Source organism: Paraglaciecola chathamensis S18K6 (assembly GCA_000314955.1).
Lineage (GTDB): Bacteria > Pseudomonadota > Gammaproteobacteria > Enterobacterales > Alteromonadaceae > Paraglaciecola > Paraglaciecola chathamensis.
In genome coordinates this window covers 1-57,671 of record BAEM01000007.1, presented here as the reverse complement: position 1 = coordinate 57,671, position 57,671 = coordinate 1, and the positions used below count along the sequence as shown (strand labels likewise).

The window sequence follows — 57,671 nt, the reverse complement described above, 5'->3', positions numbered from 1 at the left end:
ATGCCTTTGTACTCGATTGGCCGCAAGAACAAAGCAGTATCTCCTTTAACGCTCTGGGTAGTGAGCAACACCATTTGATTGACCGGATTAAACGCGTTTCTTTATTAGCGACCGACAAGGAGCTCGACTGGCAACAAGATGCGGATAAGCTCAGAGTAAGCCTACCTAATAAGCGTCCGGCCAAATATGCGCTTGGGATCAAAATCGAATTAGCTGACCTTCCCCCTGACGTGCTTTAAACGCTCAGGGAATCATTCTTTATCTAATATTAGGAATTTTCTATGATTGCTAACAACAACGGGCCGGTACTAACGGCCTTAGCGGCTGCGCTATGCTTGGTAGGCTGCCAACAAAGTAATAACGATATGTCTACTGTGGCGGCACCAAGCAGTGTCCCAAGTTATTTACCGCAAGCTCCAGAGGGCTTTGAATGGGTGCCTATTCAAAGCATGTCTGATGAGTTTAATACACATCAGCTCGATAGCACAAAATGGCGCGACCACATTACGACTTGGCAGGGACGACCACCGGCAGAGTTTTTAAAAGAGAATGTGAAAGTAGCAAACGGCAACTTAGAGCTCAAAACTTCGACTCACCCTAAGCCTAACGACACATACTCCATGGCGGGTGCTGCTGTATCTGGAAAAATGCCTACCACCTTTGGTTACTTTGAAGCACGTATCAAAGCGTCGAAAACCAAAATGTCGACTACTTTTTGGCTGCATTCTGATCAGGCGGACGCAAGAGAGGAAGGCTGTGGTCAGTATCATTCAACCGAGCTGGATATTTTGGAGACAATTGGTGGCTGGCCAGAAGATAACTGGGCTAACGTAATGCGTTCAAATACGCACTACAAACCAAGCGAAATGGTTGACGGAAAATGCCAAGGGGCGCCTTATATTTCAAAGGGCACGAAATATGACAGCAAAGCTAAGCTTTCTGAGGACTTTAACACCTATTCAATGTGGTGGGTCACTCCAAATCAAATGCACTTTTATTTTAACGGCAAGCTCACCGGCACAGTTGACCTTGCCCACGAGAGAGACCGCTTACCTTTTGACAGTGAGATGTCATTACGCATGGTAGTTGAAACGTATAATTGGCAACCTAAATGGATACCTGAAGGCCACGCACCGTATCCAAGCGAGAGTGAATTAGATGACCCTGAAATTAATACGGCTTATTACGACCATGTGCGTAGCTATCAGTTGCAGTCATCTGCTGATAACCTGTTAAGGGATGCTGGGTTTGAATCGTCAATGCGAGCTAAAAGCTGGCAGCTGGTGGGTGAGCAAGCGAATTTTACTGACGCACCGAATATGAGTTACACCCAAGCATGGGGCGTTAAACTAGGCGCTCAAAGTCATGTACAGCAAAGGGTAACCTTGACTGAGGACGCTGAGTATCAGATTTCTGTATACGCTAAAAATACCAACAAAGTAGACGCGACGAAAGGCACGTTAAATGTGTTAGATGAACAGGGGGAAATACTCGAGTCGGTGAGTATTTCAGCTGATACGTTTTCTTCTTATACCTTGCGCTTTTCGGGGCAAGAGGGGCAAAAAATCACACTGCGTATGAGTGGTGCTGAGCAAGGCAGCACTAAAGTTGATGGCGCTGAAGTTAATAGTACTGTGTTTGATAACATTGCTATGAGAATAGTGACGAACAATTAATTCGCACTCTTACCCATATCTAAGTACGCATATTTAAGTACGCATATTTAAGTGCAGTATGACAGCTGAATCAGCGAGTATGCGGGTAAACCAAAGAGAAAGGCCAACTATTGGGGGTCACTTCAATCTATGTTGGCCTTTTTGGTGGGTTTTTAGATAACGAACTTGGCTATTTGTGGTTTAGCAGCACCTAGTGTTTCACTGCGATTGCCAGGCGAGGCATTACCCACGATGACACTATACTGACCTTTTAGTAGCACTGGTTTGCCTTGCGCATTTATGGAATACAAGTGCTTCTTCGGGATGTTGAATAGCACTTGTTCGGTTTGCCCAGCAGCCAATTTGATTCGGGTAAACCCTTTGAGCGAGTGAAGGGGTTGGCTGACACCGGCGTCAGGCGTTTTAAGATAAAGCTGAACCACTTCTTCAAACTCGCGCTCCCCTGTATTGGTGACATTCACAGTTACCGTCATGTTCTCTTGCGGCTCGTTTTTGCTGGCAAGTGCCTGAGTGTTACCAAGCGTAATGTTATCAAATTTGACTTGCGCATAACTTAAGCCGAAACCAAACGGATACATAGGCTCTTGTGTCATATAGCGGTAAGTACGCTCTTGCATGCTGTAGTCATCGTAAGGAGGCAGTTGCGCTTCTGATTTAGGAAACGTGATAGGTAAGCGACCGGAAGGCGAGCGCTCGCCGAACAGAATATCGGCCACGGCTTTTCCGCCTTCTTGGCCTGGGTACCAAGCAAATACAATGGCGTCAGCAAGTTCTGCTATTTCGGTTAAGTTGACTGGCGTACCTGCGGTCAAAACCACAATAACTGGCTTATCATTGTCTTTTCGCAATTTACGTAAAAATGCAATTTGGTGTTCAGGTAAATCTAAAGAGAGCCTATCGCCTTTGTGTGGGGACGCTATCGCTTCACCTTCTTCACCCTCGTAAGCGCCAGATAGCCCCATCACGGCAATGATAACATCGCCCATTTGCTTGGCTTCACCTGTTGTCCAGTCAATCGGGTTTACGTTAGCTTGATAGGGCAAAATGCCTTGTTTGTAATTAATTGTGGTGCCGACACTGACATTGGCAGTAATGCCATCGAGAATATTTGTGGTTTTACCACTCAAACCGTAATAATTTCCCAGCAAGACTTCGCTGCTACTGGCAAATGGGCCGGTAACATACAGGTTTCGAATATTTCTATCTAAGGGCAAGATGTTGTTTTTATTCTGCAAAAGCACAATCGATTTAACCGCCATTTCGTAAGCGACTTGTGCATGCGCCTCTGAATTGACGACGTCAGCAGAAATATTGTTGTACGGGTTATCATCTTTAGGGTCAAAAAAGCCTAACTTAAATTTAGTGGCCAGTACCTTAGACAGACGTTTATCTATGGTTTTTTCGTCAACTAGGCCCGCTTCAACTGCATCGGGAAGTGCATTGTAGACAGCCCCACAGTTTAAATCCGTACCGGTATTGATGGCCAAAGCGGCAGACTCTACGGCGTTGGCGGTCACCTTATGATATTGATGAAAATCAGCTAACCCCCAGCAGTCTGACACCACGTGTCCGCTAAATCCCCATTTGTCCCTTAGCACGGTATTGAGTAAAAAGTCTGAGCCCCCAGCAGGATGCCCGTTGACTCGGTTATAAGCGGCCATAACGGTTTCGACATTTGCCTCTGTGACGAGAGCTTCAAAGGCAGGAAAATAGGTTTCGTACATATCTTTTGGGCTGGCGATAGCATCAAACTCATGGCGCAGTGCTTCAGGGCCAGAGTGCACGGCAAAGTGCTTTGCCGCCGCGGCTGTTTTCAAATATTTGGGGTGGTCCCCTTGCAGGCCATTTACCATGGCCTTGCCCATTTGCGCAGTAAGATAAGGGTCTTCGCCATAGGTTTCTTGACCTCGTCCCCAACGAGGATCTCTGAAAATATTGATATTGGGTGTCCAGAACGTTAATCCTGAGTACTTACTGCGGTTGCCTATTTCGCTGGAAACATTGAATTTTGCTCTAGCTTCATCCGAAATCACCGATGCAGCTTTTAGCAACAGGTGTTGATCAAATGTTGCTGCCATTCCTATGGCTTGAGGGAAAACCGTTGCCCGGCCGTTTCTTGCTACGCCGTGCAATGCTTCGTTCCAAAAGTCGTATTCAGGTAATCCAAGACGCTCTATGGCTACATTGCCATTGACCAGCTGGGATGTTTTCTCTTTAAGCGTCATTGCATCAATTAACAAATCGATACGCTTTTGAGTAGGAAGTTGGGTATCAAACCAGGGTTGGTCATTTGCTAAAGCAGGCGTTGCTACACACAAAGCGAGTAAGGACATTGCTGCGTTTCTAATTATCATCTAAGCCTCTTTATTTACATTAATGCAACAGAAATAGGTAAAGCAGTATACATTAAATATAAATTATGTGTATCATATGTAAAAGTTTGTTTTCTGGGGTTTGTGTCCTATGCAGGTAATGATCGTCGGTTTATTTGGTTGTGTAATCGCTTCGCTGTTATTAACGGCCTGTACTAGGCTCTCTGGAGAAAATGATACTGCTAGCCTTGAGACGTCAGTTGAAGCTGCTACACCGCAATCGGAAATAGATAAAGCACATCAAACACATACCAATGTGGTACTGATCCTTATTGATGATTTGAGTCACTATGGTGTGACGGCATACGGGGCAAACAGATTACACAGTTATGACGGTGAATTTACCAAGGAAGAGTTCGCTACTGAGAGTATCGATGCATTGGCGCAGCAAGGTATACGAATAGATCGAGCCTTTGCTTATCCAATCTGTGAAAACACGCGAATTGCCTTGATGAGTGGCAAACGAAACGACAGGAATTACCTTCAACCAAAATCTCAGCATAGCTCTGATTTAACCTTTGGCGATGCCTTTAAAAAAGCAGGGTACGCCACAGGCCTATTTGGAAAGTGGAAACAAACCCGCGGCACAGTAGAGGTATCAGGCAAAGACTATATAAGCGAGTTTGGTTGGGATGATTACGCCGCCTTTGATGTGGTAACTGAAGGCCAACGGTATATTAATCCGAACCTTGTGATAAATGGTCAAGTGCACAATTACAACAGCCGAAATGACCTCGACCCTGAGACGGGCAGACGTTGGTACGGGCCAGACATTATTAATCGCCATGCGTTACGGTTTATAGAACAAAACAAACACAATCCTTTTTTCTTGTATTACCCGATGATTTTAGTGCATGACGATCATAAGCCGACACCTGATACACAACCTGAATCGATATTTGATGAGTTCCCTGAAAATGCCGACTACAACAACACGCGAGGAGATGATCGCCAATACTTCCCGGACATGATCCGCTACATGGACAAAATGATAGGAAATGTGGTGGAAAAGTTGCGCCAGCAAGATTTGCTCGATAACACCTTAATCGTGGTTATGGGCGATAACGGGACCAAAGAAACTTTCGGCCATGTGCTACCTGATGGAAGCATTTATCCTGGTAGAAAAGGCGGCAACGCAGACAACGGCTTACATGTGCCCTTGGTGCTGCATTATCCGGGGAAAATTCCAGCTGGAAATTCAACTGAATATCGCACCTATGATGGACTCGTTAATTTAACCGATATTTATCCAACGATTGCGCAAGCCGCTGGTATCGAGCTACCGAATGCTCAGCAAATAGATGGCATCAGCTTTTGGCCCCAAGCAACAGGCCAGAGAAACGACGAGCACAGGCAGTACATTTACACCTGGTATATCGGCAATGAGACCTACAAAGACGAAGATAAGGTTTTGCGCTACGCATTCAATAAACACTTTAAGCGCTATGCACCAGATAAAGACTTCCCTGAAGGCAGGTTTTTTGATTTGCGTACTGACCCCCTTGAGCGTCAAGGGAGCAAGGTTGTTGAAAAGAAATGGAAGTTAAAGCGTTTCAGCGGCTTGGATATCTCGCACCTTACAGCGCAGCAAGCTGATGCTTATCGCTACCTTGGGGCCATCTTAGACAAACATAAATTAACCCCAGTTACGCAACTAAGTATTGATGCAGCACAAACACACTTATCACCTGGTGACAGCGTAACACTTCATGTCAACGCTTTACCTAAACACGCCCAAAGGCAAGGTGTTATTTGGGAGTCCAGCGCCCCAGATATCGTCAGCGTTGACAAATTTGGGCAGATCAAAGCACACAAAGTGGGGCAGGCAACAGTTCGTGCTTATTCTTGGGAAGATGCACAGCCTTTAGCGGCCAATAAAGCGCCCACTTATCAACGTACAGGGCTCTCAACGTCTGTGATGGTAGAGGTGACACGATGAAAGTGAGCCAAGCTAACAGCGGAGAAAGTCAATGAATACAGTACATTCAGGTGCTTATTGCGAACCTTGTTGTATCAAGGACGGCCACGAAATTGAAATTCATCATGTGAGCTATCGCCAGAAAGAACACTACCAATGTGAAATGCATTTCCATGAAGTACAAGAACTCATTTTTTTCGAACAGGTAGAAGGCACGTTTTACTATCATCAAGGGGAAACCACCTTGCGACCGTTCGATGTGGTATACACACCCGCCATGGAAACCCACGACTTTGATCTCACCAATGATGCTAAGTCGTGGTATATCGTGCAATTTCCGAAAGCTCTCTTTGAAACCGAGCAATTCAGTGGCTTATCTAGTTTATTTGAAGTTGGCATGCACTTACGTATCCCTGATGCATATCAAGCGCAACTGCTACAGATTATTCGTTGGGCTCACGAAAGCTTTAACTCAGATAAGTATCATGCCAAAAGTATCGCGTTACTGAATTTAGCATTGGTCATACTCAAAGAGCATGGGGAAGTAAAAAATGCTCAAGTACCGCGTATTTTAAGCTCAAGATCGCTCAATGCGAAGATCAAACCGGTAATGGAAATATTTAGAAAGCAATCTAGTGTGGTGTTGAGCCTCGAAGAAGCAGCGAAAAAATGTCATCTGTCGCCCTCTTATTTTTCTCGCGTTTTTAAAAGCATATTCCGTTTTTCTTATTCCGAATATGTGGTGCGTCATCGTTTGTATCACGCAGCAAGAATGCTAGGGCAGAGCAGGGTCTCTATTACACACCTTAGTTATGATTTGAACTTTTCGAACCCTTCACACTTTATTGCTCAATTTAAAAAACAATATGGCTGCACACCAAACCGCTATCGCAAAGCTATCATGACAAAGTACGCCAAAAATGAAGCGTAATGTGAGGTTAATGTTATGCGATTTTAGAAACTATACATTCATATATAAAATATGGACGTTTCACCAAGTCTGCTAGGGTGAAATCACCCAAGCGAGCAGGAGTGCATGTAACCGTGAAGCAAACCTTCAACCTAGATAATTTGAGCAATATTTTGAAATCGTTTCTTTTTCACCGCTTTTTTAACCCCTTTTGGCGCTTATTTGGCGTTTTTGCCAAACGTTTTTCGGCCCGCTCTCCTTTCGTTTGGCTGTCATTTCTTCTGTTTTCTTTGCCGTTTCAAAGCGCTGGAACGCTCGCCAAGCAGCCCGATGTGGTGGTGATTTTGGCCGATGATATCGGACTGGGTGACATTAGTTACTACACAGAAAACCTTTTGGCGAAAAAGCCTGTCGTGCGCACTGCGAATATTGACGCGCTCGCCCAGCAAGGCGTGTGGGTTAATGATGCGCATTCGGCTACCGCACTATGTGCGCCGACGCGCTTTAGTGTGATGACAGGCAAGAATAACTATCGCTCTGAATCACCTTGGGGGGTGTGGGGGAGTTTTCAGCAAAATGTTATTGCGCCCAATACACCTACCCTTGGCAATGTGATGCGCCAGGCAGGCTACAAAACTGGATTCGTTGGTAAGTGGCACCTCGGTGGTGATTTCTTGCGAAAAAGCGCTAAAGACGTTTTTAGAGGTTCTGATGAAGGATTTCTAGCAGACGTTGATTTATCGGTAATGGTCGCAGGCGGGCCGAATGATCTCGGCTTCGATTATAGCTATATGCTTCCTGATGGGATCCAGGGGCCACTGTATTTAGCATATGAAAATCAACGCTGGGCACCGCTATCACGTGCTTCAAGTATTATTCATGTTAATGAGTCGACGGCGTCTGACGTAAAAACGATATCTGACAAAGGCGATGGCATGGGAGACAGTGCCTGGCAAACCAGTAAAATAGGTGATGTGCTTTCTTCACAAGCGGTTGAGTTTATTCAAGGGCAGGCCAAAGACCAGCCGATCTTTTTATATTACGCCAGTCCTATGGCTCATTTACCCCATATGCCACCCGCCTATTTTGATGGTGAGAAGGTGGCAGGTAGTACGCCCTCTGCGCACCTGGATATGATCCATGAATTAGATTTACAAGTGAAAAGGATAGTGGCTGCGCTTAAATCCACAGGGCGTTACAACGACACCTTAATTATCTTTACGTCTGATAATGGTGGTTTGGCCTATCGCATTCCCGGCACACTTGAGGCTGGGCATCGGTCTAGTGGTCAATATAGAGGAAGTAAAAATAGCGCATATGAAGGCGGGCACAGAGTGCCGTTTATTGTCTCTTGGCCGAGTAAATTGAGTAAGGGTGTGCAGCTAACGTCTGCCGTTTTGGTGCAAGATATTTTAGCCACTATTGCCGCAGCAGCGGGCGCACCCATCGACAGTAAAGCCACGGCAGATTCTAAAAATTTATTGCCTCTGTTGACCAGTGCATCCGAGGAAGAACGCGACTTTATGATGTTGCAAGGTGGGTCGAATAACGAATTGATTTATCGCCAAGGGGATTGGAAGCTCATCATGCAAAGTGACCGTAAAATCTCGAAATTTGAACCTATCGCTCTGTTTGACCTAAGTCATAATCCACAAGAGCATGAATCGAAGAATTTGCTCAAATCGCCTAAGCATCAAAATAGAATCAAACAGATGCTGAAAAGCTATAAACACATCAGGCAATCGGGTATGACCACAGTCAGCACAGGACATTAGTGCTGCTGAGGTGAGTGTGCAAGAGGCAGCATCTAGCCGCTTCTTATACCATTCCACGTTAATAAGTAATTAACCACTGTGCTTTCAAGTTCGAGCGACACAGCGTAAGTCCTTTCGGCGGTGTCTATCGCTCACTAGCTCAGCAATAATCTCAGCATCTGCTATTGGTCTTTCTCGCCTATGCCTAAGCGGTTTAAATTGCCGCGGGATTATAATAGAGGGGGAATGGAGGGGATGGTAATTGAAGGCATTGGTATTCGAAAGTGCGTTAAAAAAAGAGTGAACGAGTAGAACTGAAATGGCTGCATGTGCCGGTTAGGGAAACTACAGAAAATGGCAGCCATCAGCGGACACAACCGATGACTGCCAACAGGACCTATTTCGTGATTTTTATCACTTGAGCGAAAGGCGACGGTGAGGAATCTGGCAAGGTGACAGTTAGGCCATTCTCAGTTTGTGAGTAGCTTAACTCCCCATCATGACCAAGCATGGTCACGCTGGTTACCTCATCAGGGTAATTTTCGCTATTAATTGAACGGATCGTAAGCTCATCACGATCTTCTGGCCAAGCCATTACGGTCGCGTACAAAGCATCGCCGTTTTGAGTAAAACGAATATCACTGCTATTAAAGTCTTTACGGTGGGCCTCTGCATCATTGGAATTGGTGCCATCTATGACAACAGTAGAGCCTTCACCAAATGTAACCCAAGGGCGAGTATTGTAAATCGCTTCACCATTAAGTTTTAACCAACTGCCAATTTCAGCCAGTAAATCAATTTCTGGTTGCGGTATGGTTCCATCCGGTTTTGGACCGATATTGAGCAGCATAGAACCATTTTTGCTGACAATATCGATCAAATCATCGACTAACGAATTAGCGTCTCGGTAGGAAGGGTTGGTAACATAGCCCCAAGACGTTTTTGACACAGAGGTATCTGTTTGCCAAAAATACTCATAGGTATCAGACATTTGTCCACGTTCTATATCCAGCACTGCCGAACCCGGTGGAAACGAGCGAAATTCGCCCAAGTCTTTGTAGTTCAGAGCTGGCATGTCGTCCCATGTTGAGCCTTTATTGTAGAAGTAGCTGGTGAACTCTTTTACATGTTGATGAAACGGCTCTGATGCCATCCACCAATCAAACCAAATAAGATCAGGTTGGTATTTATCTACAATTTCAACTGTTCTTAACAACCAGTCGTCTAAAAATTCTTGAGTCGGTGGTGTTTCGCCAGCTTCAGAGGTTTCTCGGCTAACGGCGGGTCCATACAGATCGCGATAGGCATCGTCTTGTACATCACTAGGCACTTCTCGCCCACCTTCGAAGAACCACCAGTTTTCAGCACGGTGACTGGACAAGCCAAAATAAATATCAGCCTTGTTTGCTGCCGTTTTTAATTCTGCGATGACATCCCGTTTGGGCCCCATTTCAACGGCATCCCAACGTGAGTAGGAGTTGTCATACATAGAGAAACCGTCATGGTGCTCTGCCACCGGAACGATATATTTAGCCCCTGAGTCTTTAACGACCTCTAACCACTTGTCTGCGTCAAACTTTTCAGCGGTAAATTGTGGAATGAAATCTTTATAACCAAACTCGGTTAGCGGGCCGTGTTTTTCCTGCTGATAAGCAAACTCTTCTGTATCGCTTAAATACATCTTACGTGGGTACCATTCGCCATTATGCGAGGGCACGGAATAAACGCCCCAATGAATAAAAATGCCGAACTTGGCATCTTGGTACCAAGTAGGGATCTCATACTCTTTGAGAGACTCCCAATTGGCTTTAAACGGACCTTGATTAGCGACACTGCGGATTTCAGATAACTTTTCACTGTGATCGGCTTTATCGTTCGTAGTGGTAGACACATCCTGCGGCTGTTCTGAGCACGCAGCCAGTAAGGTGGCAACAGTGACAGCTAATAGACTTTTCATTGGTATCATTTTTCGAGCCATTTTTGATTAATTCACGTTAATAAAATGTTAGCAATACTATAAATTCAAACGCCCTGGAATTGCAAATAAAATTTACATATGAAAGTCATTGTTTTTATATGCATTTAAGGTGTTCGCGGTTCTCCCTTGTTTTTATCGGCGCGATTACGCCGAGCTCAAAATAGCTAAATGTATGTTCTGATAATAATAAATTAACCTACCAATCATAGTGTTATTGCTGATTCTGCGTACTCAATTCCTTAATGACCTTATGTTAAATAAACGTACAATATTCTTTTGGTTATCATATATAAATATTAACAATTGCATTTGAATGATGTATTGTCGGCGAATTGTTTGGTTGATGTAAGGTTGAATTATGTCTCTGCGTATCTTTTTTTTGTGTCTAATATCTTGTGTGGTTTTAGATGTATTCGGGCAAGTTAAAACACTTGAAACGACTTCTATAAGCGTGCGAGAGAATATAAATTTGGGATGGCGCTATCACAAGGGGCCGGTGAAGCATCAGCCAAGCAGCGCACAATGGTCTGCGCACGGCTGGGAAGAGGTTAGCCTTCCTCATAGCTATGCACTTACTTCAATCAACTTAGATAACAGCACTGATGATAAATCCCAGCAGACATTTCATCGCGATATTAGTTTTTACCAACGAACGGTAAACATCAGTGGTCGTCCAGACAGTAAGGTTTATTTAGAGTTTGAAGGGGCTCACCAGAAAACCCGTTTGTGGGTTAATGGCCAATATGTGGGTGAACACGCGGTGGGTGCCTATACCCCATTTCATTTTGATATTTCAGAATTTGTCGCTCTTGGTCAAACCAATACGCTTACGCTTGAGTTAGATAATCGCCGTAACAAGCAGATCCCTCCTGATGGCCACACGGCCGACTATGTACTATTTGGTGGCCTTTATCGGGATGTTTACCTTAATGTTTTAGACCCGCTGCATTTTACTTTCGATTGGGATTCAAATACCTCAGGCATTTTTGTTAGCACCCCAGCGGTGACAAAAAAGGACGCTACGGTCACCGTGCGTAGTGAGGTTGTAAACGCAGATAAAAAGCCACGCAAGTTCTATGTACAAACCTATATCGTTGATCAACAAGCTGTTGTTATAAAGCGAAAACGCACTGAACATACGCTTGATTCAGGCACGACTCGCTTGGTGAAACACACCACAGGGATAGATGAAAACTTACAACTTTGGTCACCCGACAGTCCTTATTTATACAAGGTTGTCAGTCAGGTACTAAATGAAGAAGGAAAGGTTTTACACAGTAAAACTAACCCACTGGGGATCCGCAAATTCGAATTGGTGTTAAATAAAGGGCTGTTACTCAATGGCGAGCCAATAGAAATTATCGGCGCGAACCGTCATCAGCACTTCCCCTATATTGGTGATGCGGTTCCAAACAACCTGCACCGTTTGGATGCCCTGAAGTTTAAGCGTTCTGGGATGAATTTAGTGCGCTTGGCGCATTACCCCCATGACAATGCTTTTTTGCAAGCCTGTGATGAACTCGGGTTAATCGTCGTGGAAGAGCCGCCAACTTGGATTGGCATGGGAGACGAACTGTGGATGGCAAGATTAGAAGAGGCCGCACGGCGGATGATTCGAAATCACCGCAACCATCCATCAGTGTTGGGATGGGGAGCAGGCATTAATCACAGAGGAACCATTAAGCGGCTCCACTATGCGGCCAAAGAAGAAGATCCTACACGGATCAGTATGAATAATGGCACCCTTTGGACCGGTGAACAGCACTCAGGTATTACCGATTTGTATGCGGTTATGGATTACAGAGGAGCGAAGCGCCAAGCAGATGATTTGCTTTTTGCTATGGAACACTCAGGGTCTACTGACAGCCTTTCTCTGCAAGAAATTGTATCTCGTTACAAGGGTGACCCGAACTTAATTGGTTTGGCATCTTGGAGTGCACACGACAGCCAATCATTTATAAAACGTGATGAGCAATATCCAAATTTATCCGTTTGGCAAGCAGCTAGCTGGGACGCATTTCGATTACCCAAACCAAATTACTATTGGTATCAGTCAGAGCTAACGTCTGAGCCTATGGTACATATTGCTGACGTTCGTGGGCAGTTTGAACAGCAGGTACAGGTTTTTACCAATGCATCAGAAATTGAACTATTGCATAACGATCGCCCTGTTGGCCGCTTTAAAGCAACACGTGGGGCGCAAAATGAGCATCTCAACTCGCCCTCTATTTTGGTGCCTTTTCATTGGCAAAGCGGCACGTTAACGGCGCTGGCATACCACAGTGACGGAAAACGCGTTGTCGCTAAGCATCAAAGAACGAAGGGTAATGATGCTGCTAAGCTAGAAGTCACGTTTGATACAGATATGACTGCTGATGGGTTCGATATAACGGCAGATGGCTCAAGTATCATTCTTGCCTATGCAAAAGTAACAGACCAACAAGGGGGGCTTATTGATAAGGATACCCCTGAAGTTAGGTTTGAGTTACAAGGCCATGGGCAGATTGTGGGTGATAAAAGCATTGGTGCTAATCCTGTGACTTGGCGAAACGGCCATGCTCCTGTGATGATTCGGGTAGGTACAAAGGCGACGGTATTAACCTTGACTGCCCATAGTGAGGGGTTGCAATCAGGCAGTGCTAGTTTGACGTTAAATGCATCTGGTGAAGAACAGTCAAAGCGCGACGCGCCCCGCTTACTGGACCCGCTGACCCTGAACGTCGATTTTGGTAATCATGAGCAGCATCCTCAAGAAAACTTCTATGTGTGGTCTCATCAGTCGGGCAATGACGCACGTACGCTTACTGCCGACAACGGACAGCCGGTAAAAGTAGCCTTATCTGGCAGCACTGAGCCACTGCATTGGGATAATACTTGGGGGGTTCCGGGTGACCTGAGCTTTTTAATCGAAGATGGAATAAACAACACGAATGGACAGCCCATTACGCTGCATTTTAGTCAATTACCCCAAGGGCAATATGAACTAAAAACATGGCATCACATGTTAAGTGATGATGGCGACGCTATTCGCCCTTTGCGTTTTACAAGCCAACACAGCAATAACGCTCAAAGTGTTAGTCAATATCGTCCCACATTTGGCAAGCGTATCGCTATCACCGAAGCGGGCGGTGGAGAAAGAGGCGATGGGGGGTCGAATAAAGGTGCGGCTGGTTTTGCGCTTCACACCTTTACTGTAAACGAACAGGGGAAGGCGTCATTGTCTATGGCGGCGCCCGAGGGCAACCAACAAGTGCGCCTAAATGGCTTTCGCCTTTCTCAGCTAACGCCAGGAGCAGTCGATGACATTTAACCTCAAATCCCTATGTTGTTTTTGCTCTGTGATGATAATGCTCAGCGTAGCTCCAGTGTCAGCCTCAACACAGGCAAAGGCTGGCGATCCTGTGCCACTTCAAGTTGAAAAATGGGAAGTGCTGGATATTGACTTAGTGACCCAAGCTACCACTAAAAATCCTTTTGTGGCTCAGGTGAATGCGTATTTTACCCATCAGGCAACGGGTAAGAAACAAACTGTTCCTATCGTTTTTAACGGCGAACATCACTGGCTGTTGCGCTTTTCTGCTGCGCAAATTGGCGATTGGCACTACCAAATCGAAGGAGATGTGCCTGAGCTTAATGGTGTGAAGGGTGTTGTGCAGGTGGTAGCGAATGATGATCCGTCGAATCACGGGGCCATGGTCTTATCACCTGACAATAAACAAGCATTCGCCTATGAAGATGGCAGTGAGTATTTTCTGCTGGGGTACGAGTTAGATTGGTTATTCGCCTTAGATTATAGCAATGACAAGGACACGCCAAAAAGTGAACATTTGTTGTCACGCATAAAAGAGCATGGTTTTAATCATGTGGTGATGAATGTGTATGCTCATGATGTGAGTTGGCAAAAAGACCCAAAACTTGCAGCTCATCCAGAGCATGAATTCGGAGGATGTCAAGATATCTACCCGTTTCTGGGAAGTAACGAACACCCTGATTTTTCAGGTTTAAATGTGGCGTTTTTCCAAAAGCTGGATCGCAGTATTCAATTGCTTCACGACAAACGCATGGTCAGTCATCTAATGATTTACGTGTGGAATAAAATGGTTAGTTGGCCTGATATGAATTCAGATGCAGACAATATGTATTTTGACTACGTGGTTAAACGCTATCAAGCGTTTCCCAATATTGTATGGGATATTTCAAAAGAAGCATTGTTCTATGGGCGAGCGGATGAAGCCTACATTAAGGGGCGTATTGAGCGGCTGCGCAGCATGAACCATTTTAATCGCTTAGTGACGGTTCACGATTTTAATTATTGTGCGAAATATCCTGAGCAAGTCGATTTTATATCTACCCAAGATTGGGGATATGACATTTATAACCGCATGCTCAATGTTAGAAAACGCTTCGCCGACAAGGTGATATATAACATTGAACATGGCGGCTATGAAAGCGCTCCTTATGAAGTGTTCCCAGGGGATTACACCGACCCTGAAGTGGTACTTAGAAGAAACTGGTTAACGATATTTGCCGGTGTGTACAGCACCTACTATTGGCAAGCAAATGCGTGGAACGTCATTATTTATAATCCATTTGAACAAGTCGACCCCAGCGCCCATCCCAAGTTTAGTTATTTCAGCGCTATGGCTGCATTCTTTGAGCGTTTTACGTTTTCTTCTTTCACACCTGTGCCTGGCAAGAATGGCTCGGGCTATACCATGGTCGATGAACAAGACACCTATCTAATTTATGTATCGAAAGATAATTTTCAGATGTCTAGAGGAAACTGGTATCTGATGCCTGAGGGCAAAGAGCCAAATCGTACGATGCAGTGGTTTAACACCCTAACAGGGGAGATGACCGAGGCTAGTGATATCGAAAAAGGACAGCTATTTATTTCACCGTGGCGTGGCAGCGCCGACGCCATTTTGATCAGTCAGGTAGTAGAGTAACCCCATGACCCAGCTTATAAAACTTAACGAAAACAGCCTTAAAGACATTGCTAACCCAAAAATTAGGGTTCCGCAATACCGTATGCCGCCTAGCGCCGCCAAAATCGGCATAGTGCATATAGGACCTGGTGCGTTTTTTAGAGCTCATCAGGCTTGGTACACGCATCAAGCGTTGCAGCAACACGGGGGAGACTGGTGTATCAGCGCTGTATCGCTGCGCTCTAGTGGTGTTAGTGACGCACTTACCGAGCAACATGGATTATATTGCTTGGCTGAGCTAGATAAAGAAACACACTTTGAGGTGGTTGGGGCAATAAAAGAAGTATTGGTTGCACGTCAGCAATACCATGATGTTATTGCTCGGCTAACGAACATCGATACAAAATTTGTCACCCTGACCATTACTGAGAAGGGCTATTGCCTTAACAATCAAGGTGAACTTGACCTGACGCATGAGGATATTAAGCACGATTTGGCTGGGACGAATGAACGTATTTCCGCTGTTGGAATACTCGTCCAAGCATTGTCTGTTAGGCACGAAAAAGGCTTGCCTGCATTCACCGTTGTTAGCTGCGACAACATAACGGGTAATGGCACAAAATTAAAAAATGCATTGGTGTCGTTTGCTGCACAGACGAACCTAACACTGGCGACATGGCTCGCTGACTCATTAACTTGCCCAAGTACCATGGTAGATAGTATTACCCCTGCAACAGACGATAGTCTGCGCGACTTAGTCCAACAAAAGCTCAACATAAAAGACAATTGGCCCATTAAACGGGAAGCCTTCTTACAGTGGGTGATTGAGGATTGCTTACCCGCTGATAGACCCGCTTGGGACCAAGTGGGGGCTATTCTAACCCGAGATGTCGAGGGCTTTGAAAAAGCCAAACTGAGGTTGTTAAATTGCCCTCACTCAAGCATTGCTTATTTAGGCTGTTTACTCGGCATTGAAACAGTGTATGACGCCATGCAAAACACCCAGTTGGTGGAATTTATTGAGAAAATGATCGAGGAAGAAATTTTGCCCTCTATTGATGGGCCAAAAGAACTGGATGCAAAACAATACAGCCAAGATATTTTGCAACGCTTCAGAAATCCTGCCATTCGCCATTTGTTGAGTCAAATAGCATGGGACGGTTCACAAAAAATCCCCATGCGTATTTTACCTATTGTTCAGCAAAATTTAATTGAAGGACGCAGCGTGGCGTTACTTTGCCATGCGTTAGCCAGTTGGATGCACTTTGTACGTCTGCAATTCGCGAAAGGTGAAAATGTGGTGGACCCATTGGCAGCTCAGTTAAAGAAAGTAACTGACTCGTGCAACGGCAAAGCATACAACGACACGGCCTTATTTTTGACAATGACAGCTATCTTTCCCCCGTCATTAGCCGCTAATGGCGAATTCAAACATGCCCTAGAAGCGGCGTATATCAATTTAGCTCCCGTCATTAACAACAATCAGCATAGCTGGTCTGCGTAAGAGGAATTTAGGATGACACTCACATTAGCCCCCTTGGATATCGGCGTATTTCTGGCCTATGTATTGGCGCTTCTTGCTATTGCGTTATGGATTTCCCGGGACGAAAAGTCTCATGAACGAAACACGAAAGATTACTTCCTAGCGAGCAAATCGTTACCTTGGTGGGCCATCGGAGCGTCACTGATCGCAGCGAATATCTCTGCTGAGCAAATTATTGGTATGTCAGGCTCTGGTTTCGCACTGGGATTAGGGATCGCCTCTTATGAATGGATGGCTGCCATTACCTTGATTTTAGTTGGCAAATATTTTCTACCAATCTTTTTGAGGAACGAAATCTACACCATGCCGCAATATTTGCAGCAGCGCTTTGATGGCAGAGTAAAAACAACCTTAGCCTTGTTTTGGTTAGCCGTATATGTGTTTGTTAACCTGACGTCTGTGTTGTGGTTAGGGGGCTTGGCAATCCAAAGCGTAGCGGGGATTGACTGGCTGTATGGGATGTTATTTTTAGCGATATTTTCTGTTGCCTACTCTACTTATGGCGGCCTAAAGGCGGTGGCCTATACAGATATTATTCAAGTGGTGCTGCTGGTGTTTGGGGGCTTACTACTGAGCTACCTCGCTTTGCAACAAGTGTCTGGCGGTGAAGGTCTGGTCAAAGGTTTTGCTATTTTAACTGACAAAGTCCCCGGTCACTTTGACATGATTTTGAGCCCAGACAACAGCGAATACATGAATTTACCTGGCATATCAGTGCTGGTAGGGGGATTGTGGGTGATGAATATCGGGTATTGGGGCTTTAATCAATACATTATTCAGCGTGCTTTAGCTGCCAAAAATATACAAGAAGCACAAAAAGGCATTGCCTTTGCTGCTTATTTGAAGCTTTTAATGCCAATTATTGTGGTATTGCCGGGAATAGCCGCAGTACTGTTATTCCCTGATTTAGACAAGGCAGATCAAGCGTACCCCTCAATGATGTCCTTAATGCCGATTGGTATTAAAGGGCTGGTTTTTGCTGCGCTTGTGGCCGCGATCATCTCTTCATTAGCATCAATGACTAACAGTATCTCTACTATCTTTACCATGGATTTATACCGTCCTTTAAATCAGGGAAGAAGTGAGCATCATTACGTTAATGTTGGTCGCGTAGCCACGCTGGTTTCCTTAGTGATTGCCGTGTCAGTTGCTCAGCCGCTTATCGGCCAATCAGAACAAGCATTCCAGTACATTCAAGAGTTTACCGGGTTATTTTCACCTGGTATTACGGTGATCTTTTTAATGGGTATGTTTTGGTCTCGAACAACATCAACGGCTGCACTTGCTGCAGCGTTAGGATCAGCTGCTTTCTCTGTACTGCTTGCTATTGTCTGGCCTAGCTTACCCTTTATGGATCGCATCGGCTTGGTGTTCCTTCTATGTTTAGCGCTGGCGTATGTCGTTTCATTATTTGAAGCCGCGCCAGAGGTAAACAAAGGTGTTGAACTAAAAGACATCAGCTTTAGAACAACTAATGGGTTCAATGTGGCCGCTATTGGTGTGATCATCATTTTAACGGGTTTGTATGCAACTTGGTGGTAGCCGGACACGCGCAAGGAATATGACATGAGTAAGCTACTATTTGTTGGTGAATGTATGCTCGAATTAAGACGCGACGAAAACGGTAAAGTGCACACGAGTTTTGCGGGCGACACCTATAATAGTGCGGTCTACGCTAAGCGAGTTTGTCCTAGTTTTGAGGTCGCTTACCTGAGCGCCATAGGCAGAGATGTGTTTAGCCAGCAACTGCTGGAAACAATGGCAAATGAGGGGATTGAGAGCCACTTGATTCGCCGTGATCACGAACGCAATTTGGGCATCTATTCGATTACCACAGATGATAGCGGCGAACGGTCATTTGCCTATTGGCGTGAGAACTCAGCGGCCACGAACATGCTTAAACAGTTCGAAGAAAGCGTTATTGACGACGACAACTACGCGCTGATATTTTTTAGTGGGATTACCCTTGCGATCCTAGACGAGCAAGACCGACATAAGCTGTTAAGTATATTGCATCGCGCTAAAGATAGGGGAACTACCATAGCATTTGACCCCAATTATCGTGCACGTTTATGGGCAGATAAAACCGAAGCTAGGTATTGGTTAGAGCGAGCTTATGCACTGACGGACATTGCGCTACCTGGTTTAGAAGACCATGAAACCTTGTATCAACATGCCCAGGCAAAGGATGTACATCATTTTTTGAATCAATTTGCAGTGCAGGAGCAAGTCATTAAATGTGGGGCGCGAGGAATTGATATTTGCGACATCAATGGCATGATTTGCCATCAAGCGTTTGAGCCAGCTGCAATACAAAAAGATACCACAGGAGCAGGGGATGCCTTCGCTGGAGTCTATTTATCTAGCCGTTTAAATGGTTATTCTAGCGAGGATGCAGTGGAGCATGCGTCTAAATTCGCTGCTGTTGTGGTTCAGCATCCTGGGGCTATCATTCAATTGCGACTCAGCGAGCATTTCGTGTTGCCTTTAACTAATACCAATTCCATTAAATAGTGCCCTCTCAGGGTTCATCCGGCGAATTATTTAATGGCGTTGGTATAACTAAATGCCTGCACCGACACAACCATTTACTTAAGCAAAAGCTAAGCCTCGGCACGCTCAGAAAACGTCGTGAGGTGATAAAGGCATAGCGCCCCAAAAAAGGTCTGCAAATTTGCTGAGAATTAGCAGCAATTAACAGCAATAGTCCACGACGGATAGCTACCGTTACGCTCGTCGGCGTTTCACCAACATCAAACTAGAGAACATAAACATTAGGGCAAGGTGGCCAGGGGCTGATACGTTGTTCGTTGTTATATTGACAGAAGATAAAGTCAGCTCAGCGTTCGTCAATGCAGAAAAAGCCGCTTCCCCAAAGCTATACAAGTTTGATTCATAATAACCACCAAAAGAAAGTGATTCTCCTGCATTCAGCAAAAATGAAAATGTTCCGCTGCCATTGGAAGTTTGAGGACCTGTATTAAGCTCAGACGAAATCGTCCGGAAGAGAAACTCTTGATTAGTGTCATCAAGTAAAGCAAACGCTGAATCCACGAATGCGTCATCAACCAAGGGATCTGAGGCGCTGGCTGAGACCTGTTGAGAAATTCGATAGTCAAACACAAATTCGGCTGTGCTGTCTGCACTAGCGTTATTTAAGTTAACCTCGAAAAAGTAGCGTACATATTCAAAATCTACATCAGAATTTTCAGCATCAAGTGAACTGTTAATAAAAATAGGGTCGTTCATTACCGCACTAATGGGGTTGTTCCCTGATAATAGGCCATTGTTTACCTGGCTACTTTGCGCACCCATCATAAAACTGTCGGTCTGTTGTGTTGCTGATATGTACGAGCTGAGGTCGTCAAAAGCGAGCGTAGCGTCTGCAGCTGTACCTATTGGCACAACACTGGCTTGCGTGATGACTGGAAATATTAAGAATGACAATAACGTTAAAAATATTATTTTTTTATTCATGAGTTTTTGTTTTTGTATGTGAATTTCATCTATTTATAAGTGATCGTAGGTATGTTAGCAAGTGATTTAACATTAGTTTTACATTAGGCTTGCTAGCTAATTGATGCAGCGGCTTATTTTTCACTGCGGAATATCATTTAACTTACTGTTAATGTTAAGTTTTAGAGTTTTTCATAGCTAAGATTTAAGATGAGGTCTTGTTGTATTTAGGTCGAAATACCTTGTTCAACGAAAAATAGTTACCTAAAAAACACTTTACATAAAGCTGCTTAATAAAGAATATTTTTACACAGCTAATTTTATCTGCAATGATTGTTAATCATATGTAAATAAAATGAGGTGTTAAATGAAACGGTTTAAGCCCAGTAAGGCATCGGTTGGCATAGCTCTAGGTTTGGTTTGTGTTGCATATACGCATGTATCTTTAGGTCAAACGGCGCTGGTTAACGTTGATTTAGGTAAACAATTGTATGTAGGCGACAACACAGCATTAGATCGCAATAAGTTCTTTAATATTCATTCAAGTCCCGGAGAGCCTGGGGCTAGTGAGCAAGATATGCTTTACATTAAAAATGAACTTAATGCTCAGTATGGCCGCATATTTTGGGGACCTATGGCCCTAAGTGGCAGCGCTAATTATCCAGATACAGAACAAGCGATGCTTGATGGGGCGCAATCTATTAGCAATGCTAAAGCGGGGGCTTATTATGAGTTTGGTACTAATCGCATCGTTGCCACGGAACACCCAAAAAGCGTAATAGTAGCAGACAACGACCCTGTTGAAGGGGCTCGTTGGGCAGCTGATTACTTCGAGTATTATTTTGAAGAGGAAAGACGGCCGCTCTTCTATGAGCCGATGAATGAGCCGTTTGTACATGCGTCAGATTTTGTGGATGGCCCCTGGGATCCAGTGGCGAACGAAGCGATACAAAGACACATGGCAACGTGGTTTGCTGAGATAGGGAAAGCGTTTGATCAACGCGGTTTAAGTACCAATGTTATTGGTTTTTCTTCTGCTTGGCCGTCTTTTGAGCTGTCAGACTTCTCTCATTGGCAGTCACGGCAAAAGATGTTTATGGATGTCGCTGGTGACCACATGGATGGTTTCTCTTTCCACTTATACGATGGTGTAAATGTTGCGGGGCAAGACAATTTGCGCTCAGGGAGTAATGCTGAAGCGATTATCGATATGATTGAAGCGTACAGTTACATTAAATGGGGGGAAGTCAAAGATCACGCTATCACCGAATATGGCGGGATCATTGACGGTTATCCCGTTGAATACAGCGCTGCAAAAAGTGCTCAGGAATTACGCTCTTATAATCACATTCTATTTTCGTTACTGGAAAGGGAAGATAGAGTACTCACCTCTACACCGTTTATCACCGGAATATCAAAGTGGTTTTATGATGCAAATAATTTTAACCCGTATTCTGCCAGCGTGCTGCGCCCTGACCCGGATAAAATCACTTCAAATAAAGTTAATGGATATCTACCAACCGAAAAAGCCTATTTCTATCACTTATGGTCTGACGTAAAGGGAAATCGAGTTGCGATAGATACGCTAGATCCTGACCTTGCAGTACAGGCATTCAATTATGGCAATAAGCTATATGTGGCGCTGAACAATTATGAAGATAACAGTAAAGAGGTTGATTTGCGTTTCATCGATCATGGGAACTCGGTATCTCAAGTTCGAGCTAAACGCCTAGATGTACCTTACGATCAAGCGGCAAATTACACGGACCAGGTGCTCGCTTCAGCGCCGTCTACTATTACCATGGCAGCGCACGAAACCATCGTGCTCGAATACGTGTTTGCACAGCAAATCTCTCCTGACAGTATCGTGCGAAAAAGCAGTTATTACGCTCAAACTTATTTGCAACCCATAATAGAAAACGCTGAGCTGTCATTTGTGTTTAATGATATCGATTTAGCGCAAACTACCACAGCCTTTGCTGACGTATATCAAGGTGTAGAGTTTGACCAATCAGTGGTTGACGCTATCAAACCAAACGAAGTTAATCGTTTAACATCTGTTATGCGCAGTTTCGATCGTCAATTGACGAATATAATACGTAAATATCCAGATGCTTGGCGTGACAGTGCCGATTTTGCACGCCTAATACAAAGAGCAGAGCGTTCGCCTACCACAGCAAAAGCCCTGCAGTACCACTATGCCATGCATGGCTACAATAGCTCACAGGGCACGGCGATGCTTAAAATGGGGATCGGGCGAAAACATGATAAATCTAAGCAGCCAATTGTATTGGTCAATGGCCACAGAATTGAGGTGCCGAATGACTGGCGCGGGTATGATCAGGCCGCCCGTGATGACTTTTTTGGCGTCATTGAAATCCCAGTACCCGCTAAGTTTTTGAAAACTAACACCGACGTTGCGTTAACATTTCCCGACTCTCAAGGGCATGTGAGTTCTTTGATTTTAGAAGTTGAGAAGCAAGAGTCATTGCACGTGGTTGCTGTTTCAGGCCTTGAAATGCAGAAATCTTTCGTCGCCATCAAAAAAGATCGGCCCTATCGCTTGCAAGCCAATGTATTGCCGCAAACGGCCACAAACAAATTTTTACTTTGGCAATCCAGTGATGAATCTGTCGCAACGGTTAAAGATGGGGTAGTAACCCCCGTTTCGCCGGGGTTTGTAGAGATAAGTGCGCAAAGTTATGACGGCGGTCATATGGCGTCTACGAGTGTTGAAGTTAAAGATGAATTAACGGTAAGAAACACCATCGTCATTACCAACGATGTTTCCTCTATGGCGCCGACGAATAGCATTACTCTTGATATTGATTACTCGACGGGGATCCCTCGCGATGTTGCGTTTGAGTTGATTGACCCGCAAGGCACATGGCTTGGATTGAGCCGTGTTACTGTGCCAGCGGGAGAAGGCACAACACAAGTCACGCTTAGCTTCGCAGAAACACTTGCCTCTGGCAAAGGCTATAAAATAATTGCGGCCTTGCGTGAAATTGGCGGAGACTGGCGGACCAGTGTAGATGGTCATACCATAACGGACGTTGAAATTACCTCAACGAACACACCTCCTTCTGGCAACAATTTGCTGGCTGATAACGGTGACTTTGAGTCAGGCACTCTGGGAGATTGGCAACTGGTTTTCGGTTCAAATGGTGATGTAGAAGTCAGTGAAGACGCGGCTTATAGCGGGAATTATGGTATTAAATTTGATACTACAAATGGAAGGGCGGGAATTTCAGTAAACGAAACTGTATTGCCACAATCGTTAATAAAAGAAGGCAAGAAGTTTATGTTAAGTTTTCAGCTAAAACGCCTGACAACAGGAGCGTGGTCTGGTGGTATGAGTCAGTTCATCAATTTAGACGGTGGTTGGAAAAGCTCGGGACAAAAATGGTTTGGTGGCACCCAAACCGGAGACTGGCAACTCGTCGAAATCGAATTTGATGGGCTCGATTGGCCTGATACGCAAACTTTGTTTGAAGTGAATTTAATGACCCCAGGGCATGTCTGGTATGCAGATGACTTTACCTTAGAGGACATTACTCCAGAGTAATGGTGAATGAAAATAACCGCGCCGAGTACTAAAACTCGGCGTGATTTAGTCCTCAGCCTCCTCAAAAATAAGCTTCGTTCAGGTTAGTTAATTTTATTTTCGATTCGGCCCACCTAACTTTTCTCACCTTTTGATACTGTCAGAGTTATCGCTCAGTGAAGCACCGTGCGCATAGCGCACTCTTTGTTTGCCTATGGCATAACAAGCTACCAAACGTGGTGATAAAATACGTTACCCCTAATAAGAATTTATTTACAAAAAGCTTGGCGCAGATAAAGAGTCTAAAAGTAGCGGGGTTACTGGTTTAACATCCTTATTTTTTTAATGTATTTAGTAAAGTTTGGTATGACTACGAGCAGGTATACGCTGACACGTGCTTGATGGCTGGGAAAATATCGTTACAGTGAAAAAGCCGGTAGAGGCCGGCCGTTAATATGTTAATTACCCCAGGCTAGCGCCACGCTCTAAAGTAATCCACGTAATAATATGAACGCTCTTGTCTAGGCTCATTGTCCCCTGATTGCCAATCGTACACTAATATATCAAGTATAACCGGCATATCCACATCACCTGGGTAATCCGCAGGGTTCACTGCACTTTTCCAAATGGTGCGTACTTTTTTACCATCTACGTAAAAGTATATGCCCGCAGGCGTTCGCATCACGCCATAAGTGTGCCAATCTGTGTTTACACCGCCGTTTTCAAGCTGGGCTGCGTAACTGTAATTTGGAATTTGATCCACATTGCCTGTTTGTTGTGTCCACACAAAGTGGTGAATATTGCTTTTACTCTTGGTCTGATCATTCCAGCCAACGTAAGGAAAGTGTTCGTATACATCTATTTCATACTGATCGCCATTGCTGTTATTGCGATTAAAAAACCAAAAACTACTGGCAATATTATTGTTAGCCGCTTTGGCTCTGACTTCGAAATATCCGTATTTAAGCGGTTGCTTGCTAGAGACAATCCCTGTGGTGTGTTTATCACCGAGAAAGTCACCTTGCCTTGCTTCTAATACAAGGTTGCCCTGATGGGTGTAAGCAAGTGTATTGCTGTAGGTAAAGCTGTTATTGCCAAGCCAACCTGTAGGATGATAGCGGTTCCATTTTGCAGTGTCTGGCGTTTGCCACTGTCCTGCTTGGTTAAATTCATCACTTACGTTTGCATCAAACGTAAAGCCTGCGTCATTGATTAACCAATTGCCTTCCCCGTCAACATCCGGAGTGACTGCGTGCGTTAGTGCAGAAGCCGATAAAACGCACACGACCGAGACGGATTTCACTATTTTTCTAAAATTAATGTTCATTCGATACCTTACTTTTAACGTTCAAATTGAATTTTTAGATTTCATGAATGGCCTAAAATATTACCCTTGAAGCCGAGTGTTATTAAAGCATTATATTAATATTTTGTAAATCATATGTAAAATGCGTGTTTTGTTTATGCTTTTTGTTGTGTTTTTTTAGTTATTGAGCGTCTAGATTCAAGTTTTTGTTTGAAGTTAATAATATTTATTTGAATTGTTATTTTTATATGTGAATCTAATTGGCGGGATTAATAGGGGCTTATTATTGGGAAATGCTTCTGAGCACAACGATGACTGTGCTATCTATTAAAATAAGAGGTGAGACTACGCCTACTTTTATTTCAATTATCACAACGAATATTTCGTTTAATGAAGAAGAAATAATGCTCTAGGATACGACCAAACAGTTCGCCTATGCTGCTGGCAATGCCAGAAAAAGTGCAAAATGCATTGGTGGAGAACATCCAATTCCCTAAACGGATGGGACAGCCTGACGAATTTGCCAGCCTATGTATTCACATAACTCAGAACGTCTATATCAATGGGGAAACCATCCGCTTAGACGGCGGCATTCGCATGCCTGCTCGATAATGCCATCGGGGAACACGTTTCCCCGTTCCCTTGTAAACTAGAATGAGATTAGCGTGTATTTCCTAGAGCAGTATTTCGTGTTTGCTTAATAGAGGGGGAAACAGTCTCTTGTCTGGGTAGTGGTAATAATGTCAAAGTAACAGGTAAACCATAATTCGCACCGTGCATAAACAGAATTTCAAAGGAAATAGCATGAGTTCAATGACATTAAACGCAGCTATGAATGCATTACCTTTGGTGGCTATTTTACGTGGGATTACCCCTGACGAAGTCGTCGCCGTTGCAAAAGCATTACAAAACGAGGGATTTAAAATCATCGAGGTGCCCCTTAACTCACCTCAACCATTGAAGAGCATCCAGCGTTTAGTTGAAGCGTTTGGTGAAGAGCTAATTGTCGGTGCGGGTACGGTTTTAAGCTGTGCTCAGGTTGATGAAGTGCGCGCTGTGGGCGGTCGAATTATTATTTCACCAAATGTTAACCTTGATGTTATCCGCCATTCAAAAGCAAAAGGGTTGTATTCAGTACCCGGTTTTTACACGGTATCCGAGGCATTCAGCGCCATTGATGCAGGCGCCGATGCAATTAAGCTTTTTCCCGCAGATACCATTGGTGCCAATGGCCTCAAAGGCATGATGGCTGTACTACCCAAGAATGTGCCTGTATTGCCAGTGGGGGGCGTATCAAGCGATACCATGAGTCGCTTTGTTGAAGTTGGCGCTGGTGGCTTTGGCTTAGGTTCGGGGTTGTACACAGCGGGTATGACAGTAGAACAAGTCACTGAAAATGCGCGAAATTACGTGAGTGCGTGTCGGGTGGCGGTTGATAGTGCCAGCGGCGATTGATAGTGCCTGCGGCGATTGATAGCACGTAACGAGAGTTAACTGGCAGTAGAATACCTGCTCTATTTTACTTTACTGCTCAACATTCGTTTTATTGTAGAGCTACCAGAGCGAGAAAATCCCTTTCCATTTTAACCTGAAGACTGTAAGACCATTACAAGGGAAATTCACCTCCGTGAATTTTGTTCACAGGAGAATTAGTATCTGTGTAAAGTATTCGCTTGTGTGCAAAAATCGCTCGGCAAGAAGAGCTAAAACCCACTTTTTTGATAAGTAAAATTCGCTTTTATACCCCACTTGTAAAGTGGTGACGTCCTCTTTAATCCCAATAGAGCCGAGGCGCTTACTCAATTCGCGTCTGCTCATTTCTAAAATCACGACCAGCCCTGCTTTAGAGAGGAATTCAGGACACGTTCTTGCATAAGGTGCTCATATATACCGTGGTTAGGCTCAAATATGCGTCTAACCAAGTTTACTGCTAAGGAATGATATGAATACCAGACAGTTGGCCACGCGCACGCTTGTTCAGTCTATTACCGCCACGATCGTTTTCCTTATTGCTTGGTTGGTTGTCACCAATGGTAAAATTCTGTTGACCTTTTTTGGCGGGATCTTGATAGCCGTATTGTTTCGCGAATCCGCTAGTTGGATCGGCCACAAAACCGGCTTTAAGAGTAAATTTCTGCTGCCCGTCACCATTATTGCGCCTTTTGTTCTCGTAGGTCTTTTTTTCGCTTACACAGCACCTCAGATATCAGCCCAAGGGGAAGAGCTAATGGAGCGCATCCCCCAAGCTGATACCTATATTAATGAACATTTATCTGGGCTTCCCTGGGGGACACAGCTGAAGGAGAACCTTACTAATTTAAGTTCTGCTGATTCAGAGGTCAGTACTGTGGTAAATGCGGTATCGAGCGTTTTTTCATCGACCTTAAATGGCTTCGGCAGCTTCATTTTTGCGCTATTTCTTGGTTTATTTTTAGCCGTCAATCCAGACTGGTATATCAAAGGGGCCGTTACACTTGTTCCGCCTGCACGACGCGAGCGAATAAGGGAAGTACTAGGTGCTTGTGGTCGAGCATTATCGGGGTGGCTGGTGGCTAAAATCGCTTCAATGGTGCTAGTAGGGATATTAACCACGTTAGGATTATGGGCGCTGGGCACAGACCTTGCCCTTGTGCTTGGGGTGATCGCGGCTTTGCTGTCATTCATACCTAACATCGGGCCGATACTGGGTTTTATACCAGCGGCAATGGTCAGCGTGATTACTGGGCTTGATACGCTGTTGTATGTGTCTATTTTGTATTTTGCTGTGCAGATGATTGAAAGCTATGTGTTGACGCCTATGTTGCAAGCCGAATTAGCCGATTTACCTCCAGCATTAACGCTATTTGCTCAGGTTGCTTTAGGGGCGATGGTCGGCATGGCGGGTATTCTGTTGGCGGCGCCACTTTGCGTGGCCGCAATGATTTTCATTAATAAGTTGTATGTTGAAGATATATTAGAAAAGCCGAGTGAAAATAGGCAAACAGAACATGAGCAAACTAATTAAATTAGGGGCTAGGCTTGTAGCCCCACTTAGGATTTATCTGGCGGAAATGCCCTGACATTGAAAAGGTTCGCAGGCGCAGGCTCTGGATATGTTAATCGATGTTTTTGTGCTTGGGGTTGGCTAACCACAATCACCAAAAGAGTGTTAGCGCAGGTTGTGTTGTCGCCAATAATCATCAATGGCTCGTTGCGCCACAAGGCTCAGCACATCTCGATTTAATGCTAAGGCACTTCCTAAGGTCGATTTTGCTAAATCTTTATCGAGGATAGCACTGGCGACGAGTTCGATAGCGTCGTCGAGGCTTTCACCTCCTTCACAGTATCGAACATGGTGATCACTATTAAGTGTGTGCTCCTCTAAGCCACTAAACCAACGTTTGAATATCATGGATGCTAGCGCCTTGTAGCGGGGCTGGTGCCCACCGAATACGATCATAAACATCTTTGAACTCGGGTAGTTATACTGCTCGCGTATCGCGTTTAATGTGCTCACCAGGCTTTCAATTTCGTCTTTCGCGGCTTGAGTCATGAGCTTCGCGTAAATTGGCTCTAACGCTTGCTGGTATTGGCTCATATCTGAATGCGTTAGGGCGCCGGCAGTTCTCACGTGCGTTACGAGCTCGGCGGTGACATCGGCCAATTCCTGGCTTAGTTCCTTAGGCTCATGGCTGCGTATTTCGTTTATCCAGCCATCTACTTCCTTTAGTGTTTCTTTATCCCACGTATTTAGAAGACTGTAGTAAACCGCTAGAGTACTGTGACTCAACGCTTTAAGGTCATGGTAGCGAGTCGTGTTGATAGTGAAGGCTTCTTCTGTTTCACCACATTTCACAATAAGGCGATTATCCATGCGACAGACCAGTAAAACGTCGCCTTGTTTGATCTGGTTAATGATTTCATTTTTTTGTTGCCCGTATAGGGAATGAAATCGTGCATTGATATTGCCCAGCGGGTTACTGGTAGGCTCGTTATTAGAATTGTTTATCTGGTGGCGCATTCAATATTCCTCGTCATGCACTGCAGGTACTAAGCACATCCGTTGTTCATTGTGGTCGAATTGTTCTATGCGTTAATGCATTAAAAGTACCGAAACTCATAAAACGTACCGAAATGCATGAAAGATACCGAATAGATAGAAACGCACAGGCATTGTAATTGGGCAATAGCAAGCTTGTGACAATACGCACCAAGGCTCACAGCATGGCGCGGTGCAAAGCATATAAAGGGGAAATTACGTCATTCAACTTTGAATGTGACCCACGCACATTTGAAAGGAAGATACTGAGCCACTGTGAAAAATTATCATACTGACTGTGTAATCCCTGCAGCTTTGCGTTAAATCGCGCAGCTTTGCGTTAACCGTGCAGCTTTACTTTAAATGGCGGTTGAGCCGTGTTCATTGTACTTGGTCGCTATCTCAAAGATGAGTGATTTACCATTAAGGTAAATTACAGCCTGAGGGTAGAGTCAATGTGAATTGTTTGCAGGCTTGGGCGCTGGCTGTAAAGAGGGAATACTTGAGGTATCGTAAGTAGAGATACCTTGAGATATGCCAATCTTTTGTGTCTGTATGGGACTTACTAGGTCTAATAACTGGGCTGAGACTGAGCCATTTATTTGGACGCTCGCTAATTGCGCGCTGTCATTGTCAAGGGCTACGACCTGTACGCTACTGTTTGCTACTGGGCTAATAACGACATGGCTATTGGACAAATTATTTGGATCTTGAAGAGCCTTAAGTAAGAAAAATTTATCTCCCATTTTCACGCCATGACGGCGGCCTAGATTGATCACTAGACGGTCTGCTATCCGGCGCACCACCTGAGCATATATTGGCTGACAGGTAATAAGATCGTTTATATCGACCACAGCGCTGCTGATAGTATTGAGGATGGCTCTACCATAATCAGAACCCCAGAATATACTGCTGTTCATATCTATTTCATGGTGTAGCGCAAAATCCCAGTCGGCTTCGCTATGATAAGACTCTTCCCAGACAATGGCTTTGTGATAAATATCTAATACGTAGATGCGTAAAGTAAAATTACGTCTTGTGGTAGTCTCTTCGCTAAACCTATTTTTTGTGATGCGCTTAAATGCGCTAAGATCGCGAATAGTACCAAAGACGGCGAATTGATAGCCAAACTTGCGTCGCAGATATTCAGCTTTTTCAGCGATGTCATCGCGTTTTAGACCATTAAGAATATTTTGCTCGGTAAAGGACTGATCCATTAGCAGAACATCTACCTGTTGGTTATACCCTGCCAACTGTTGTTCAATACGTTTAGTGACATGTTTATTTAGCTCAAACACACCACCAATTGCAGCTTGTTTCGGTTTCAACATCTGAAATTGGGTGATCATAATGCTTCGGGCGTATGCGCTTGCTTTACAGGATTCTGTTGGGCTGATGTCTACCTTTACTCTGACACTAAGAATTCCGTCATCAATACTTTCTTGGAGCACTTGCGCTCGTCTAACCATACCTTGAGATTGGTACATTACTTTACTATTGACGAGCAGCCCGTTAAGCAAAATATCCTCGGAAGAAACCATAGCCCCAGCTTGAAATGATGCATCAGCGATGGCATTTTTAATGGTTTGTTGCCGTATTTGATCAACGGGGGCATCGCCGATGAGCATGCTCGCCTCACCTTCGAACCAGTCAGCGAATACTGAAAAAGGTGATAGCAAGATTAGATATACAATCCATTTTCGCATTAATTAGTCAGCCTATTGTTTATTGAAATACGGATAATATTTTGCCTACCAATGGTTTATCTTGGTTTTCTTGCAAAGGACCATTGCCGCTATACTCAATTAGCGCATTGCCAAGTTTGGTTGAGCTCACAATGTTGTCTGCGGTGATATCGGACACTCGTACCTCACCGTAAACGCGAATATATTCCACACCTTCATTGAGCTTTATCCATTTTTCTCCAGAAACTATAAGATTTCCGTTGGCTAATATTTCATTTACGAATACGTTTACGACTCCATCAAGGGAGTTGGATTGTTGACTGTCTGACGAACTGTTGAATGAACTTGATTGGCGATGCTTAACATTTAAGTCGGTATTATCAATATGAATGAAGCCGGCGGTCACCTCAGGCTCCAAATCAATTTTGCTATCTTTATCTTGATTCAGGCTCTGTTGTTTAGTGGCATTAATTTGTTCTTCTAAATTAACTTGGATCATGTCGCCATGTTTATAAATGCGTTTATGTAAAAACAAACCAGAATAGCTCACTTCGCTGAATAAGGAGCCTGTGGGGACGACTATCGCCTGGGGTGTATTACTTCGTACTGGGCGAAACCTAGGGTCACCTTGAGTGACAGGCTGTTGTGTGGAGGGGCTAAGTGCAGCTGAGGTAACATTTGGATTACTAGGCAAGGACTGCACTAACTTTTGTTCGGATGACACAGAACTCTGGCAAGCCGCAAGCAACAGCAGACTGAGTAAACAGGTCAAGGATCTTAGTAAAGCGTATTTGCTAAAACAGCCTTGATTAGGCGGGGTATAAAACGTAAATCCAGAACTCATTACAATCTTGCCTCTGTGTTTGCTGTTGTGGCATTGGTCGAAACGGTGCCTGGTGTATTCCAAAGATTGCCGATAGTGTCTGCGCCCCAATTCATTAAGTTGCCAAATATACTTTCGCCTGTGAATTCTTCTGTTACCACATCTGCCGCGGCAAAAGCTGCGGCTCCAGGCCCACCAAGTAACAAGCTGCCCGTTATGGAAGAAAAAGCATTAACACTGCTATGGGTGGTTTCTTTATAAAAATCAGCCACTATGGGAATGTGATTAAGTATATTTATGGAATCAAATGCGTCTTTTACATCAAATCCATCATCGCCAAAGGCAATATTGCTCACTGATTGCCAAAAGCCAGTTGGTTCCCCATTGCTAAGTAAGTCTTGATTTGCAGTTGTTTTACCGTCAACACTTTGCTGGTCGGTTGATGAAGATTCTGTATTTAAAAGCGAGCGTTTTAACGCATCTACCAATGTTTGCTGTAAAAAAGTCACTTCTTCAGGGGGTAAATTAGCGAGTGACTCGGACTGGGCCAATATATCGCCAAACAGCTCATTACTAATGGCTTGCTCAGCTTGCGTGTTTGCTACTTGTTCGTTGTCGATGAGTACATTCGTGGCTGTAAGGGGTGCCTGCTCTTGTGTCAGGAGCTCGTCGTGTGTATCGGCGCTGTCTTCAGCAAAAGGATTGATATACTCAAATATCTGCTCAAACGCGGTTATCCCTTGTGTGAGAATAGAATGCTCTGTGTCAGTTTGAGCTATTTGCGCGGGGAGAGGGCTATTTAGCGCCCCTTTGACATTAGATTGAGCTATTTCGTTTACCATATGTATCCTGCTTATGTCAGCTAATTGGTAAAGTATGCTAATCACGAAAACTGATAAAAGATGTATTAAATTGTTATCTAACTTATCTGGTTATTCCTTACATTTACATATAACTATTTGATTTTAAATAAATAAAATAATTCTCTTCAATAAGCGGCAGGGGCAAAGGCCATTGAATTGCAACTGCGCTACTTATACACTCCAACACGTGTAGAAATAGTCCGCAGTCCATTAAGTCAGAACAGTTCTGGTGAATTTGGATGGTTATCTATTTGGGTTTGAGAGGCCTAACACTTGTTTAAATCTAGGGTAACAAGGAGTGCCCAAGATGGATTTATTCACGTCATTCTTTGGTGTTGCGTAAGTAATAGGAAATTAACGTAGCAAAGAATTTAGGTTGTATTTTTAAATGACTCTCGAACAATTAAAAGCATTTTCAGCAGTAGTGAAGTATGGGTCGGTGCGTGCAGCAAGCAGCGAAATATACAAGTCTGCTCCTTCCATCAGTGCGGCTATCAAAGCGCTGGAATTTCATATAGGTTTACCACTTTTCTCCCGCGAAGGCTATCGCTTGAATTTGACTAAAGACGGCGTGGAGTTCCATGCTAAAGTCAAACAAATTTTGCGTGTCGTCAATGAGTTAGATGGATTTTCTCGCCGTAAAGGTAAACTGGGAAAGCAAAGTATCACCATGGCGATTGATGCTTCTGTACCACAAGTCAATCTGGTCAACATCATAGCTCAGGTGAGTGAAATGTTTCCGGATACGCAGTTGAATATCACAACTGAATATCATGGTAATGCCCTGCAAAAAGTGTTGGCTGGTAATGCAGATTTAGCGCTTACTCCTTTGTGGGGCTCGACAGATGAAACTATAGAAGCGAAACACATTGCTTCTGTGCCTATTTTCCCCGTAGCTCTTGCTAATTCGCGCATAGCGAATTTACCCAAACCAATTAAAATGTTAGATATCCTAGATGAGACCCAGATTGTACTCAGTACGTTAGCTGGCTTTAACGGGCACAGTTGTGGATTTAAAATTGCGGGTGCTAAATCTTTAAGCGTCACCGATATGAACACTAAACGCTCGCTGATCCTTTCAGGGTTGGGATGGGGTGAACTTCCGCAGCATTTAGTAGCAGAGCAATTAGCTGAAGGCAGTGTAGTGACATTGAATATAGAAAATCATGGTGAATTGTCGCTTGAGCAATACCTAGTTAGGTGCAGAAAGGGAGAGCATAGCAATATTGCGTCTGGGGTTTGGAAGTGCGTGAATGTACCCGAGCAAAAAATGGCGAGGTCTGCGCAGGCACCAGAATTAATCGAATGTGGTTAAGCAGCAATTTCCCATTCATTTTTTTGCGCGTCTTTCAACCCTGCGACGAGGAACCCGATCGGGGCCGCTCGGGTAATACCTTTCTCTCGTTTAATTTGTACAATGCTCGCATTTTATTATGAAATTTTCTCATATATTAATGAGATTAAATCATTTTTATTCATCTAATCTTCCACGTATAAAACCTACTCTGCTGCGAACGAAGAGTGATTATTCACGCTAGCTTTATTCGTTTTCACTTTATTGTGTTTCAAATCCACAGCGAAAAAGCGGCAGCATATTAGGTTTATTTTAATTTACGGAATGTCAGGTCACGATGAATAACCATTTTACATTTTCTATTAAGCGCATTGATTTCGATGAAAATTATCAGCCATCGGACAATACTCGGATCACGACCAATTTCGCCAATTTGGCCAGAGGTAAAAGACGCCAAGAGAATCTGCGTAATGCGCTGCAGATGATCAATAACCGTTTCAACGCCTTGGCCTATTGGGATAACCACAAGGGCGATCGTTATTCGGCTGAGCTAGAAATCATTTCAGTTGATATTGATGTTGAAGGTAACGGGCATACTTTTCCTACCATAGAAATACTCAAAGCGAATATCGTCGATCACGTCACGGACCAGCGTATAGAGGGGATCGTGGGCAATAATTTTTCTTCCTATGTGCGAGATTATGACTTTAGCGTTATTTTGTCACAGCACAATAAGGGGAAGTCTTCTTTTAGTATTCCTGATGATTTTGGCGATTTACACGGCAAGTTATTTAAGCACTTCGTTAATTCAGATGTGTACAAAGCAAATTTTCAAAAGCCACCGGTTATTTGCTTGAGTGTGTCAGAAAACAAAACTTATCATCGCACCGAGAATCAGCACCCTGTGTTGGGCTTTGAGTATCAGCCGAACGGCTCGTCGCTGACAGAAAAGTACTTTGAAAAAATGGGCTTAAAGGTGCGTTACTTTATGCCTGCAAACAGTGTGGCGCCCTTGGCCTTCTACTTCTCGGGTGACTTGCTCAATGATTACACCAATCTTGAGCTGATTAGCACGATTAGTACTATGGAAACCTTCCAGAAAATTTATCGCCCTGAGATATACAACGCCAATGCGGTAGCAGGTAAGCATTACCAGCCGAATTTACGTCACCAAGATCATTCACTGACCCAAATTGAATACGACCGAGAAGAGCGCAACCAGCTCGCCGTGGAGCAAGGCAAGTTTGTTGAAGAGCACTTCATCAAGCCCTATCAGCCTATTCTTGCGCAGTGGTCAGCAAACAGCGCAGTTTAACTTACTGAAACAATCTAACTAACCGAATAAGACAACGTTATTATTATGAAGACACTATTACCTATTACTATTGCCGGTAGCTTACCTAAGCCATCTTGGCTTGCTCAACCTGAAACACTTTGGTCACCTTGGAAACTGCAAGATGCTGAACTTGTACAAGGCAAACAAGACGCGTTACGTTTGTCATTGCTTAATCAGCAGCAGGCGGGCATCAATATCATTAGTGACGGTGAGCAATCTCGCCAACACTTTGTGACTACTTTTATCGAGCACCTTGATGGCGTTGATTTTGAGAAGCGTAAAACCGTTAAAATTCGTGACCGCTACGATGCTAGTGTGCCCATGGTAGTGGGGCCGGTGTCACGTCAAAAGCCTGTATTCGTTGAAGATGCCAAGTTTTTACGCTCGCAAACTAAGCAACCGATAAAATGGGCCCTGCCTGGGCCTATGACTATGGTCGACACCCTTTATGATGACCATTATAAAAGTCGTGAAAAGTTAGCCTGGGAATTCGCGAAAATCTTGAATCAAGAAGCAAAAGAGCTTGAAGCCGCAGGAGTAGACATTATTCAATTTGACGAGCCGGCTTTTAATGTATTCTTTGATGAGGTTAACGATTGGGGAATTGCTGCATTAGAGCGCGCAGTAGAAGGACTCAAGTGCCAAACTGCGGTGCATATTTGTTACGGCTATGGCATTAAAGCCAATACCGATTGGAAAAAGAGCTTAGGAGCACAGTGGCGACAATACGAAGAAATCTTTCCTAAGTTGCGAACGTCCAGTATCGATATTATCTCCTTGGAATGTCAAAACTCTCGGGTACCCATGGAATTAATTGAGCTACTTCGTGGCAAAAAGGTCATGGTAGGAGCCATTGATGTAGCAACTAACAACATCGAAACCCCAGAAGAAGTCGCCGATACATTGCGAAAAGTACTGCAGTTTGTTGATGCACAAAACCTATACCCTTGCACTAACTGCGGCATGGTGCCTTTATCCCAAGAGGTAACAAGAGCCAAGCTAAATGCATTAGCTGCGGGCACTGAGATTATCCGCCGTGAGCTTTGTGCTTAAATATAAAAAATAAAATAGTAACGAATCGGCGTCGCCAAAATATCGCTAAAACACATCGCTAAATCACATCGCGAAATAGCTATGGCGACGCCTGATATCGCTTCACGAATAGAGTCTACAGTATCAATTTTATATTATAGTTTTGTGCTCAATGCTGCCAATCGGCCTGTTACTTCGCCAAACTCAGTGAGCGTTTCATCAAATATTTGCTTGACCGATTTTGTTTCTTTAATACGCCCGGCGACTTGGCCTGTTAGGGCTATTCCTGCTTCTAAGTCACCGCCAAAATAGACGGCTTGGGTGTCTTGAAACTCGCTGAAAATATTTGCTGAGCCTTCATTCAAAATACGGGTTGAGCGTTCAGTGCGTAGCGCCCGAAGGGCAGGGCCTGGGCCAGTGCGATTTAGAAATACAGTGTCAGTTGAATCAGCTTTGATGATGGCGTCTTTCCAGTTTTGATGAACTGGGCTTTCTATCGCGCTTAAAATGCGCGTGCCCATAAGCACCCCTTCTGCACCGAGCGCCATGGCTGCTGCCATGCTGCGCCCATCCATAATGCCGCCCGCGGCGACTATTGGTACGTTTACCGCTTCACACACTTGTGGGATGAGCACCATGCTTGATACATCGTCAGCGTTTTTGAAACCACCGCCTTCACCGCCTTCCACGATGAGCCCGTCGACACCTGCTTCAACTGCTTTTAACGCCCCTTTAAGATTAGGCACGACGTGAAATACCGTGAGGCCGGCTTGCTTAAGTTGAGTGGTATATTTGGTGGGATCACCGGCTGAGGTGGTGACGAATTTTATGCCTTGGTCGATGATAAAATCCAGTATTTTAGGATCGCGCACAAACGCTTGGGCGATGTTCACACCAAAGGGTTTGTCAGTCAGGTCACGCATCTTTAATATTTCTTCTCGAATAGCATCAAGCTCACCTGAGCTTGTTTCGATAATCCCCATGCCGCCCGCGTTAGATACCGCCGATGAAAGTTGTGAGCGAGCAATCCAGCCCATTGCTGCTTGTATGATTGGTTTTTCAATGCCCAGCATATCTGTGATGCGTGTTTTGACTCTGATGTTTGTCATCCCTATCTCCTGAATTTCGTGCTAAAAAACATGCATCCCTTTTTTATAGACTTGACTAGCAGATTGGTACTTTTTTTCATGAATAGAGCACCTGCTAGTTGGCTTATCGCTACTATTGTTATGCAGCGCCTTAAAAGACAATTCCTGCGACGTATACCCCAATTATCATTGTTTTCCATATTCTGTTTTAACAGGCTTGGTGTTTATTCATCTCATCAAACTATTTATATTTCCCACCCCTATAAAGAGTTTTGCCCATTTCCAACATTAGCGCATCAAGGAGTAGCCTGTGACAACTGCAACAGTAAATTATCATGTGAGAAGCCATGCTCCCCAAGCGTTTCACTTCGACGTTGATGGTATTGTTGGTAATCTTATTTCTCCTGAGTTGATTGCTACCCAAGTGAAGGTGCGAGATTTACGGAATCAAGTAAACGAAGTGAATTTTGCTGAGGATGGGATCTTATTTGTAACGGCAAAATCGAAAGTGGATGAATTTGAAAATGGTCACAGCTGGAAAGCCGTATATGAACAAGAGTTAGCACAGTTACTTAAGCAAGAAATCGCCGCGAAAGAGGTAGTCGTATTTGATCACACTGTGCGTGTTGATGACCCAAACGCCACGCGCAGGCCTGCTCGAAACGTACATAATGACTACACGCAAGCCAGCGTCGAGAAGCGCCTAGTCGATATATTAGGAGCTGAACGTGCTGCTCAGTTCCAGCAAGGGCATTTTGGTTTTGTGAATGTGTGGCGCCCAGTGCAGTATCCAGTTTTGTCATCACCATTAGGGTTTATTCGTCCTCGTTCCATGCTGGCCAAGGACTGGATGAACATTGAATTGATTTATCCAGATCGCCAGGGGCAAATCCTAGGGGTGGCTGCAAACCCAGAGCATGAATGGTTCTACCAATCAAAAATGACGCCTGATGAAGCGATTATTTTTAATATTTATGACAACACCGGCCTGCCGCATTTGGCGCATAGTGCACTGGATATGACCAGTGATGTAAAGGCGGCTGTTCCGCGTAAAAGCATAGAAACCCGCACCCTAATCAAGTATTGATTATTGGCTGGGGTCGCCAAAAAGAATGCGTGATTAACGTGCCGTCAGAAGTTCACCTGTGTATCACCTATATATGTTAGCCCGAATATTGGCATAGCAGGTTTGGTTTAGTGTTACCGAATTGATACGAAACTGCTTTTTTAAACGCTTAACATTCGCTAAAAAGCCGCTAAGTCGATGACTTTGGCGATATCGGCATAAATCTTTCATTCTTCTTGTAGTTTCATTTCCTGATGTTAAATCTATTTGTTAAAGTGTCGTCCAGTTTTTGTACTTGTGGAATAAAAGCTGGCTAATTTAAGCTGAATTATCAATATCCAAGTACGTTGATTTTTATTCGTAGGTTAAGGTTGCCCAATGGCAAAAGTGTGTTTTCAGATGAAAGGCACTGCGTTTACCGCAGTGGTGATGGATCTTCAGTCTTACTCAGCGGATTTGTTTCCTGCTCAACTAAAGCAAAAAATCGACACGGCTCCGCAGTTTTTTAATGCGTCACCCTTGGTGCTTAATTTAGCTTCTTTTGAGGGGCAACTTGAGGATGAGCAACTCGAGCACGTTGTTACTGTGTGTCGCGAACAGGGTTTACAACCCATCGCATGCAGAGGCGCAACGACTGAGCTTAGGTACACTATTATGGGCTTGGGTCTTGCATCACTGCCTGCCTCTAAATCTAAAAGTTCAGAGATACCTGCTGAGCCGGCTCAGGCCGCGCCAGTAAAAGCTGAAAAGAAACAACCTGTTGTGGAGGTTGCTCCGGCATTTCGCCCGAGTAAAGTGATAACCAAACCGGTACGCTCGGGCCAGCAGGTGTATGCAGAAGGCTGCGACTTGATCGTTATGGCGGCAGTTAGCGAAGGTGCAGAAGTGTTAGCCGATGGTCATATTCATGTGTATGGTCCATTGCGCGGACGGGCCTTAGCTGGGGTTAAAGGCGATACAGACGCAAGAGTGTTCTGTCGGCAGATGGAAGCTGAGCTGGTGTCTATTGCGGGTTACTTCGTTATGAATGAAAAACTGCGTGAGCTTTGCTGGAAAGAAGCGGCGCATGCATATTTAGACGGTGAATCCATTCAGGTCAGTGCTATTTAGCGCATCATTAGGTATGCGGCATACACCTAACAAAAGTGGGTTGACCAATACAGTTAAAGAGGGAATGTAGTGGCTAAAATTATTGTAGTAACGTCCGGTAAAGGTGGCGTAGGTAAAACAACTTCAAGCGCAGCGATTGCAACTGGCTTGGCAATGCGTGGCTTTAAAACCGTGGTGATCGACTTCGATGTGGGTTTACGTAACCTTGATTTGATCATGGGCTGCGAGAGACGCGTAGTATACGATTTCGTGAATGTGATCAAAAAAGAAGCGACCCTTAACCAAGCTTTGATCAAAGACAAGCGAACCCCAGGTTTGTTCATCTTGCCTGCTTCACAAACGCGGGATAAAGATGCGTTATCCATGGAAGGCGTACAAACAGTTCTAGAAGACTTAGCAAAGGACTTTGAATACATTATTTGTGACTCGCCAGCGGGTATTGAACAAGGCGCACAAATGGCCTTGTATTTCGCAGATGAAGCCATAGTGGTGACTAACCCTGAAGTGTCATCAGTGCGAGATTCAGACCGGATCATAGGTATTTTACAAAGCAAATCACTTAAGGCAGAGCAGGGCGGCACGGTAAAAGAACACTTATTGCTAACGCGCTACAACCCTGAGCGTGTTGCCCAAGCAGAAATGCTTAGCGTAGCTGATGTCGAAGATATTCTTGCTGTACCTTTGCTGGGGGTTATTCCAGAGTCAGAAGCAGTATTAAAAGCATCTAACCAAGGTGCACCAGTTATTTTGGATCAAGAATCAGAAGCCGGCCAAGCTTACCTTGATGCAGTGTCACGGTTGCTCGGCGAGGAAATGGAGCACCGTTTTCTTGAAGTACAGAAAAAAGGATTCTTGAAGCGACTACTAGGAGGTAAATAGTGAGCATTTTTAATTACTTTTTGAAAAAAGAGAAAAAAAGCTCCGCATCACTAGCAAAAGAACGTTTGCAGATCATTGTTGCGCACGAACGTAGTAAGCGACAGCAACCTGATTATTTGCCTCTGATGCAAAAAGAGATCATGGATGTGATCCGTAAATACGTCAACATCGAAGAAGATCAAGTGACTGTTCAGCTGGATAACAACGATGATTGTTCTGTATTAGAGTTGAATATTACTTTGCCTGAGTAGCGTATCAAAAGCGTTGCTCAACTCGCATTTATACCACCTCATTAAATAATAGGTGTGAGCATGATGAATACCATCATGCTCATGCTTGTTATATCAATCCGCATTAGATCACATCTTTGGTGTTAAGTCGCTATAGGTGAATGATCGCCAGCATGTCTTCATCGTCGTCATCCATCCCGACTTCATGAAAGCCAAAGCTTTGGTAAAATGACTCAGCCACAGGGTTGCTAGGGTTATAGCAAATCTCTATTTCTCGTAAGCCCGCTGTTTGCTTAATTTCATGTAGCGCAAGCACCATAGCAACTCGGCCAATGCCTTGATTTTGAAACTTCATAGCGACATTTTCTTCGTCTAGTTTGGCGTAGATACTCCGTGAGTGATTGGATTGTGAAGTATACTCATCAGATATAAATCGAGTGTCGGCGTAAACGAGAGCTGATCTATTTTGTAGAAAGGTTGACGTTGAATAGAATTAAACTAATACATAGTTCAGGCTATTTCGATTTTACTAATCTACTGTCATTATTCCATTCAAGCGAAGAAGAAATGAGTCTGTAATGCAATATAATGCCATTATAAGATCCAATATTTGATAAATAGTGTGAACAAGGAGGTCAAATGAGTAGTGATATTGCGATATTTGTATCTACAGGTCTTGCCACTGCCGTGGGAACGATCGCTGTTATTGTTAACTTACACATTAATCGGCGAAATCGGCGAATCAATAATACATTGCAACTTGCACGGGACTTTGACCAAGACCATACGTTTGTGAAGGCGCGTATGTATATGTGGGAAAAGTTTTTGAATTTGCCAAACAACCGCTACAACTGGGAAGATTTGGTTAACGAAATTCAGTTAGAAAGCAAAAGTAAAGAGCTATCTACGATTACTAAGGACGACCTTATAGCACTGAATCGTGTGGCAGCATTTTATAAAATGATAGCTGGTTTGGTTGCAAATAAAGAGGTAGATATTCCACTGCTACGGTCGTTATTTTGTTACAACTACAATCGGTTATGGCAACCGGTAAGAGGTAAATTTGAAGTTTATGCTGGTGAAAGTGATAAGGCGCTTTTTGTCAGCATTCCTGAATTAGAAAGCAAAATTTAAGCTCTCTATGAGAGATGTCATTTTCTTTTGTATGGGGAAAGTAGCTCGTTTTAATGCAGACTGTTATGTAGCCTTTTTCTGAATATGTAAGGGGATGTATTAGGTTCGTTTACATGAGAAAAAGACAAGGACGATGTGAAGCTTCCGCCTTTATTTGAGCATCAAGCTTAATTATAAGTTTGATGCTCATTTTGCTAGTTTCCCCAGTTTTAGGCGTCAGGCCACATGAGCGGTTAGAGCGTGTTTCGCACATGTGTAAAACTGATTTACTATTTCTTTTGACGCTCAGCAAACGTTTTAATGTTGATTTCGGCGACCTTTTCCCATGCTTCATTAGGGACGAGTACTGACATCGCGTAATGGGCTATTTTCCACTGGTCGTTGTCTTTTATCAGTACGCCGGTTCCTCTAAAGCGGCCCCATTTTTGTGACACAGTGATTTCGTCGAACCAAGCGATGTTTTGTTGTTCTGAAAAGTTGATGTGTCGCTCTACCGATTTATATGTCCAGCCGGTGCCGCCTGCAAAGCGCTCTGCTACGTATTTGTCTAAGGTTGTTGGGCGTGTCCAGCGTTCCCAATCATCAGTGCCCATAAATACGCCTGTTTGAGTGAAAGAACCAAGGTATTTGTCTAAATCGGCTTGGCTGGCAGCTTGGTGTAAACCATCAAGGACTTGGTTAACGGCTTGCGTTGCCTCAGATTTACTTTCGCTGCTGGCCGTTACAGTAAATGAGCAGCAGAGTAATATCGTGAAAATGCATTGTATGGTACTTGATCGCAGTGAGTGAAAAAGCATGTGTTTCTCCCTGTTAAATAGATTCGGTGTAACTATACGTTTTTGCGCGTTTGCCATTGTATTTATTTACTAGAAAATACAGAGCAAGAGCGTTGTTTAGGTGAAATCTAGGTAATATCCAGATAATACATCGTATTAGCTGGACATTGCCTAGTGCTTGATAACGTAAAAAGCTAGAACCCGCCTCTGAACGTCATGCCAATCGTACGCGGAGTGACACGAATACTCGCTGGCGGATCAAACGGAGGGCGACCAATAGCACGCACTACACCGTCGTCATCAAACATGTTGTTTGCAAACAACGATATCTCATAACCAGAAAAGCGTATACCTAAGCGCATGTTTGCGACTGTGTACGCATCCATTTTACGATAGTTGGAGTTTTGCTCGCTGAATTCAGTAGAGCGGTCATCCGTGTACTGTACGTTAACCCAACCAAATCCTTCGAGATCTTTATTTAACTCAGTAGAATATTCAGCTGATGTCGTAAAAGAAATTTCAGGCACGAAGGGCGCAGCATCTCCCTTTTGTGCATCTAAGTTTGGCACATCGGCATCTAAAGTGGTGTTGATATAAGCCCCGCCTGCTGATAACACGAGCCCATCGAGGGGTTTAACGGTTACTTCAAGTTCAACGCCTTTACTGGTGGCATCACCGACATTTTCTTTAAAACCAAATCCGCACTCAAAGCTGCGACTGGTTTGCATGTCACTCCAGTCAATGTGGAAGTAGGTCGCGTTGTAGCTAACCGTACCTTGGGTGTCACTGCCTTTTACACCGACTTCGTAGTTCCAGATTTCATCTGGGTCGAAGAAACGCGTATCGCCACCATCACGCTCTACTTGTGCTAGTTCATCGGCACAAACTGATTCAGGAATAGCCCCATTGATACCGCCGTAGCGAAAGCCTTTAGCCGCTTGAGCATAGATGAGATTGTCGCGATTTAGGTGATAAGACACATTCAATTTAGGGTTATAACCATCAACTTTGCCTTTAGGGCGAGTGTCGCTGTTGGCTTCACCATTAAACAAACCAGATTGGTAAAATTCAATTTCTTGCTCCCAGTTGAAGTAGCGTAAGCCCGCAGTTATAGACAAATCACCGATATCGTAATAAAGCTCACCAAACAAGGCATAGGTCTTAACGGTTAAGTCATCAAAACCGTAGAATAAGTGATCCTCTGGCGCACCAAACGCAGAAGACGGCACGCCTAAGATGGCGTCAGCGCCGGGCACAGGAAAGGTATTCTCATAAAATACGTCTTTTTTGTCAGCATAAGCGCCCACTGTCCATTGCAAATCACTGTCGGTGGTGGAAGCTAAACGTAGCTCCTGTACGAATACCTCAGAATCGGTAAAGTCGATGAGTTCATGAGGGGTGATCCCCGGAGGCAATGCAGATTCAAATAGCAAATCAAGTGAGCGAGGATTGACGATTGAACGGTCAAAATAAGACGATGAGCTGGTAAGTTCAGCCCAGTCTAGATCGTAAGTGAGGGTGAGGTTAGCGATATCCATAGTGTCGTCAAAACCATCAAACGACGGGTAATCACGCACAAACAGTGGCGTTGAATCTATATCAACTGGGCGTCCGTCGTCTGAATAATCATGGTGGATGTAGCTAAATTCAACGCTCAATTCGTTGGTCGGTATGTACAATGCAGAGAGCTTGGCACCTTTGGATAACCCGTCATTCAGGTTTTTTTCACCGGTTAAACTGTTATCAATATAGCCACCATTATCTAAGTAATAGCCGCTAACACGCACTGCGAGTTCGTTGTCAATAATAGGTACGTTAACCAAAGCTTTAACTGATTTATTATTACTACCATGTTCTATTTTTGATGCGCTGAGTTCGTATTTACCTTCGAATTTCGATAGGTCTGGGTCGTTAGAAACCAAGCGCACTGTCCCTGTCATCGAGCCTGCGCCAAATAAAGTACCTTGAGGACCGCGCAGCACTTCAACGCGTTTTAAGTCAAATAATGCTAGTTCTGGGTTCATACCGCCCATTGAAATGGGGATTTCATCTAGGTAAATACCAACCGTTTCTTGGTTTTGGGTATCGTTGTCATTACCGCCCCCGTTTGCAACACCGCGAATAGACAAGCGCGTGCGTCCTGGACCATTTTCATAGGCGGTTAAGCTTGGCACTACGCCGAGTAAATCAGTGAAATCTACCGCACCTAAATTTTCAATTAAGTCTTCGCCCACCACATTAATACTGATAGGCACGTCATTCATGGACTCTGAGCGTTTACGAGACGTTACAATAACGCGTTCATATTGGGCGGTGTCCTGAGTCGCAGTAGGGCCATTTTCTTGTGCTTGCACATTGACTGAACTAGTGGCCGCAGCAAGACAAAGTGCAATGGGTGAATACTTAAATGTTTTTGTTGTTACAGACCTGATTTGGTCACGCAGTGTGTGTGTGTTTTGCATAATGTTCCCTTTTTATTAGTCGATGTGAGCGATCCCTATCGCTAAGTTGTGAAATGATAATTGGTGTTTTGCCATACCTTTAAGTTTACGGGTTTAGATCGATAGCCCGTTATGAAATATAGGGCTATGACTTACATCAATTATCGGCTCAGTTTCGACTTGTTTTATGCACCGCGCAATCACTTTTAGAACTGGTTCGACCTTGCTGATGCTAATAAACACGTGGCTTTAGCCAATAAAATTACTCGAATTTATTATTTGTTACATTTAGCTTTTGTGGTGCGTTTTTATTCTTTTGTGGTGCAGGTGAACCGTGGCTTGTGATTTTATTGCTCAGAATATTCTCAGGTGTTAACGGCCTTCGCTTGTCAGATCTGTCGTCAATCGCAATAAAAATGCGCGGTTTCACTCGCCTGCTGGTTCTCTCATGGTGCATTCAATGAAGTTGGTACGTTTATTGAGTTGCTTTGTGTCACTCCTCGAAGAAGGAGGCAAACCCACAAAGCAACACCAATGTAAATAAATAGGAACCACACACATGAAAAGAGCTACCCCGTCATTTCGTCCTACTTTACTTAGCGTGTCGCTTGCCGCGTTATTCACTGTTAATCCTGTTTTAGCCCAAGAGGTTGAAGACACATCGCTTAAAGATGCACCGGAGAAAATTCAGGTCATGGGGCGTCGAATTTCAGAAACAGAAGTGGCTATTGGCACAGGCGAGGTAACCAATACCTTGGCTGTCACCCGCGAAGCACTGTTGTCAGCCCCTGGCGGTATTTCAGGTTTAAAAATGCTCGAGAGTCTGCCTGGGTTCAATGTGCAAACGGATGGCGCTTTGGGATTATATGAATTTGGTAACTCAGTAAATGTACGTGCGTTTAACTTAAGCCAAATGGGCTTTGTGTTAAATGGCGTGCCAATGGGGCGTTCAGACGCTTTTGGCGGTAGCCCTATTTTCAGATATGTTGACAACGAAAACTTAGCGTCAGTGGTCGCCTCACCGGGCGCAGGGGATGTGTCAGCCCCTAGTTATTCTACACTGGGGCCCATTGCGTCTTACTACTCGGTTGATCCGTCAGATGAAATGGGTGGCATGATGTCACTGACTGTGGGTGACGACGACCTTCAGCGCTCATTTATTAAATTAGAAACTGGCGACATAAATGGTTTCAAAGCTTTTGTTAGTCGCTCAAAGACCGACAGTGATTTATGGCGAGGCCCAGGCACAATTGACCGAGAGCATATAGAGGCAAAAGCGGTTTATGCTTTTAGTGCTGATAGCAAACTGACTTTTAATTATGTCGCCAATGACTTTTTTGACTATGACTCCCCCTCCGCTACCGAAGCAACATTTGAAGATGATTACTACTACAGCTATTTAGAGTCGATACCTGAAGGTTGTATCGCAGCGATGCCACAAGTGTATGATTTTAATCAAGATGGCGTGATAAACGACGATGACTTCACTCCCGTATTCACTGGTAGCAATTGTACCAGTTACTATGAAGACAGAATCAACGTACGAGATGACCAGTTGTATTCCTTGCAGCTTGAAACCTATTTAACTGACAATCTGTTATTCGCGGGCACCTATTATTTTGAAGACAAAGACGGATACGGCGTATCGCCTGATTCATACAGTAACACTTTAAGTATTTATCAGCGCCAAGCGGCTGCTGGGCTAGATGTTGTGCATCCGCGCGGGGTGCAATACGGTCTTTCATCCGTTGGTGGTGATCGCAAAGGGTTTGTGGCTGATTTCACCCTAGAGCTTGAAAACAATGTGATTGAGTTCGGTGGTTGGCGAGAAAAAGACACCTACAACCGCACGCAGCAACGCTTGAACAAAACCGGTGGCAGTGCCGATGGAGAGGTGCTTTGGGATGAAGTTGCTTATTATCGACGAGACTACACGGCAGTGCGAGAAACCACTCAGCTATATCTAAAAGACACCATCAGCCTGCTTGATGATGCGTTGAAGCTAGAGCTTGGCATTAAGTCTTTGAGCGTAGATTACACTTTGGACGGCTATCGTGATTACGCCGACTATGAAATTAACAGTGAAGCTGGTTACGGCGCGCAATCTGTTGGCGGTGAATTCAGTAAACACTTTTTACCTTCTATCGGCGCTGTGTATAGCGTAAACGACACTGACCAAATCTTTGCCTCTTACTCTAAAAACTATGCTTTACCCAACGGCACTGACGATATTTACGATAATGCTTTAAGTTTTGAGCCTGAAACACCTGAGGGTGAAGAAGCAGACAACTTTGAAATGGGGTACCGTACCAATCAAGAAACCTTTAATGCCGCATTGGCGCTGTTTTACACGCGTTTTGATAACCGTCTATTTGCCAGCAATGTATTTAATCCCGCTACCCAGCAGCCTGAAAGCTTTTATATCAATGGCGGCGCATCACAAGCATACGGTTTTGAGTTAAGTGGTGTGTATCAACCTGCGGCATTTAACAAGCAATTGTATTTGAACGCTAACATATCCTACAAAGATGCATCTTTGGTTGATGGCTTCGGTAGCAACCCCGAAGGCAGCCGCTTAGCTGATAGCCCTAAATGGTTAATGACCGCTGGTATTACCTATGAGCCTACTGAGTGGCTTGTGGCCAATATGTCGGCGAAATATACCGGTAGTCGTTTTACTGATTACGCTGAAACTTACACCATGGACAGTTACACCATTGTGAGTGCGTACTTGGATTTTGGAGGCGTGAACCCCTTTGGTATTCCAGAAAACGTGAGTCTTCGCTTTAACGTGGACAACATATTTGATGAAGAAGTGCTGTCGTTTGCATTTGTCGACTCGGCATTTTATCGTCCACTTAACCCGCGTAATTTTCAAGCTTCTTTGAGCGTGACCTTCTAATGAATATGAGTAAACATATGTATTATTTTAATAAAAAGCTGCTTTCTATTACCCTCGGTTTGCTTTGTTGTCATAGCGCAACTGCCGCCGTTTCAATCGAGGAAGCAACCGCTATTCAACGTGGTTTAGTGACGCTGGACTCTCACCTAGACACCCCAGCGAACCTAGTGGTGCCGGGTTTTGATATTCTTGAGCGTCACACCTACGACCACGACTTTTCTCAGGTTGATGTACCGCGCATGCAAGAAGGGGCGTTAGATGGAGGCTTTTGGGCTGTTTATTCTCCTCAAGGCGAATTAACCAGCACAGGCTATGAGCAAAGTAGAGATACCGCGTTACTAAGAGCGTTGGCGATACGCACCATGGTAGCGGCCAACCCTGATGTGTTTGAATTTGCCACCGAATCTGCTGATGCCGAAAAGATTAAGAAGAACAGCAAACATATTGTGTATATGAGTATGGAAAACGCCTATCCATTAGGCACTGATATTAGTTTGCTAGAAACCTTCTATAAATTTGGTTTGCGTATGGCAGGTCCGGTGCATTTTAAAAATAACCAATTTGGTGACAGCTCAACAGATCCAGCTGGCACCAAATGGGATGGGTTGTCACCACTAGGTGAAAAACTGGTGGCTGAAGCCAATCGATTAGGGATTGTGCTTGATGGCTCTCATGCCCATGACGTAACGGTTAAAGATATGATCCGCTTGTCAAAAACACCGATTATTTTATCGCACACCGGCAGTAAAGCGATTTACGATCATCCGCGAAATGTTGACGATGCTTTGCTTAAACAGCTAGCTGAGTCCGGCGGCGTTATTCAGATGAATGCATACAGTGAGTACCTTGAAGAATTACCAGCGGATCCAGAGCGTAAAGCAGCATTTGGCGGGCTAATGAAATTGGTCAAAGAGGGTAGTGAGCGCAGTGTTATTCTTGAAAAGCGCCGGGAAATAGAACATGAACACCCTGCAGTTAAGGCCTCTTTTGAAGTTTACATGGAGCACTTTTTACATGCGCTGAAAATAGTCGGCCCTAAGCACGTGGGTGTTGGTGCCGATTGGGATGGTGGTGGTGGTGTTGACGATATGATGGATGTGGTCAATTTGCCAAAGATAACCAAACGCTTACTAGACGAAGGCTATAGCAAAAGTGACTTAGCGGACATTTGGGGCGGTAACGCCTTGCGGGTATTGCAGCAAGCGAGCGATTATGCCGCAAGCTTAAAAACTGCCAAAAAATAAGCACAGTGAGTCTAATTAATAACTGACACTAAGTGACTCGCCCACGAAAGTGCTGGGCGAGTGCTTTAGTCGGTTCTGTTTAAGCAAAACTAAAAATACACTGCATAAGAGACATTCAAAAAGTCTACGCCTGGATTATGGGTGTTTAAACCACCATTGGAATAATGCATGTACCGAAGGGCAATAGATTGGTTCATGTTTTCGCCAAAGTCGGTGACAAGTCCGAGTCGGTCCTCGAATTGATAATGCGAGCCAATATCTTTACCTGCAAAGCGGGTATCTTCAACAAGTGATACACCAATACCGAATTCCCAGCGAAGAGGGTATTTGTTCGCGATAGTCGCAAATTGTTTGGATAACACAGGTGAGATAGCAACGGCGTAATTGGTTTCGTGGCGGTTGTCAGCACCGACTTCCCAAAAGTTCATACTGACTTCCCAGTAAATGTCGACGTCACCTAACCATTTGATTTGAGTTAGTTGGGTGGCATAAGGACGATAAGCCAGGCGCACGCCTTGAATATCGTCTGAGCCAAGTAGGTAATCAACGGCGATCCCTTGCTTCGCAGCAAAAGCATTGGAGCTAGTTAAATAGGTGCTAAGTAAAGCAATAATAATAAGTAAAGTACGCATGTGTGTGGTCTCTATTAAGTTAATGTGTGATAACTAAATAGGGACTAAATAAAATAAAAAATAGATTTATTGTCGCAAATAATCGACTTTACCGTTCGGTTGTTTCGAATGATTCGTGTTAATAACGCAAAAATCAAACACTACTTACCTAGGGTTAACATTAACGGTTTATTGCTTAACCTAGCTAAACTCTAATTAACAAGTGAAGGGGCGTTAGCGCGTTCTTCAATTGAAAATAGAAGGCTTTTTTTCAACCTTCTTAGTGATTTCTTCTAATCTTTTTTGATTACTTGGGGTCATTTGACGGCGGGACAGCTCTAACAAGAACTGTTTTGTATTGACGTTTTTATATTTTGCTTGTTCAGCTTCTACTAAACTTTGCAGTAAATTTAAGCTAAAAGCTACTTCACGAGGAAACAACAAATAAGCCTGATAAAAGTGTTGAGTGGCTTTTTTGTATTCGTGCTTAATATAATATTCTAATCCGGTTTTATTAAAGCTTAGGGCTTCAGGGCGGCGCTCGCCTATCGACTCTTCACGCTTAATCACTAACATGTTAGCCACAGTGGTTTCGTTGCCATCATCAAGCTCGGAGACCCGTTCTTTGCAAAGTGCCAGTATTTCAGACGCTTTCATATCATTGCCTATGCCTTTCCAAGCAGTGATAGCATCGGTCATTTGTATTACATCGACGTCGGCCAAGTCATCCATACCTTCGCGATGTAAAAGTTCGGACGCTTTATCAAGATTACCGCCCATCACGGCAACAGCGGCATATAAAAAGTCTTTTTTAATAATCAGCTTTTGATCGAGATTTTTACGCCCAGCAGAGCCAATCAAAAACTTTGCGACTTGTAATGTTTTATCTCGCTCATTGGCACTTTTGCCTTCAGCTTCTTGCAAGTAGCAGCGGGCCAAATCTAAAGACAGTTCGTCATAGCGCTCTCGAATACCGCGGTTTGATTCACGTTTCTTTTCGAGCAACTGAATTGCCTCATTGTTTCGTTCTTGCGCTTGAAAAATATAGGCCTTTAGACGCGCCGCAGACACAGACATTTCGCCTTCGCGAATTTCGTTCATGTGATCTTCTGCTTGAGCATACTGGTTATTGCCGATGCAAATTCTGGCTAACCATTCTCGTGCTTTGTCGCTGGTCAGTTGGGTATTGGTCAGCTCTAACAGCATTTCTTCGCTTTGCGCTATTTGCCCATCTAAATACAAGCTTTGGATCAGCCCCCATCTGGCCCAAATGATTTTGTCAGAACTGCGCAGAACATCATTGTAGACACTAGCGGCTTCTTTAAAGCGCTTTACCTTTATCAGCAGCCGAGCCTGCAATTTGACCATTTGGCTGCGTAAGCGCGGGCGGCTATTGCGCTCAAGCATGTAAACCAGCTTGTCGAGTGCTAACTCAAACTCGTTGTCGTCCATCAACTTGAAAACGGGCTGCAAGTAATGATGAAAATTTAGACAAACAGAAATGTTTTTTTCAATACTGCGTATGGTGTATGGCTTGATGACCAATGCGTCAGGGTGCACATCCACGATCTGCCCCACTATCATGGGTAAGCGATCAGAGGTAATAAATATTATGCTGGTGGAGCTTTTAAGTAGGCCTTTTTCTTGAAGCTCTTGAACAACCTCAACGCCGTTTTTATTTTGCCCTAAGTGATAGTCCATTAGTAATAGATCGACACGTCTTAGGCGAACATGCGCTTTCAGTTCTCTACCATTACTGAAACAGCCCACTTCAGTGAAGCCCATCTCCATCAGATGATTGCGCAAATTAATACGCGCCATGCCGTTGTCTTCAACGATGGCGACTTTTATATCGCTAAGAGACATAGAAGGGGGTCATTCCTAGATGGTTTTTTTGTTTCATAATCAGAAGCATAACAAGAGATTAGCTTAGGATCTTGATTTTCTATATTGGCCGTTAGTGTCGCTTAGTGTGCCGCAGAACAACCCAATATGTATACAGAAGTTGTCAGTTTGTAGAATAAATAATTGAATTGACGTTAACGTAAAGGTAAATTATTTGATAATCTTGCTAACACTTCGTTAACAGTTTTGGTTTGCGGTAAAAATCAAAGCACTTTAAATAGGGCTACTTATGCAACACGTTCCTTTACTTATCAATGGTGAGTTTATTTCATCTGAGTCGAAACAGTTTATCGACGTTACTAACCCTGCCAATAATGCTGTCATCGCCAAAGCACCAATCGCCACTGATGCCGAGATTGATGCAGCCGTGGCCAGTGCCAAAGAAGCCTTCCTAACCTGGCGTGAAGTGCCAGCGCCTGAGCGCGCTCGCATCATGATGCGTTACCAACAGCTTTTAAAAGACAACCACGACGAAATTGCCACAATATTAAGCAGTGAAACGGGCAAAACGTTTGCTGATGCCAAAGGCGACGTGTGGCGTGGTATTGAAGTGGTTGAACAAGCCATGAATGTGCCGTCTATGATGATGGGCGAAACCGCTGAAAACGTGGCCCGAGGTATCGATACTTACAGTTATATTCAACCGCTGGGTGTGTGCTTGGGCATTACCCCTTTTAACTTTCCTGCCATGATCCCCTTGTGGATGTTCCCGATGGCGGTTGCTTGTGGCAATACCTTTATCTTAAAACCCTCAGAGCAAGACCCATTAACACCGACGCGTTTAGCTGAATTGTTTATCGAAGCAGGCGCGCCTAAAGGCGTGTTGAATGTGGTGCACGGGGGGAAAGACCAAGTGAACAAGCTGCTGAGTGACGATGATGTTCGCGCAGTGTCTTTTGTCGGATCAGTGCCTGTGGGCCAGCATGTGTATAAAACAGCGACCGACAATATGAAACGAGCTCAGTGTTTTGCAGGAGCGAAAAACCACTCAGTTATCATGCCTGATGCCAACGTAAAACAAGTTTTGAACAATCTTGTAGGCGCCTCTGTAGGAGCTGCTGGTCAGCGCTGTATGGCCATTTCTGTTGCGGTTTTTGTGGGCGCAGCAAGTGAGTGGATTGATGAACTGGCACAAATGATAGGCCAGGTTAAGCCGGGATTGTGGAATGATGACGAAGCAGCCTATGGTCCGCTTATCAGCCCTCAAGCTAAAGCCCGCGTATTGTCGCTTATTCAGCAGGGTAAAGACGAGGGGGCGAAGTGTTTAGTCGATGGCAGTGATTTTACCCTAGCCGGCCATGAAGATGGCAACTGGGTTGGGCCCACTGTATTTGGCGGTGTGACTGCTGATATGCAAATTTACCAACAAGAAATTTTTGGCCCAGTACTGTGCTGCATGACAGTGGACACACTTGAAGAAGCGATTGCCTTGGTTAACCGCAACCCATTCGGTAACGGCACATCAATTTTTACTGCTAGCGGCGCTGCGGCGCGTAAATATCAACACGAGATTGAAGTTGGGCAGGTGGGTATTAATGTGCCAATTCCTGTGCCATTGCCTTTCTTTTCATTCACTGGTTGGAAGAACTCTTTCTACGGTGACTTACATGCCTACGGTAAACAGGCGGTACGTTTTTATACTGAAACGAAAACCGTAACAGCTCGTTGGTTTGAGAACGATATTCCTAGCGGTCCAAATATGACCATTGAGTTGAAGTAAGGAGCAATTATGAATTTTGATTTAACTGAAGATCAACAAGCTTTTGCTGACACTGCTAGGCAATTCGCCGAGCAGGCCTTAGCGCCAAACGCGGCTAAATGGGATAAAGAACACCACTTTCCTAAAGACGTTATCCAGCAAGCGGGCGAACTCGGCTTTTGTGGTTTGTACACCAGTGAAGAAGACGGTGGTTTAGGCTTAAGCCGCTTGGACTCATCGATTATATTCGAGCAGTTATCCATGGGTTGCACGGCTACCACAGCCATGATGACCATTCATAATATGGCAACGTGGATGATAGCCAAATGGGGTAAGCCCGAATTAAAAGATAAGTGGTGTCCTGATTTGGTCACAGGCAAGTTACTGGCTTCGTACTGTTTGACTGAGCCAGGCTCAGGTTCAGACGCCGCGGCCCTTCGCACGAGCGCCAAGTTAGATGGCGATGAGTATGTATTAAACGGTTCGAAGATGTTTATTTCAGGCGCTGGTGAAACTGATGTGCTGGTGGTCATGGCGCGCACGGGCGGTGAAGGTCCTAAAGGGATCTCAGCTTTTCTTGTACCCGCGGATGCCAAGGGCGTTGTCTATGGCAAAGCGGAAGAAAAAATGGGCTGGAACGCTCAGCCAACGCGCTTGATCACCTTTGATAATGTGCGTATCAGCCAAATTAACTTACTCGGTGAAGAGGGCCAAGGATTTAGTTTTGCTATGCAAGGTTTAGATGGTGGGCGCGTGAACATCGCTACTTGTTCAATTGGTACCGCTCAGCAAGCACTGAATACAGCCACTGCCTATATGCAGGAGCGTACCCAATTTGGTAAGCCATTAGCGGCCTTTCAAGCATTGCAATTTAAACTCGCCGATATGGCCACTGAGCTTGTTGCGGCTAGACAGATGGTGCGTTTGGCGGCATTTAAATTAGATAACAAAGACTCAGAGCGCAGTGCGTATTGTGCTATGGCTAAGCGTTTTGCCACCGATGTAGGGTTTGAGGTGTGTAATCAGGCCCTGCAAATTCATGGTGGGTATGGTTACATTCAAGAATACCCCTTAGAGCGGCATGTGCGAGATGTACGTGTGCATCAAATCCTCGAAGGCACTAATGAAATCATGCGCATGATCGTCGGTCGCCGTCTGTTAGCAGCTGACGCCGGTAACATACTGTAAAGCGAGTATAAAAATCCTCAATATTGAGGATTTTTGCCATAAAGAATAGGAGTAGATAGTGTCTGATAGCGTTATTTTTCAAGAACGTACTACCACCAGTGGCATGCGAATAGGGCATGCTTCGCTTAATCGCCCTAGTGCTCACAATGCACTGAACATGGATATGATCCAGTTACTGATGCCTCAGCTTTTAACGTGGCAGCAAGACCCAGCAATTTGCATGGTGATATTAGATGGTAGTGGCGATAAAGCGTTGTGCGCAGGCGGCGATGTAGTGGCCATGCATAACGCCATGGCCGATGAGCCCAAAAGTACACCAGCGTCCTTGCAGGCGTTTTTTACCCAAGAGTATCAGCTGGATTATTTGATCCATACTTACGCTAAGCCGTTCGCAGTGTGGGGAGCCGGTATTGTCATGGGAGGCGGTATGGGCTTAATGAATGGTGGTAGTCATCGGATCGTCACTGATAGTTCTCGCCTTGCGATGCCTGAGATAAGCATTGGACTTTATCCTGATGTTGGAGGCAGCTGGTTTTTAAATAATATGCCACCGGGCTGTGGCCTATTTCTAGGCATGACAGGGGCGAGTATGAATGCTGCTGACGCCTTGTACGTCAATATGGCTGACTATTTCATGCCAAATGATATGAAAGCGCAGTGGCTGGAGGGGTTAGAACAATTGCCGTGGGGTAATGATAGCGCGGCAAATGCAGATCAGCTAAGCGTAATGTGCGCCCACTTACATCAACAACACCAAGCGCTGCTGCCTGTGTCAAAGGTGCAACCCTTGCAAGGATCGTTGGCACAGTTGGAAAGTAAAAAGACAGCTGCAGAGGTGGCTGAGCAGATTTTACAATTAGATGCCGGTGATGATCGCTGGCTAGCAAAGGCGCAAAAGACACTGCAAGCCGGTTCGCCTATTAGTGCGAACTTGGTATTTGAGCAGTTACAACGCGGACAAAGTATGACGTTAGCCCAGTGCTTTGCAATGGAGTTGATTATGTCCTGTCGTTGCGGCGAGTTTGGCGAGTTTCAAGAAGGGGTTCGCGCACTATTGGTAGACAAAGACCATCAACCTAAGTGGCATTACGCAAGCGTTGCTCAAGTGCCAAAAGAAACAATGGTTTGGTTTTTCGATAGCCAGTGGCAAGGCACCGAACACCCATTAAGTCACTTAGATAAGGAATAAAGCATGTCTCTATCAAATTACTCTGTTGCGTTTATCGGCCTTGGCAATATGGGCGGGCCTATGGCGGCTAATTTACTCAAAGCGAATGCGAAGGTCTGTGTTTTTGATCTTGTGCCACAGACAGTTGCTGAGTTGAAAACCCAAGGCGCAAGGGCAGCTGCCAGCGCCGAAGAGGCGGTGAAAGGCGCTGATATAGTGATATCGATGCTACCCGCGGGCAAGCATGTTCAAGGTTTATATTTGGGGGATAGCGAGCGCGGCACAGGGGGCCTGATTGACGTGCTTGAGCAGAACACCCTCGTCATTGATTCAAGTACCATTGATGCAGCAACCTCAATATTGGTAGGGAAAACCTTGGCCGAAAAGGGCATTGATTTTGTCGATGCACCGGTCTCCGGCGGTACCGCTGGGGCGGCAGCAGGCACGCTAACCTTCATTGTCGGTGGCGACAAAAGCGCATACGAAAAAGCGCACCCTGTACTCAGCGCCATGGGGAAAAACATCTTCCATGCGGGGCAAAATGGCGCCGGGCAAATTGCGAAAATTTGCAATAATATGCTGTTGTCTGTGTTGATGGTCGGTACATCTGAAGCGCTGCAAATGGCCATTGATAACGGTCTTGATCCCAAGGTGATGTCAGACATCATGTTGCAAAGCTCAGGACGGAACTGGACATTAGAATTATATAACCCTTGCCCAGATGTGATGCCCAATGTCCCGTCATCAAATGATTATAAAGGTGGCTTTATGGTGGATTTGATGCGTAAAGATTTAGGCCTAGCGTTAGACACCGCCCTTAAAAGTCATTCCAGCACGCCCATGGGGGCGATGGCGCAAAATTTATATAACATGCATAGCATGCAAGGCAGCGGTCTACGCGACTTCTCAAGTATATTTGAGCTGTTTTCAGCACAACATAAAAAACAGTAGCTACGCGTTGCCGACTAACACATAGATTTCAACAAAATAGGATAAGACAAGATGCAATTAAGAGGATCTGTTATCGCCATTACCGGTGCCGCTCAAGGCTTGGGCCGGGCAATGGCTCAAGAGGTTGCTGAACAAGGGGCAAGCGTTGCATTAATTGATATGCAAAAAGAACCGCTAGAACAAGCTGCCAAAGAGCTAAGAAGCTTAGGCATTAAAGCTGAATATTATGTGGTTAACGTTACCAACGAAGCCGAAGTAGAGGTCGCGTTTGCTGACATAGGCATGGACTTCGGCCAATTAAACGGCTTGATCAACAGTGCAGGTATTATGCGTGATGGCATGTTGCTGAAAGTCAAAGAAGGCAAGGTCGTCAGCAAAATGTCCAAAGAGCAGTTTCAATCTGTGCTTGATGTAAACGTGACAGGTACGTTTTTATGTGGTCGTGAAGCCGCTAAACAAATGATTGAAAGCAAAAGCGATGGCGTGATTATCAATATTTCGTCCGTTTCTCGCGCCGGAAACATGGGGCAAACAAATTATTCCGCATCTAAAGCCGCTGTAGCTACTATGACGGTGTCTTGGGGCAAAGAGCTAGCCCGGTTTGGTATTCGTACTGGATGTATCGCGCCCGGTTTAGTTGAAACTGCCATGGCCGCCCAGATGCGCCCTGAGATGCGCGAAGCATTTTTAAGTTCGGTGCCGCTGCGCCGCTTAGCTAATGTTGAAGAGTTGGCACACACTGCGAAATACATCTTTGAGAATGATTACTTCACTGGCCGTACGATAGAGTTAGATGGAGGAACGCGCGTTTAAGTGCTGCTTATACCAATCCGCATTAAT

General features: G+C 44.5%; 42 protein-coding genes and 1 pseudogene (1 of these 43 running past the window's edge). 29 read left to right on the top strand and 14 right to left on the bottom strand.

The genetic code is table 11. The features are described from left to right. Both GCHA_RS02155 and GCHA_RS02150 read left to right on the top strand, forming a co-directional pair. On the top strand, window positions 1-239 hold the end of the coding sequence (locus tag GCHA_RS02155; protein ID WP_007984540.1) for an alpha-L-fucosidase. Its footprint begins 1,330 nt before the window's first position; only the last 239 of its 1,569 coding nucleotides appear in the window; the start codon falls outside the window, past its left edge; it ends in the stop codon at window positions 237-239. Between the two features lie 42 nt (window positions 240-281). Next, window positions 282-1,676: a family 16 glycosylhydrolase gene (locus GCHA_RS02150; RefSeq protein ID WP_007984538.1), complete on the top strand. Its 1,395-nt coding sequence runs from the start codon at window positions 282-284 to the stop codon at window positions 1,674-1,676. Between the two features lie 152 nt (window positions 1,677-1,828). On the opposite strand, the gene GCHA_RS02145 is transcribed toward GCHA_RS02150, so the two are convergent. Beyond that, the gene (locus GCHA_RS02145) at window positions 1,829-4,030 is read right to left on the bottom strand and encodes a glycoside hydrolase family 3 C-terminal domain-containing protein (RefSeq protein ID WP_007984537.1); all 2,202 of its coding nucleotides are present in this window, start codon (window positions 4,028-4,030) and stop codon (window positions 1,829-1,831) included. Between the two features lie 109 nt (window positions 4,031-4,139). Between GCHA_RS02145 and GCHA_RS02140 the strand changes: the two genes are divergently transcribed. From GCHA_RS02140 to GCHA_RS02130, 3 genes are all read left to right on the top strand, one after another. Beyond that, on the top strand, window positions 4,140-5,987 hold the full coding sequence (locus GCHA_RS02140; protein ID WP_007984536.1) for a sulfatase-like hydrolase/transferase: 1,848 nt from the start codon (window positions 4,140-4,142) through the stop codon (window positions 5,985-5,987). A 31-nt stretch (window positions 5,988-6,018) separates the two neighbouring features. Then, on the top strand, window positions 6,019-6,897 hold the full coding sequence (locus GCHA_RS02135; protein WP_007984534.1) for a helix-turn-helix domain-containing protein: 879 nt from the start codon (window positions 6,019-6,021) through the stop codon (window positions 6,895-6,897). A gap of 113 nt (window positions 6,898-7,010) precedes the next feature. After that, a complete protein-coding gene (locus GCHA_RS02130; RefSeq protein WP_007984533.1) occupies window positions 7,011-8,651 on the top strand; it encodes a sulfatase family protein in 1,641 nt (546 codons plus the stop codon). Window positions 8,652-9,027: 376 nt separating this feature from the next. Here GCHA_RS02130 and GCHA_RS02125 read toward each other — a convergent pair whose 3' ends face one another. Then, window positions 9,028-10,587 carry an alpha-L-fucosidase gene (locus tag GCHA_RS02125; protein ID WP_007984531.1) on the bottom strand — a complete coding sequence of 520 codons (1,560 nt, stop codon included), beginning with the start codon at window positions 10,585-10,587 and terminating at the stop codon, window positions 9,028-9,030. Between the two features lie 379 nt (window positions 10,588-10,966). Between GCHA_RS02125 and GCHA_RS02120 the strand changes: the two genes are divergently transcribed. The 5 genes from GCHA_RS02120 to GCHA_RS02100 are packed head-to-tail and all read left to right on the top strand — an operon-like array spanning window position 10,967 to window position 19,593. Continuing rightward, window positions 10,967-13,918: a glycoside hydrolase family 2 TIM barrel-domain containing protein gene (locus tag GCHA_RS02120; RefSeq protein ID WP_007984530.1), complete on the top strand. Its 2,952-nt coding sequence runs from the start codon at window positions 10,967-10,969 to the stop codon at window positions 13,916-13,918. Beyond that, window positions 13,908-15,557, top strand: a complete 1,650-nt coding sequence (locus tag GCHA_RS02115; protein ID WP_007984529.1) for a DUF5060 domain-containing protein — start codon at window positions 13,908-13,910, stop codon at window positions 15,555-15,557. Before GCHA_RS02120 ends, GCHA_RS02115 begins: the two co-directional genes overlap by 11 nt. A gap of 4 nt (window positions 15,558-15,561) precedes the next feature. After that, entirely contained in the window at window positions 15,562-17,040 is a 1,479-nt protein-coding gene (locus GCHA_RS02110) for a mannitol dehydrogenase family protein (RefSeq protein WP_007984528.1), read from the top strand. Between the two features lie 12 nt (window positions 17,041-17,052). After that, a complete protein-coding gene (locus GCHA_RS02105) occupies window positions 17,053-18,621 on the top strand; it encodes a sodium/sugar symporter (protein ID WP_007984527.1) in 1,569 nt (522 codons plus the stop codon). Between the two features lie 24 nt (window positions 18,622-18,645). Next, window positions 18,646-19,593, top strand: a complete 948-nt coding sequence (locus GCHA_RS02100; protein ID WP_007984526.1) for a sugar kinase — start codon at window positions 18,646-18,648, stop codon at window positions 19,591-19,593. Window positions 19,594-19,806: 213 nt separating this feature from the next. Here the strand turns inward: GCHA_RS02100 and GCHA_RS02095 are convergent, their stop codons facing one another. Then, entirely contained in the window at window positions 19,807-20,556 is a 750-nt protein-coding gene (locus GCHA_RS02095; protein ID WP_007984525.1) for a hypothetical protein, read from the bottom strand. Window positions 20,557-20,902: 346 nt separating this feature from the next. Here GCHA_RS02095 and GCHA_RS02090 point away from each other — a divergent pair, with 346 nt between their 5' ends. Next, a complete protein-coding gene (locus GCHA_RS02090; RefSeq protein WP_007984524.1) occupies window positions 20,903-24,103 on the top strand; it encodes an Ig-like domain-containing protein in 3,201 nt (1,066 codons plus the stop codon). Window positions 24,104-24,554: 451 nt separating this feature from the next. Here the strand turns inward: GCHA_RS02090 and GCHA_RS02085 are convergent, their stop codons facing one another. Further along, the gene (locus GCHA_RS02085; RefSeq protein WP_007984522.1) at window positions 24,555-25,409 is read right to left on the bottom strand and encodes a family 16 glycosylhydrolase; all 855 of its coding nucleotides are present in this window, start codon (window positions 25,407-25,409) and stop codon (window positions 24,555-24,557) included. Between the two features lie 408 nt (window positions 25,410-25,817). Here GCHA_RS02085 and GCHA_RS23120 point away from each other — a divergent pair. The 3 genes and pseudogenes from GCHA_RS23120 to GCHA_RS02075 all read left to right on the top strand — a co-directional run. Continuing rightward, window positions 25,818-26,000, top strand: a pseudogene (locus tag GCHA_RS23120) (3-hydroxyacyl-CoA dehydrogenase); the annotation flags it as partial. A 192-nt stretch (window positions 26,001-26,192) separates the two neighbouring features. Then, window positions 26,193-26,843 carry a 2-dehydro-3-deoxy-6-phosphogalactonate aldolase gene (locus tag GCHA_RS02080; protein WP_007984518.1) on the top strand — a complete coding sequence of 217 codons (651 nt, stop codon included), beginning with the start codon at window positions 26,193-26,195 and terminating at the stop codon, window positions 26,841-26,843. Between the two features lie 487 nt (window positions 26,844-27,330). Then, entirely contained in the window at window positions 27,331-28,392 is a 1,062-nt protein-coding gene (locus GCHA_RS02075; protein WP_007984516.1) for an AI-2E family transporter, read from the top strand. A gap of 144 nt (window positions 28,393-28,536) precedes the next feature. Here GCHA_RS02075 and GCHA_RS02070 read toward each other — a convergent pair whose 3' ends face one another. From GCHA_RS02070 to GCHA_RS02055, 4 genes are all read right to left on the bottom strand, one after another. Next, entirely contained in the window at window positions 28,537-29,388 is an 852-nt protein-coding gene (locus GCHA_RS02070; protein ID WP_007984511.1) for a hypothetical protein, read from the bottom strand. Between the two features lie 470 nt (window positions 29,389-29,858). Beyond that, a complete protein-coding gene (locus tag GCHA_RS02065; protein WP_318248906.1) occupies window positions 29,859-31,112 on the bottom strand; it encodes a flagellar assembly protein T N-terminal domain-containing protein in 1,254 nt (417 codons plus the stop codon). A 19-nt stretch (window positions 31,113-31,131) separates the two neighbouring features. Continuing rightward, on the bottom strand, window positions 31,132-31,935 hold the full coding sequence (locus GCHA_RS02060; RefSeq protein WP_007984507.1) for a flagellar basal body L-ring protein FlgH: 804 nt from the start codon (window positions 31,933-31,935) through the stop codon (window positions 31,132-31,134). Then, window positions 31,935-32,756 (bottom strand): hypothetical protein, encoded by an 822-nt coding sequence (locus GCHA_RS02055; protein ID WP_007984505.1) that lies wholly within the window; start codon window positions 32,754-32,756, stop codon window positions 31,935-31,937. Before GCHA_RS02055 ends, GCHA_RS02060 begins: the two co-directional genes overlap by 1 nt. 409 nt (window positions 32,757-33,165) lie before the next feature. Here GCHA_RS02055 and GCHA_RS02050 point away from each other — a divergent pair, with 409 nt between their 5' ends. The 3 genes from GCHA_RS02050 to GCHA_RS02040 all read left to right on the top strand — a co-directional run bounded on the left by GCHA_RS02050 (window position 33,166) and on the right by GCHA_RS02040 (window position 36,460). Beyond that, complete coding sequence (locus GCHA_RS02050; RefSeq protein WP_007984500.1) at window positions 33,166-34,092, top strand: LysR family transcriptional regulator; 927 nt, start codon at window positions 33,166-33,168, stop codon at window positions 34,090-34,092. Between the two features lie 316 nt (window positions 34,093-34,408). Further along, window positions 34,409-35,386, top strand: a complete 978-nt coding sequence (locus tag GCHA_RS02045; RefSeq protein ID WP_007984499.1) for a DUF1852 domain-containing protein — start codon at window positions 34,409-34,411, stop codon at window positions 35,384-35,386. Between the two features lie 45 nt (window positions 35,387-35,431). Next, window positions 35,432-36,460, top strand: coding sequence for a methionine synthase (locus GCHA_RS02040; protein WP_007984498.1), 1,029 nt, complete (start codon window positions 35,432-35,434; stop codon window positions 36,458-36,460). A 134-nt stretch (window positions 36,461-36,594) separates the two neighbouring features. Here the strand turns inward: GCHA_RS02040 and GCHA_RS02035 are convergent, their stop codons facing one another. After that, window positions 36,595-37,548 carry an NAD(P)H-dependent flavin oxidoreductase gene (locus GCHA_RS02035; RefSeq protein WP_007984497.1) on the bottom strand — a complete coding sequence of 318 codons (954 nt, stop codon included), beginning with the start codon at window positions 37,546-37,548 and terminating at the stop codon, window positions 36,595-36,597. Between the two features lie 289 nt (window positions 37,549-37,837). Here GCHA_RS02035 and GCHA_RS02030 point away from each other — a divergent pair, with 289 nt between their 5' ends. From GCHA_RS02030 to minE, 4 genes are all read left to right on the top strand, one after another. Then, window positions 37,838-38,614, top strand: a complete 777-nt coding sequence (locus tag GCHA_RS02030; protein ID WP_007984496.1) for a CmcJ/NvfI family oxidoreductase — start codon at window positions 37,838-37,840, stop codon at window positions 38,612-38,614. A 357-nt stretch (window positions 38,615-38,971) separates the two neighbouring features. Next, window positions 38,972-39,703, top strand: coding sequence for a septum site-determining protein MinC (gene minC, locus GCHA_RS02025; protein WP_007984493.1), 732 nt, complete (start codon window positions 38,972-38,974; stop codon window positions 39,701-39,703). A gap of 69 nt (window positions 39,704-39,772) precedes the next feature. Next, window positions 39,773-40,582 (top strand): septum site-determining protein MinD, encoded by an 810-nt coding sequence (gene minD / locus GCHA_RS02020; protein ID WP_007984491.1) that lies wholly within the window; start codon window positions 39,773-39,775, stop codon window positions 40,580-40,582. After that, complete coding sequence (gene minE / locus GCHA_RS02015; RefSeq protein WP_007984489.1) at window positions 40,582-40,833, top strand: cell division topological specificity factor MinE; 252 nt, start codon at window positions 40,582-40,584, stop codon at window positions 40,831-40,833. The genes minD and minE overlap by 1 nt, the downstream gene beginning before the upstream one ends. A gap of 130 nt (window positions 40,834-40,963) precedes the next feature. On the opposite strand, the gene GCHA_RS02010 is transcribed toward minE, so the two are convergent. Further along, a complete protein-coding gene (locus GCHA_RS02010; protein ID WP_486651804.1) occupies window positions 40,964-41,200 on the bottom strand; it encodes a GNAT family N-acetyltransferase in 237 nt (78 codons plus the stop codon). A gap of 251 nt (window positions 41,201-41,451) precedes the next feature. Between GCHA_RS02010 and GCHA_RS02005 the strand changes: the two genes are divergently transcribed. Continuing rightward, on the top strand, window positions 41,452-41,946 hold the full coding sequence (locus GCHA_RS02005) for a DUF4760 domain-containing protein (protein ID WP_007984486.1): 495 nt from the start codon (window positions 41,452-41,454) through the stop codon (window positions 41,944-41,946). 269 nt (window positions 41,947-42,215) lie between these two features. On the opposite strand, the gene GCHA_RS02000 is transcribed toward GCHA_RS02005, so the two are convergent. Both GCHA_RS02000 and GCHA_RS01995 read right to left on the bottom strand, forming a co-directional pair. Then, window positions 42,216-42,743 carry a nuclear transport factor 2 family protein gene (locus GCHA_RS02000; RefSeq protein WP_007984484.1) on the bottom strand — a complete coding sequence of 176 codons (528 nt, stop codon included), beginning with the start codon at window positions 42,741-42,743 and terminating at the stop codon, window positions 42,216-42,218. Window positions 42,744-42,916: 173 nt separating this feature from the next. After that, window positions 42,917-45,184 carry a TonB-dependent receptor gene (locus GCHA_RS01995; RefSeq protein WP_007984482.1) on the bottom strand — a complete coding sequence of 756 codons (2,268 nt, stop codon included), beginning with the start codon at window positions 45,182-45,184 and terminating at the stop codon, window positions 42,917-42,919. A gap of 538 nt (window positions 45,185-45,722) precedes the next feature. Between GCHA_RS01995 and GCHA_RS01990 the strand changes: the two genes are divergently transcribed. Continuing rightward, a complete protein-coding gene (locus tag GCHA_RS01990; protein ID WP_007984480.1) occupies window positions 45,723-48,065 on the top strand; it encodes a TonB-dependent receptor in 2,343 nt (780 codons plus the stop codon). A 17-nt stretch (window positions 48,066-48,082) separates the two neighbouring features. Further along, the gene (locus GCHA_RS01985) at window positions 48,083-49,309 is read left to right on the top strand and encodes a dipeptidase (RefSeq protein ID WP_007984479.1); all 1,227 of its coding nucleotides are present in this window, start codon (window positions 48,083-48,085) and stop codon (window positions 49,307-49,309) included. An 89-nt stretch (window positions 49,310-49,398) separates the two neighbouring features. On the opposite strand, the gene GCHA_RS01980 is transcribed toward GCHA_RS01985, so the two are convergent. Together GCHA_RS01980 and GCHA_RS01975 are read right to left on the bottom strand one after the other, a co-directional pair. Next, window positions 49,399-49,941 carry an acyloxyacyl hydrolase gene (locus tag GCHA_RS01980; protein ID WP_007984478.1) on the bottom strand — a complete coding sequence of 181 codons (543 nt, stop codon included), beginning with the start codon at window positions 49,939-49,941 and terminating at the stop codon, window positions 49,399-49,401. Between the two features lie 225 nt (window positions 49,942-50,166). Next, window positions 50,167-51,786 carry a response regulator gene (locus GCHA_RS01975; protein WP_007984477.1) on the bottom strand — a complete coding sequence of 540 codons (1,620 nt, stop codon included), beginning with the start codon at window positions 51,784-51,786 and terminating at the stop codon, window positions 50,167-50,169. Between the two features lie 268 nt (window positions 51,787-52,054). Between GCHA_RS01975 and GCHA_RS01970 the strand changes: the two genes are divergently transcribed. Genes GCHA_RS01970 through GCHA_RS01950 form a run of 5 tightly spaced genes read left to right on the top strand, consistent with a single transcriptional unit; the run spans window position 52,055 to window position 57,644 of the window. Next, a complete protein-coding gene (locus tag GCHA_RS01970; protein ID WP_007984476.1) occupies window positions 52,055-53,545 on the top strand; it encodes a CoA-acylating methylmalonate-semialdehyde dehydrogenase in 1,491 nt (496 codons plus the stop codon). A 9-nt stretch (window positions 53,546-53,554) separates the two neighbouring features. Beyond that, entirely contained in the window at window positions 53,555-54,712 is a 1,158-nt protein-coding gene (locus GCHA_RS01965) for an acyl-CoA dehydrogenase family protein (protein WP_007984475.1), read from the top strand. Between the two features lie 58 nt (window positions 54,713-54,770). Further along, entirely contained in the window at window positions 54,771-55,901 is a 1,131-nt protein-coding gene (locus GCHA_RS01960; RefSeq protein ID WP_007984472.1) for an enoyl-CoA hydratase/isomerase family protein, read from the top strand. Between the two features lie 3 nt (window positions 55,902-55,904). Then, complete coding sequence (gene mmsB, locus GCHA_RS01955) at window positions 55,905-56,831, top strand: 3-hydroxyisobutyrate dehydrogenase (RefSeq protein ID WP_007984470.1); 927 nt, start codon at window positions 55,905-55,907, stop codon at window positions 56,829-56,831. Between the two features lie 51 nt (window positions 56,832-56,882). Beyond that, window positions 56,883-57,644, top strand: a complete 762-nt coding sequence (locus GCHA_RS01950; RefSeq protein WP_007984468.1) for an SDR family oxidoreductase — start codon at window positions 56,883-56,885, stop codon at window positions 57,642-57,644. Window positions 57,645-57,671: the final 27 nt, after the last annotated feature.

Coding starts and splice junctions, on each gene's coding strand:
- GCHA_RS02150 (WP_007984538.1), top strand. CDS start 282: ATGATTGCTAACAACAACGGGCCGGTACTAACGGCCTTAGCGGCTGCG.
- GCHA_RS02145 (WP_007984537.1), bottom strand. CDS start 4,030: ATGATAATTAGAAACGCAGCAATGTCCTTACTCGCTTTGTGTGTAGCA.
- GCHA_RS02140 (WP_007984536.1), top strand. CDS start 4,140: ATGCAGGTAATGATCGTCGGTTTATTTGGTTGTGTAATCGCTTCGCTG.
- GCHA_RS02135 (WP_007984534.1), top strand. CDS start 6,019: ATGAATACAGTACATTCAGGTGCTTATTGCGAACCTTGTTGTATCAAG.
- GCHA_RS02125 (WP_007984531.1), bottom strand. CDS start 10,587: ATGAAAAGTCTATTAGCTGTCACTGTTGCCACCTTACTGGCTGCGTGC.
- GCHA_RS02120 (WP_007984530.1), top strand. CDS start 10,967: ATGTCTCTGCGTATCTTTTTTTTGTGTCTAATATCTTGTGTGGTTTTA.
- GCHA_RS02115 (WP_007984529.1), top strand. CDS start 13,908: ATGACATTTAACCTCAAATCCCTATGTTGTTTTTGCTCTGTGATGATA.
- GCHA_RS02110 (WP_007984528.1), top strand. CDS start 15,562: ATGACCCAGCTTATAAAACTTAACGAAAACAGCCTTAAAGACATTGCT.
- GCHA_RS02105 (WP_007984527.1), top strand. CDS start 17,053: ATGACACTCACATTAGCCCCCTTGGATATCGGCGTATTTCTGGCCTAT.
- GCHA_RS02100 (WP_007984526.1), top strand. CDS start 18,646: ATGAGTAAGCTACTATTTGTTGGTGAATGTATGCTCGAATTAAGACGC.
- GCHA_RS02095 (WP_007984525.1), bottom strand. CDS start 20,556: ATGAATAAAAAAATAATATTTTTAACGTTATTGTCATTCTTAATATTT.
- GCHA_RS02090 (WP_007984524.1), top strand. CDS start 20,903: ATGAAACGGTTTAAGCCCAGTAAGGCATCGGTTGGCATAGCTCTAGGT.
- GCHA_RS02085 (WP_007984522.1), bottom strand. CDS start 25,409: ATGAACATTAATTTTAGAAAAATAGTGAAATCCGTCTCGGTCGTGTGC.
- GCHA_RS02080 (WP_007984518.1), top strand. CDS start 26,193: ATGAGTTCAATGACATTAAACGCAGCTATGAATGCATTACCTTTGGTG.
- GCHA_RS02075 (WP_007984516.1), top strand. CDS start 27,331: ATGAATACCAGACAGTTGGCCACGCGCACGCTTGTTCAGTCTATTACC.
- GCHA_RS02070 (WP_007984511.1), bottom strand. CDS start 29,388: ATGCGCCACCAGATAAACAATTCTAATAACGAGCCTACCAGTAACCCG.
- GCHA_RS02065 (WP_318248906.1), bottom strand. CDS start 31,112: ATGCGAAAATGGATTGTATATCTAATCTTGCTATCACCTTTTTCAGTA.
- GCHA_RS02060 (WP_007984507.1), bottom strand. CDS start 31,935: ATGAGTTCTGGATTTACGTTTTATACCCCGCCTAATCAAGGCTGTTTT.
- GCHA_RS02055 (WP_007984505.1), bottom strand. CDS start 32,756: ATGGTAAACGAAATAGCTCAATCTAATGTCAAAGGGGCGCTAAATAGC.
- GCHA_RS02050 (WP_007984500.1), top strand. CDS start 33,166: ATGACTCTCGAACAATTAAAAGCATTTTCAGCAGTAGTGAAGTATGGG.
- GCHA_RS02045 (WP_007984499.1), top strand. CDS start 34,409: ATGAATAACCATTTTACATTTTCTATTAAGCGCATTGATTTCGATGAA.
- GCHA_RS02040 (WP_007984498.1), top strand. CDS start 35,432: ATGAAGACACTATTACCTATTACTATTGCCGGTAGCTTACCTAAGCCA.
- GCHA_RS02035 (WP_007984497.1), bottom strand. CDS start 37,548: ATGACAAACATCAGAGTCAAAACACGCATCACAGATATGCTGGGCATT.
- minC (WP_007984493.1), top strand. CDS start 38,972: ATGGCAAAAGTGTGTTTTCAGATGAAAGGCACTGCGTTTACCGCAGTG.
- GCHA_RS02005 (WP_007984486.1), top strand. CDS start 41,452: ATGAGTAGTGATATTGCGATATTTGTATCTACAGGTCTTGCCACTGCC.
- GCHA_RS02000 (WP_007984484.1), bottom strand. CDS start 42,743: ATGCTTTTTCACTCACTGCGATCAAGTACCATACAATGCATTTTCACG.
- GCHA_RS01995 (WP_007984482.1), bottom strand. CDS start 45,184: ATGCAAAACACACACACACTGCGTGACCAAATCAGGTCTGTAACAACA.
- GCHA_RS01990 (WP_007984480.1), top strand. CDS start 45,723: ATGAAAAGAGCTACCCCGTCATTTCGTCCTACTTTACTTAGCGTGTCG.
- GCHA_RS01985 (WP_007984479.1), top strand. CDS start 48,083: ATGTATTATTTTAATAAAAAGCTGCTTTCTATTACCCTCGGTTTGCTT.
- GCHA_RS01980 (WP_007984478.1), bottom strand. CDS start 49,941: ATGCGTACTTTACTTATTATTATTGCTTTACTTAGCACCTATTTAACT.
- GCHA_RS01975 (WP_007984477.1), bottom strand. CDS start 51,786: ATGTCTCTTAGCGATATAAAAGTCGCCATCGTTGAAGACAACGGCATG.
- GCHA_RS01970 (WP_007984476.1), top strand. CDS start 52,055: ATGCAACACGTTCCTTTACTTATCAATGGTGAGTTTATTTCATCTGAG.
- GCHA_RS01965 (WP_007984475.1), top strand. CDS start 53,555: ATGAATTTTGATTTAACTGAAGATCAACAAGCTTTTGCTGACACTGCT.
- mmsB (WP_007984470.1), top strand. CDS start 55,905: ATGTCTCTATCAAATTACTCTGTTGCGTTTATCGGCCTTGGCAATATG.
- GCHA_RS01950 (WP_007984468.1), top strand. CDS start 56,883: ATGCAATTAAGAGGATCTGTTATCGCCATTACCGGTGCCGCTCAAGGC.